The sequence below is a fragment of the Caulobacter sp. FV2ps19 genome (assembly GCF_058681035.1).
The window spans coordinates 622,185-676,239 of record NZ_CM178729.1; the positions used below are offsets into that span (position 1 = coordinate 622,185).

The 54,055-nt window shown below is 67.2% G+C and carries 59 protein-coding genes and 1 pseudogene (2 of these 60 only partly in view); 29 read left to right on the top strand and 31 right to left on the bottom strand.

The features are described 5' to 3' along the window. Together ACW18B_RS02900 and ACW18B_RS02905 are read left to right on the top strand one after the other, a co-directional pair. Nucleotides 1-1,013, top strand: partial view of a DegT/DnrJ/EryC1/StrS family aminotransferase gene (locus ACW18B_RS02900; RefSeq protein ID WP_492049387.1) — the 3' portion only. The gene continues 148 nt to the left of window position 1, outside the view; the window shows 1,013 of its 1,161 coding nt (coding positions 149-1,161); its start codon lies beyond the left edge, outside the window; its stop codon occupies nt 1,011-1,013. Between the two features lie 139 nt (nt 1,014-1,152). Then, complete coding sequence (locus tag ACW18B_RS02905; RefSeq protein ID WP_492051858.1) at nt 1,153-2,355, top strand: multidrug effflux MFS transporter; 1,203 nt, start codon at nt 1,153-1,155, stop codon at nt 2,353-2,355. A 9-nt stretch (nt 2,356-2,364) separates the two neighbouring features. Here the strand turns inward: ACW18B_RS02905 and ACW18B_RS02910 are convergent, their stop codons facing one another. Further along, nucleotides 2,365-3,990, bottom strand: a complete 1,626-nt coding sequence (locus tag ACW18B_RS02910; RefSeq protein WP_492049389.1) for a cisplatin damage response ATP-dependent DNA ligase — start codon at nt 3,988-3,990, stop codon at nt 2,365-2,367. A gap of 108 nt (nt 3,991-4,098) precedes the next feature. Here ACW18B_RS02910 and ACW18B_RS02915 point away from each other — a divergent pair, with 108 nt between their 5' ends. After that, complete coding sequence (locus ACW18B_RS02915; protein WP_492049390.1) at nt 4,099-4,524, top strand: PaaI family thioesterase; 426 nt, start codon at nt 4,099-4,101, stop codon at nt 4,522-4,524. 22 nt (nt 4,525-4,546) lie between these two features. Here the strand turns inward: ACW18B_RS02915 and ACW18B_RS02920 are convergent. Continuing rightward, nucleotides 4,547-5,574: pseudogene (locus tag ACW18B_RS02920) on the bottom strand (ligase-associated DNA damage response exonuclease). 25 nt (nt 5,575-5,599) lie between these two features. Between ACW18B_RS02920 and ACW18B_RS02925 the strand changes: the two are divergent. Genes ACW18B_RS02925 through ACW18B_RS02935 form a run of 3 tightly spaced genes read left to right on the top strand, consistent with a single transcriptional unit; the run spans nt 5,600 to nt 6,689 of the window. Continuing rightward, the gene (locus ACW18B_RS02925; RefSeq protein ID WP_492049392.1) at nt 5,600-6,088 is read left to right on the top strand and encodes a PaaI family thioesterase; all 489 of its coding nucleotides are present in this window, start codon (nt 5,600-5,602) and stop codon (nt 6,086-6,088) included. Continuing rightward, nucleotides 6,085-6,504 (top strand): PaaI family thioesterase, encoded by a 420-nt coding sequence (locus ACW18B_RS02930; protein WP_492049394.1) that lies wholly within the window; start codon nt 6,085-6,087, stop codon nt 6,502-6,504. The genes ACW18B_RS02925 and ACW18B_RS02930 overlap by 4 nt, the downstream gene beginning before the upstream one ends. Nucleotides 6,505-6,563: 59 nt before the next feature. Beyond that, nucleotides 6,564-6,689, top strand: a complete 126-nt coding sequence (locus tag ACW18B_RS02935) for a DUF2256 domain-containing protein (RefSeq protein ID WP_492051860.1) — start codon at nt 6,564-6,566, stop codon at nt 6,687-6,689. A 268-nt stretch (nt 6,690-6,957) separates the two neighbouring features. On the opposite strand, the gene ACW18B_RS02940 is transcribed toward ACW18B_RS02935, so the two are convergent. Then, on the bottom strand, nt 6,958-7,866 hold the full coding sequence (locus ACW18B_RS02940; RefSeq protein ID WP_492049396.1) for a histone deacetylase family protein: 909 nt from the start codon (nt 7,864-7,866) through the stop codon (nt 6,958-6,960). A gap of 81 nt (nt 7,867-7,947) precedes the next feature. Between ACW18B_RS02940 and ACW18B_RS02945 the strand changes: the two genes are divergently transcribed. Beyond that, nucleotides 7,948-8,802 carry an acyl-CoA thioesterase gene (locus tag ACW18B_RS02945; RefSeq protein WP_492049397.1) on the top strand — a complete coding sequence of 285 codons (855 nt, stop codon included), beginning with the start codon at nt 7,948-7,950 and terminating at the stop codon, nt 8,800-8,802. A gap of 5 nt (nt 8,803-8,807) precedes the next feature. Here the strand turns inward: ACW18B_RS02945 and ACW18B_RS02950 are convergent, their stop codons facing one another. The 6 genes from ACW18B_RS02950 to ACW18B_RS02975 all read right to left on the bottom strand — a co-directional run bounded on the left by ACW18B_RS02950 (nt 8,808) and on the right by ACW18B_RS02975 (nt 13,976). Further along, entirely contained in the window at nt 8,808-9,572 is a 765-nt protein-coding gene (locus ACW18B_RS02950) for an ORF6N domain-containing protein (protein ID WP_492049399.1), read from the bottom strand. A gap of 117 nt (nt 9,573-9,689) precedes the next feature. Then, the gene (locus tag ACW18B_RS02955; protein WP_492049401.1) at nt 9,690-10,271 is read right to left on the bottom strand and encodes an NUDIX hydrolase; all 582 of its coding nucleotides are present in this window, start codon (nt 10,269-10,271) and stop codon (nt 9,690-9,692) included. Between the two features lie 26 nt (nt 10,272-10,297). After that, nucleotides 10,298-10,879, bottom strand: a complete 582-nt coding sequence (gene rimM, locus ACW18B_RS02960) for a ribosome maturation factor RimM (protein WP_492049403.1) — start codon at nt 10,877-10,879, stop codon at nt 10,298-10,300. Nucleotides 10,880-10,933: 54 nt separating this feature from the next. Further along, complete coding sequence (rpsP, locus tag ACW18B_RS02965) at nt 10,934-11,494, bottom strand: 30S ribosomal protein S16 (RefSeq protein WP_492049405.1); 561 nt, start codon at nt 11,492-11,494, stop codon at nt 10,934-10,936. Between the two features lie 24 nt (nt 11,495-11,518). Then, a complete protein-coding gene (ffh, locus tag ACW18B_RS02970; protein WP_492049407.1) occupies nt 11,519-13,039 on the bottom strand; it encodes a signal recognition particle protein in 1,521 nt (506 codons plus the stop codon). A gap of 430 nt (nt 13,040-13,469) precedes the next feature. After that, nucleotides 13,470-13,976 carry a DUF1993 domain-containing protein gene (locus ACW18B_RS02975; protein ID WP_492049409.1) on the bottom strand — a complete coding sequence of 169 codons (507 nt, stop codon included), beginning with the start codon at nt 13,974-13,976 and terminating at the stop codon, nt 13,470-13,472. Nucleotides 13,977-14,096: 120 nt separating this feature from the next. Between ACW18B_RS02975 and ACW18B_RS02980 the strand changes: the two genes are divergently transcribed. Continuing rightward, nucleotides 14,097-14,528: a CBS domain-containing protein gene (locus ACW18B_RS02980; protein ID WP_492049411.1), complete on the top strand. Its 432-nt coding sequence runs from the start codon at nt 14,097-14,099 to the stop codon at nt 14,526-14,528. Nucleotides 14,529-14,673: 145 nt separating this feature from the next. Here the strand turns inward: ACW18B_RS02980 and mdh are convergent, their stop codons facing one another. Further along, the gene (gene mdh, locus ACW18B_RS02985) at nt 14,674-15,636 is read right to left on the bottom strand and encodes a malate dehydrogenase (RefSeq protein ID WP_492049413.1); all 963 of its coding nucleotides are present in this window, start codon (nt 15,634-15,636) and stop codon (nt 14,674-14,676) included. A 132-nt stretch (nt 15,637-15,768) separates the two neighbouring features. Here mdh and ACW18B_RS02990 point away from each other — a divergent pair, with 132 nt between their 5' ends. Next, complete coding sequence (locus ACW18B_RS02990) at nt 15,769-16,830, top strand: MaoC family dehydratase (RefSeq protein WP_492049414.1); 1,062 nt, start codon at nt 15,769-15,771, stop codon at nt 16,828-16,830. Next, a complete protein-coding gene (locus ACW18B_RS02995; RefSeq protein WP_492049415.1) occupies nt 16,823-17,248 on the top strand; it encodes an HIT domain-containing protein in 426 nt (141 codons plus the stop codon). The genes ACW18B_RS02990 and ACW18B_RS02995 overlap by 8 nt, the downstream gene beginning before the upstream one ends. 52 nt (nt 17,249-17,300) lie before the next feature. Here the strand turns inward: ACW18B_RS02995 and ACW18B_RS03000 are convergent, their stop codons facing one another. After that, nucleotides 17,301-18,251: a hypothetical protein gene (locus ACW18B_RS03000; RefSeq protein ID WP_492049417.1), complete on the bottom strand. Its 951-nt coding sequence runs from the start codon at nt 18,249-18,251 to the stop codon at nt 17,301-17,303. Between the two features lie 8 nt (nt 18,252-18,259). Next, entirely contained in the window at nt 18,260-19,135 is an 876-nt protein-coding gene (locus ACW18B_RS03005; RefSeq protein WP_492049419.1) for an HpcH/HpaI aldolase/citrate lyase family protein, read from the bottom strand. A gap of 126 nt (nt 19,136-19,261) precedes the next feature. On the opposite strand from ACW18B_RS03005, the gene ACW18B_RS03010 reads away from it, so the two are divergent. Next, nucleotides 19,262-19,642 carry a DUF2237 family protein gene (locus ACW18B_RS03010; protein WP_492049421.1) on the top strand — a complete coding sequence of 127 codons (381 nt, stop codon included), beginning with the start codon at nt 19,262-19,264 and terminating at the stop codon, nt 19,640-19,642. On the opposite strand, the gene thpR is transcribed toward ACW18B_RS03010, so the two are convergent. Both thpR and ACW18B_RS03020 read right to left on the bottom strand, forming a co-directional pair. Continuing rightward, the gene (gene thpR, locus ACW18B_RS03015) at nt 19,639-20,175 is read right to left on the bottom strand and encodes an RNA 2',3'-cyclic phosphodiesterase (RefSeq protein WP_492049423.1); all 537 of its coding nucleotides are present in this window, start codon (nt 20,173-20,175) and stop codon (nt 19,639-19,641) included. The two genes, ACW18B_RS03010 and thpR, sit on opposite strands and share 4 nt — an antisense overlap. After that, nucleotides 20,175-21,227 carry an aldo/keto reductase gene (locus ACW18B_RS03020; protein ID WP_492049425.1) on the bottom strand — a complete coding sequence of 351 codons (1,053 nt, stop codon included), beginning with the start codon at nt 21,225-21,227 and terminating at the stop codon, nt 20,175-20,177. The genes thpR and ACW18B_RS03020 overlap by 1 nt, the downstream gene beginning before the upstream one ends. Before the next feature lie 149 nt (nt 21,228-21,376). On the opposite strand from ACW18B_RS03020, the gene ACW18B_RS03025 reads away from it, so the two are divergent. Together ACW18B_RS03025 and ACW18B_RS03030 are read left to right on the top strand one after the other, a co-directional pair. Beyond that, a complete protein-coding gene (locus ACW18B_RS03025) occupies nt 21,377-22,129 on the top strand; it encodes a Bax inhibitor-1/YccA family protein (protein WP_492049427.1) in 753 nt (250 codons plus the stop codon). A gap of 131 nt (nt 22,130-22,260) precedes the next feature. Continuing rightward, nucleotides 22,261-22,638, top strand: coding sequence for a hypothetical protein (locus ACW18B_RS03030; protein WP_492049428.1), 378 nt, complete (start codon nt 22,261-22,263; stop codon nt 22,636-22,638). Nucleotides 22,639-22,642: 4 nt separating this feature from the next. Here the strand turns inward: ACW18B_RS03030 and ACW18B_RS03035 are convergent, their stop codons facing one another. From ACW18B_RS03035 to acnA, 3 genes are all read right to left on the bottom strand, one after another. Continuing rightward, the gene (locus tag ACW18B_RS03035; RefSeq protein ID WP_492049430.1) at nt 22,643-22,984 is read right to left on the bottom strand and encodes a DUF2794 domain-containing protein; all 342 of its coding nucleotides are present in this window, start codon (nt 22,982-22,984) and stop codon (nt 22,643-22,645) included. Nucleotides 22,985-23,556: 572 nt separating this feature from the next. Beyond that, nucleotides 23,557-24,264 (bottom strand): DUF1223 domain-containing protein, encoded by a 708-nt coding sequence (locus ACW18B_RS03040; protein ID WP_492049432.1) that lies wholly within the window; start codon nt 24,262-24,264, stop codon nt 23,557-23,559. Between the two features lie 251 nt (nt 24,265-24,515). Beyond that, the gene (gene acnA / locus ACW18B_RS03045) at nt 24,516-27,203 is read right to left on the bottom strand and encodes an aconitate hydratase AcnA (RefSeq protein WP_492049433.1); all 2,688 of its coding nucleotides are present in this window, start codon (nt 27,201-27,203) and stop codon (nt 24,516-24,518) included. Nucleotides 27,204-27,384: 181 nt separating this feature from the next. Between acnA and ccmA the strand changes: the two genes are divergently transcribed. From ccmA to ACW18B_RS03085, 8 genes are all read left to right on the top strand, one after another. Then, a complete protein-coding gene (gene ccmA / locus ACW18B_RS03050; RefSeq protein WP_492049435.1) occupies nt 27,385-27,987 on the top strand; it encodes a heme ABC exporter ATP-binding protein CcmA in 603 nt (200 codons plus the stop codon). Next, nucleotides 27,984-28,649: a heme exporter protein CcmB gene (gene ccmB / locus ACW18B_RS03055; RefSeq protein ID WP_492049437.1), complete on the top strand. Its 666-nt coding sequence runs from the start codon at nt 27,984-27,986 to the stop codon at nt 28,647-28,649. The genes ccmA and ccmB overlap by 4 nt, the downstream gene beginning before the upstream one ends. A 116-nt stretch (nt 28,650-28,765) precedes the next feature. Further along, nucleotides 28,766-29,338, top strand: a complete 573-nt coding sequence (locus ACW18B_RS03060; RefSeq protein WP_492049438.1) for a Spy/CpxP family protein refolding chaperone — start codon at nt 28,766-28,768, stop codon at nt 29,336-29,338. 48 nt (nt 29,339-29,386) lie between these two features. Next, nucleotides 29,387-30,133: a heme ABC transporter permease CcmC gene (gene ccmC, locus ACW18B_RS03065; RefSeq protein ID WP_492049440.1), complete on the top strand. Its 747-nt coding sequence runs from the start codon at nt 29,387-29,389 to the stop codon at nt 30,131-30,133. Nucleotides 30,134-30,135: 2 nt separating this feature from the next. Next, nucleotides 30,136-30,321 (top strand): heme exporter protein CcmD, encoded by a 186-nt coding sequence (gene ccmD / locus ACW18B_RS03070; protein ID WP_492049442.1) that lies wholly within the window; start codon nt 30,136-30,138, stop codon nt 30,319-30,321. Continuing rightward, nucleotides 30,318-30,830: a DsbE family thiol:disulfide interchange protein gene (locus ACW18B_RS03075; RefSeq protein WP_492049444.1), complete on the top strand. Its 513-nt coding sequence runs from the start codon at nt 30,318-30,320 to the stop codon at nt 30,828-30,830. Before ccmD ends, ACW18B_RS03075 begins: the two co-directional genes overlap by 4 nt. A gap of 237 nt (nt 30,831-31,067) precedes the next feature. Next, nucleotides 31,068-31,343 (top strand): hypothetical protein, encoded by a 276-nt coding sequence (locus tag ACW18B_RS03080; RefSeq protein WP_492049446.1) that lies wholly within the window; start codon nt 31,068-31,070, stop codon nt 31,341-31,343. A 16-nt stretch (nt 31,344-31,359) separates the two neighbouring features. Further along, the gene (locus ACW18B_RS03085; RefSeq protein WP_492049448.1) at nt 31,360-31,662 is read left to right on the top strand and encodes a hypothetical protein; all 303 of its coding nucleotides are present in this window, start codon (nt 31,360-31,362) and stop codon (nt 31,660-31,662) included. Between the two features lie 10 nt (nt 31,663-31,672). Here the strand turns inward: ACW18B_RS03085 and ACW18B_RS03090 are convergent, their stop codons facing one another. From ACW18B_RS03090 to ftsY, 3 genes are all read right to left on the bottom strand, one after another. After that, nucleotides 31,673-32,227, bottom strand: coding sequence for a MarR family winged helix-turn-helix transcriptional regulator (locus ACW18B_RS03090; RefSeq protein WP_492049450.1), 555 nt, complete (start codon nt 32,225-32,227; stop codon nt 31,673-31,675). A gap of 121 nt (nt 32,228-32,348) precedes the next feature. After that, entirely contained in the window at nt 32,349-32,954 is a 606-nt protein-coding gene (locus ACW18B_RS03095; protein WP_492049452.1) for an inner membrane-spanning protein YciB, read from the bottom strand. Nucleotides 32,955-32,957: 3 nt separating this feature from the next. After that, the gene (gene ftsY / locus ACW18B_RS03100; protein WP_492049453.1) at nt 32,958-33,899 is read right to left on the bottom strand and encodes a signal recognition particle-docking protein FtsY; all 942 of its coding nucleotides are present in this window, start codon (nt 33,897-33,899) and stop codon (nt 32,958-32,960) included. Nucleotides 33,900-33,990: 91 nt separating this feature from the next. On the opposite strand from ftsY, the gene ACW18B_RS03105 reads away from it, so the two are divergent. Beyond that, a complete protein-coding gene (locus tag ACW18B_RS03105) occupies nt 33,991-34,629 on the top strand; it encodes a trimeric intracellular cation channel family protein (protein WP_492049455.1) in 639 nt (212 codons plus the stop codon). Nucleotides 34,630-35,168: 539 nt separating this feature from the next. Here the strand turns inward: ACW18B_RS03105 and ACW18B_RS03110 are convergent. The 5 genes from ACW18B_RS03110 to dapF are packed head-to-tail and all read right to left on the bottom strand — an operon-like array spanning nt 35,169 to nt 39,709. Beyond that, complete coding sequence (locus ACW18B_RS03110; protein ID WP_492049457.1) at nt 35,169-35,600, bottom strand: GFA family protein; 432 nt, start codon at nt 35,598-35,600, stop codon at nt 35,169-35,171. A 21-nt stretch (nt 35,601-35,621) separates the two neighbouring features. Continuing rightward, complete coding sequence (locus ACW18B_RS03115; protein ID WP_492049458.1) at nt 35,622-36,674, bottom strand: endonuclease/exonuclease/phosphatase family protein; 1,053 nt, start codon at nt 36,672-36,674, stop codon at nt 35,622-35,624. 1 nt (nt 36,675) lies between these two features. After that, the gene (gene mtaB / locus ACW18B_RS03120; protein ID WP_492049460.1) at nt 36,676-38,007 is read right to left on the bottom strand and encodes a tRNA (N(6)-L-threonylcarbamoyladenosine(37)-C(2))-methylthiotransferase MtaB; all 1,332 of its coding nucleotides are present in this window, start codon (nt 38,005-38,007) and stop codon (nt 36,676-36,678) included. Then, nucleotides 38,004-38,927, bottom strand: coding sequence for an SDR family NAD(P)-dependent oxidoreductase (locus ACW18B_RS03125; protein WP_492049462.1), 924 nt, complete (start codon nt 38,925-38,927; stop codon nt 38,004-38,006). Before ACW18B_RS03125 ends, mtaB begins: the two co-directional genes overlap by 4 nt. Next, nucleotides 38,840-39,709 carry a diaminopimelate epimerase gene (gene dapF / locus ACW18B_RS03130; RefSeq protein ID WP_492049463.1) on the bottom strand — a complete coding sequence of 290 codons (870 nt, stop codon included), beginning with the start codon at nt 39,707-39,709 and terminating at the stop codon, nt 38,840-38,842. The genes ACW18B_RS03125 and dapF overlap by 88 nt, the downstream gene beginning before the upstream one ends. A 107-nt stretch (nt 39,710-39,816) precedes the next feature. Here dapF and ACW18B_RS03135 point away from each other — a divergent pair, with 107 nt between their 5' ends. The 3 genes from ACW18B_RS03135 to ACW18B_RS03145 all read left to right on the top strand — a co-directional run bounded on the left by ACW18B_RS03135 (nt 39,817) and on the right by ACW18B_RS03145 (nt 44,038). Continuing rightward, entirely contained in the window at nt 39,817-40,605 is a 789-nt protein-coding gene (locus ACW18B_RS03135) for a potassium channel family protein (protein WP_492049465.1), read from the top strand. Nucleotides 40,606-40,703: 98 nt separating this feature from the next. Further along, nucleotides 40,704-42,839 (top strand): prolyl oligopeptidase family serine peptidase, encoded by a 2,136-nt coding sequence (locus tag ACW18B_RS03140; RefSeq protein ID WP_492049467.1) that lies wholly within the window; start codon nt 40,704-40,706, stop codon nt 42,837-42,839. Nucleotides 42,840-42,952: 113 nt separating this feature from the next. After that, nucleotides 42,953-44,038 (top strand): GNAT family N-acetyltransferase, encoded by a 1,086-nt coding sequence (locus tag ACW18B_RS03145; protein WP_492049469.1) that lies wholly within the window; start codon nt 42,953-42,955, stop codon nt 44,036-44,038. A gap of 22 nt (nt 44,039-44,060) precedes the next feature. Here the strand turns inward: ACW18B_RS03145 and ACW18B_RS03150 are convergent, their stop codons facing one another. The 4 genes from ACW18B_RS03150 to ACW18B_RS03165 all read right to left on the bottom strand — a co-directional run bounded on the left by ACW18B_RS03150 (nt 44,061) and on the right by ACW18B_RS03165 (nt 46,721). Then, the gene (locus tag ACW18B_RS03150) at nt 44,061-44,672 is read right to left on the bottom strand and encodes a peptidylprolyl isomerase (RefSeq protein WP_492049471.1); all 612 of its coding nucleotides are present in this window, start codon (nt 44,670-44,672) and stop codon (nt 44,061-44,063) included. Nucleotides 44,673-44,742: 70 nt separating this feature from the next. After that, entirely contained in the window at nt 44,743-45,096 is a 354-nt protein-coding gene (locus ACW18B_RS03155; protein ID WP_492049472.1) for a DUF2218 domain-containing protein, read from the bottom strand. An 11-nt stretch (nt 45,097-45,107) separates the two neighbouring features. Beyond that, on the bottom strand, nt 45,108-45,683 hold the full coding sequence (locus ACW18B_RS03160; RefSeq protein ID WP_492049474.1) for a PadR family transcriptional regulator: 576 nt from the start codon (nt 45,681-45,683) through the stop codon (nt 45,108-45,110). Nucleotides 45,684-45,824: 141 nt separating this feature from the next. After that, complete coding sequence (locus tag ACW18B_RS03165) at nt 45,825-46,721, bottom strand: hydrogen peroxide-inducible genes activator (protein WP_492049476.1); 897 nt, start codon at nt 46,719-46,721, stop codon at nt 45,825-45,827. A 124-nt stretch (nt 46,722-46,845) separates the two neighbouring features. Between ACW18B_RS03165 and ahpC the strand changes: the two genes are divergently transcribed. The 4 genes from ahpC to ACW18B_RS03185 all read left to right on the top strand — a co-directional run bounded on the left by ahpC (nt 46,846) and on the right by ACW18B_RS03185 (nt 52,254). Then, complete coding sequence (gene ahpC / locus ACW18B_RS03170) at nt 46,846-47,409, top strand: alkyl hydroperoxide reductase subunit C (protein ID WP_492049478.1); 564 nt, start codon at nt 46,846-46,848, stop codon at nt 47,407-47,409. Nucleotides 47,410-47,555: 146 nt separating this feature from the next. Beyond that, complete coding sequence (gene ahpF, locus ACW18B_RS03175; protein WP_492049480.1) at nt 47,556-49,145, top strand: alkyl hydroperoxide reductase subunit F; 1,590 nt, start codon at nt 47,556-47,558, stop codon at nt 49,143-49,145. A 213-nt stretch (nt 49,146-49,358) separates the two neighbouring features. Then, complete coding sequence (locus ACW18B_RS03180; RefSeq protein WP_492049482.1) at nt 49,359-50,738, top strand: intermediate filament-like cell shape determinant CreS; 1,380 nt, start codon at nt 49,359-49,361, stop codon at nt 50,736-50,738. Nucleotides 50,739-51,030: 292 nt separating this feature from the next. Further along, entirely contained in the window at nt 51,031-52,254 is a 1,224-nt protein-coding gene (locus ACW18B_RS03185) for an aminotransferase-like domain-containing protein (protein ID WP_492049484.1), read from the top strand. A gap of 124 nt (nt 52,255-52,378) precedes the next feature. Here the strand turns inward: ACW18B_RS03185 and ACW18B_RS03190 are convergent, their stop codons facing one another. Further along, the gene (locus ACW18B_RS03190; RefSeq protein WP_492049486.1) at nt 52,379-53,353 is read right to left on the bottom strand and encodes a TraB/GumN family protein; all 975 of its coding nucleotides are present in this window, start codon (nt 53,351-53,353) and stop codon (nt 52,379-52,381) included. Nucleotides 53,354-53,516: 163 nt separating this feature from the next. After that, nucleotides 53,517-54,055, bottom strand: the final stretch of a protein-coding gene (locus ACW18B_RS03195; protein WP_492049488.1) for a M3 family metallopeptidase. Its footprint extends 1,588 nt past the window's final position; the window shows 539 of its 2,127 coding nt (coding positions 1,589-2,127); its start codon lies beyond the right edge, outside the window; the stop codon is at nt 53,517-53,519.

The window sequence follows — 54,055 nt, forward strand, 5'->3', positions numbered from 1 at the left end:
AGGCCAAGCTGGCCCTGTCCTGCGCCAACGGCACCGACGCCATCGCCCTGCCGCTGATGGCCTGGGGCATCGGCCCCGGCGACGCGGTGTTCTGCCCGTCCTTCACCTTCGCCGCCACGCCCGAAGTCGTGCCGTGGGTCGGGGCGACGCCGGTGTTCGTCGACGTGCTGGAAGACACCTTCAATCTCGACCCCGCCAAGCTGGAAGCCGCCATCGCCGGCGTGAAGGCCGACGGCAAGCTGACCCCCAGGGTGGTGATCGCGGTGGATCTGTTCGGCCAGCCCGCCGACTATCCGGCCATCAAGGCGATCTGCGACCGCGAGGGGATGAAGCTGATCGCCGACAGCGCCCAGGGCTTTGGCTGCACCCTGAACGGCCATCACCCGCTGCACTGGGCTGACGTGGCCACCACCAGCTTCTTCCCGGCCAAGCCGCTGGGCTGCTACGGCGACGGCGGCGCGGTGCTGACCAACGACCCGGTGCTGTGGGACCTGATGGACAGCTATCGGGTGCACGGCAAGGCGGTGCCCCCCGACCTGGTCGGCCGCACCTTCGAGCACGACACCAAGTATCTCAACACCCGCATCGGCATGAACTCGCGCCTCGATACGATCCAGGCGGCGATCCTGATCGAGAAGCTGGCGATCTTCGCCGAAGAGATCCAGCTGCGTCAGGTCGTGGCCGACCGTTACGCCGAGGGCCTGAAGGGCGCGGTGCTGGCGACGCCCAAGGTCATCGACGGCGGCGTCTCGGTCTGGGCCCAGTATGTGATCGAGCACAAGAACCGCGACGGCCTGGCCGCCCACCTGAAGACCCAGGGCGTACCGACCGCGGTCTATTATCCGGTGCCGATGCACGTTCAGGCGCCCTATGCCGCCTTCCCGCGCGGCGTCGGCGGCCTGCCGGTCACCGAGGCCAAGGCGGAAACCGTGCTGGCCCTGCCGATGCACCCTTACCTGGGCGAGGCTGATCAGCAGACGATCATCGCCGCCATCCGGTCGTTCAACGGCTAGGCTCGAACCAACCAGGGTTGGCGGCTGTTACACAGGCCGGTTATAGGACGCGCGTAGCGTCGCGCCTTCCGGTTGGACGTCGTCCATCCCGAGGTTCCCGATGCCGAAGACCGAGCAGCCCGCCCCGCCGCATCCCGGCATGGGTTTCAAGCAGTTCGTCGCCCTGATCGCGGCGATGATGGCCACCAACGCCCTGGCCATCGACTCGATGCTGCCGGCCCTGCCGCAGATCGGCAACGCCCTGGGCGTGGCCAGCGCCAACCAGCACCAGTGGATCGTCACCGCCTATCTGCTGGGCTTTGGCGTCGCGCAGCTGGCCTATGGCTCCCTGGCGGATCATTTCGGCCGCAAGCCGGTGCTGATGGTCGGTCTGACCCTCTATGTGCTGTTCGCGGCGTTGTGCGCCTTCTCCACCTCGTTCGAGATGCTGCTGATCGCCCGGGCCCTGTGCGGCGTCGGGGCGGCGGCCACCCGGGTGCTGTCGGTGTCGATCGTTCGCGACTGCTATAGCGGCCGGCAGATGGCCAAGGTGATGTCGCTGTCCTTCATCGTCTTCCTGGCTGTGCCGATCATCGCCCCGTCCGTCGGCCAGGCCATCGTGCTGGTCGCGCCCTGGCCCTGGATCTTCGGCGTGCTGGCGATTTTCGGCCTGCTGGTCATCGTCTGGGCGGGGATCAAGCTGCCCGAAACCCTGCATCCGGAAGATCGCTCGCCCCTGACCCCTGGCCCGGTGCTGGCCGCCTTCAAGGCCTGTCTGACCAACCGCATCGCGGTGGGCTATACCCTGGCCTCGGCCCTGGTTCTGGGCGGATTGTTTGGCTTTCTCAACTCGGCCCAGCAGGTGTTTGTCGACGTCCTGGGGGCGGGCAAGCTGTTCCCGATCATCTTTGCCGGCATCGCGGCGGGCATCGCCATCGCCTCGCTGGTCAATTCCCGCATCGTCGGCAAGCTGGGCATGCGGCTCGTCTCGCATGTGGCCCTGTGCGGCTACATCGCCTTTGCCGGCGTCCACGCCCTGATCGCCCTGTCCGGCCACGAGAGCCTTTGGGTGTTCGCCGTCATGCAGGCGGGGATGATGTTCTGTTTTGGCCTGACCATGTCGAACTTCGGCTCCATGGCCATGGAGCCCCTGGGCCATCTGGCCGGCACGGCGGCCTCGGTGCAGGGCTTCATCACCACCATTGGCGGGGCGCTGTTCGGCTTCTGGATCGGCCAGCAGTTCAACGGCACCGTCGTACCCCTGACCCTGGGCTTCACCGGCTTTGGCGTGGCCGGCCTGATCGCCGTGATCATCACCGAGCGGGGCCGACTGTTCCAGACCGGCCAGGCGAGCGCGGCTTAAGGCGCGCGCTTAATCCAGCATCGTCTCCAGCGTCTCCAGGACGTCGGCCTCGCGTGACGGCTTGTCCCAGCGGATGCGGCTGATGCGCGGAAACCGCATGGCCACGCCCGACTTGTGCCGGGTCGAGCGCTGCAGGCCCTCGAAGGCGACCTCGAACACCAGACCAAAATCCAGATCGGCCCGCACCGAGCGCACCGGCCCGAACCGCTCGACCGTATTGTCGCGGACGAACCTGTCGATCTGTTTCAACTCCTCGTCGGTGAAGCCGAAATAGGCCTTGCCCACCGGAGTCAGCGACCGCTCGCCGCGCTCATCCTCGCGCCAGACCCCGAAGGTATAGTCGGAATAGAAGCTGGACCGCTTGCCGTGGCCGCGCTGGGCGTACATCAGCACCGCGTCGATCAGCCGGGGGTCGCGCTTCCACTTGAACCAGGGTCCCTTGGGCCGACCCGGCTCATAGACGCTGTCGCGGCGTTTCAGCATCAGGCCTTCCGAGAGCCGGGCGTCGCCCTCGGGCGGATCGGCGCGCAGGGCGGCCAGGCCCTCCCAGGTCTCGAAGGGCTGCAGCGGCGACAGGTCGATGCGCGGGCTCTCGATCCTGGCGACGAACGCCTCCAGCCGCGCCCGGCGTTCGATAAAGGTCATACCGCGCACGTCGGTCTCGCCGTCCAGCAGCAGGTCATAGGCGCGGATGCCGGCCGGAAAGGCCGCCAGTTGCTTGGCGTCGACGGTCTTGCGGTTCAGCCGCTGTTGCAGGTCGCCGAACGACGCCAGGGCCCCGTCGCGGATCACCACCAGCTCGCCGTCGATCGCCCCGTCGAAGTCCAGCGCCGCCAGCACGTCGGGAAAGGTCGCCGAGATGTCATCGCCCGTGCGGGTATAGAGCCGCCGTTGGCCGCGCTCGCTGACGGCCTGCACGCGGATGCCGTCCCACTTCCACTCGGCCACATAGTCGGCCGGGTCGAGCCTTGCGAAATCGACGGCCTCGTCGATCGCCTGGGCCAGCATCACCGGCCTGAAGCGGCCCGGCGCGTCGGCCGACGGCCGCTCGGAACGCCCCTCCAGCCAGGCGAACAGATCGCCATAGGGCGGTTCCAGCGCGTGCCAGACCTCCTCGATCTCGCCGATCTCGACCTGGCCGAACTGGGCGCAGGCCTGCTTGGCCAGCCGCGCCGAAACCCCGACCCGCAGGCCGCCGGTCATCAGCTTCAGGAGCGCCCAGCGGCCATCAGGGTCGAGGGCGTCCAGCCAGCCCTCGATCAGGCGCTGAACCTCCGACCGCGAGGCCGTGCGCAGGGCCTCGATCACTTCCGAGAGTTCAGGCTCGCGATTGGCCCCCGGCCATTTTCCGGAAGAGGGGGCCGGCCAGACCAGGGCGACCGTCTCGGCCAGGTCGCCGACATAGTCGTAGGACCAGGCGAACAGTTGAGGGTCCATCCGCGCCTCGACCGCCTTGCGGATGAAGGCCGGCTTGGCGGCGGAAAACGACAGGGCCCCCGTCAGGGCGGCCAGCGCAAACCCCCGATCAGGATCGGGTTGTCCCCTGAGAAAATCCTCGATCAGGGTCAGCTTGGCGTTGCGCGAGCCGGTCAGGGACAGGCGGTCCAGCAGGTGGGCGAAGGCGCGCATGGACATCGAACGTCTCGGCCCCGTCCCCGGTTCAGGCCCAAAAGCCTAGCACGGCCAACCTCCCTTGCGGCAACGTCAAACAACTGTTTGAATTGCAGGTCAGGAGACCGCCTCATGACCTTCCAGCCGCCCGAACCGTTTGGGCTTCACACCCGCCACAGCCCGCTGACGACCCCGTGGGAACCGATCTATGCCGACATCCGCGCGGACCGCTGGGTGCTGGGGATAGAGATCCGCGAGCCCCACACCAATTCCCGCAGGGCGCCGCATGGCGGCCTGATCGCCGCCCTGGCAGACAACGCCATGGGGCTGTCGTGCGGCGTGATGCTGGGTTCGGTCGGGATCCCCTCCGGCGGGCTGGTCACGGTGTCGCTGAGCCTGGACTATCTGGGCGCGGCCCGGCTGGGCCAGTGGCTGACCTTCGACACCGACTTCATCAAGCCCGGCAAGAGCCTGTGCTACGCCGACGCCACGGTGCGGGCCGACGGCAAGCCGGTGGCGCGGGCCCATGCGACGTTCAAGGTGGTCGAGGCGGCCTAGGTCGCAGAGGTCGTCCTGGCGTCTACTCCCCCTCCTCCTCGTCATACCCGACCAGCCGCAGGGCGCGGGCCGGCAGACCCTCCAACTCGCACCAGCGCAGCAGCGCCTCCTCCCGGCCATGGGTGATCCACACCTCGCCGGGATGCAGCTCGGCCAGAGTGGCGGTCAGCTCGTCCCAGTCGGCATGGTCGGACAGGATCAGCGGCAGCTCGACGCCCCTCTGCCGGGCCCGGGCCCGCACCCGCATCCAGCCCGAAGCGAAACAGTCGACCGGATCGGCAAAGCGCCGCGACCAGCGGTCGGCGATGGCCGAAGGCGGGGCGATGACGATCTGACCCGCGAAGGCCGCCTTGGCCTGATCGGTGGTGGCGGGCAGCAACGGCCCAAGATCGACGCCGTAGGCCTCGTACAGCCCATTGAGCCGCTCCAGCGCGCCATGCACATAGATCGGCTGGTCCCAGCCCCCCTCGCGCAGCAGCCGGATCACCCGCTGGGCCTTGCCCAGGGCATAGGCCCCGACCAGATGGGTCCGCTCGGGAAACTGGGCGACGCTGGCCAGCAGATTGCGGATCTCGCCGGCGTCGTCGGGGTGGCGGAACACCGGCAGGCCAAAGGTGGCCTCGGTGATGAACACGTCGCAGGGCACGGGCTCGAACCGCGCGCAGGTCGGATCGCGGCGGCGCTTGTAGTCTCCCGAGACCACCAGGGTCAGGCCCTTCCAGCGCACCACCGCCTGGGCCGAGCCCAGAACGTGGCCGGCCGGGACCAGAGAGACCTCGACGCCGTTGTGGGTGAAGGATCCGCCGTAGGGCACGGCCTGCTGGCGACCGGCGAAATCCTCGCCATAGCGGACGGCCATGATCGCCAGGGTTTCCGGCGTCGCCGCCACCACGCCGTGACCGGCGCGGGCATGGTCGGCATGGCCGTGGGTGATCACCGCCCGGTCCACGGAGCGGACCGGATCGATATAGAAATCCCCTGGCGGGCAATACAGCCCGTCCGGCCGGGGACAGAGAAGATCTTCAGGCTTGATCACAGTGGATATGACAATGCGCGGACTGCTAATCATATCCCCATGAGCGATGACAACGAACAGAGCCGCCTGATCGCCACGGCGATGAACGAGGGCAGCCCGCAAGCGCGGGCCCTGGGTTTTTCCACCCTGCAGATCGGAGACGGGGTGGCGATTCTCAAGGTGCCCTATCGCCCCGAGATCGTCGGCGATCCCGAAACCGGCGTCATCGCCGGCGGGGTGATGACCACCCTGCTGGACCACGCCAGCGGCCAGGCCGTGCATGCGGCGCTGGAAACCTGGACCTCGATCGCCACCCTCGACCTGCGCATAGACTATATGCGCCCCGCCCAGCCGGGCCGCGACGTCCTGGCGCGCGCCCATTGCTACAAGGTCACCCGGTCGGTCGCCTTTGTGCGGGCGGTCGCCTATGAGGACGATCCCGAGGATCCGGTGGCCACCGCCCAGGCGACCTTCATGCTCGACAGCAGCGCCGGCAAGAAGGCCGGGGCCAATCTCAAGCCGTCCAAGACGGGAGGGACCGCCGCATGAGCGACGCCAACAACCGCCTGGTCGCTGTTCTGGGCTCGATCCCCTACGCCAAGTTTCTGGGCGTCACCGCCGAGCTGGCCGGCGACGAGATGACCGCCATCCTGCCGTTCTCCGACCACATCGTCGGCAATCCGATGCTGCCGGCCATTCATGGCGGGGTGCTGGGGGCCTTCATGGAGATGGCGGCCCTGGCCCAGCTGTCGGTGGCCGCGCCGCTGAAGCGCCAGCCGCGGACGGTGGACGTCTCGATCGAATATCTGCGCTCGGGCCGGCCGGTGACCACCTATGCCCGCGCCACCATCAAGAAGCTCGGTCGCCGGGTCGCCAATGTCCATGTCGAGGCCTGGCAGGACACCCGCGCCGCGCCGATCGCGACGCTGCGCGGGATCTTCCTGGTCGCCCCGTCGGAGGACTGACGATCGGCCGGGCTTCGCGCGGCGGAAAGGGCGGCGGCAAGGCCGTCCGCAAGGGTGATCTGCCCGCCAAGACCTGTCTGACCTGCGGTCGACCGTTCGCGTGGCGCAAGGCCTGGGAGCGCGTGTGGGAAGAAGTCAAATATTGCTCTGACCGATGCAGAAACCAGAATATTAAACCTCTGTAATGCCGTTTGCCGCCGGTAGCGTTTCTTAAAAAGCCTTCATGACGCAAAGGTAACGGGTGTTTACGAAGCGCCGCGCCTATACCCCTTTTCACCGGACGCGAACAACCGCGGCGGCCAAAAAAAGGGATCAAGACCATGACCATCAACACCAATGCTTTCGCCGGCTTCGCCACCCTGGTTCTCGCGGTTCTGCCGCTGGCCATCATCATCGGTTCGATCGCCAAGAGCTTCTGAGTGATCGCCGCGTAGCTCCACCGGGTTCGCGTCCTCAGGCCTTCAAGGCTTGCGAGGCCGCCCGGTGGAGAAGGGCGTGACGACGCGCCAATCGATCGATGTCGGCGTCATATCCGCCGCCGATTACCCCCGTGACGGGGATGCCCGCTTCAAGACATGAGCTCAGGACGAACGCCTCGCGTTGCGCGAGCCCCGCGTCGCTCAGGGACAGCCGGCCCAGCTTGTCGTCCGCGTGCGGATCGACCCCGGCATTGAAGAACACCAGGTCCGGCTTCACCCGATCCAGCAGCGCCGGCAGGATCTCCGCCAGTTTCTCCAGATAGGCCGCGTCCTCCGTCCCGTCGGCCAGGTCGATATCCAGATCGCTGACGGCCTTGCGGGCCGGATAGTTCCTTTCGGCATGCATCGAGACGGTGAAGACCGACGGGTCGTCCTCAAAGATCCGCGCCGTGCCGTCGCCCTGATGGACATCCAGGTCCACCACCAGGGCCTGGCCGATCGCGCCCTCGGCCAGCAGACGCCGCGCGGCCACGGCCACATCATTGAACACACAGAACCCCGCCCCGCTCTCGGCGCCGGCGTGATGGCTGCCGCCGGCGGTGTTGCAGGCGATCCCGTGCGCCAGGGCCAGCCTGGCCGCCAGCAAAGTCCCTCCCGTCGCGGCGCAGGCCCGCGTGGCGACCGACTCGCTGTTGGGCATGCCGATGCGGCGCACGACATCGGCGGGCAGGGACTGCTCCAGCACGCCGCGCACATAGTCTTCGGTATGGACCAGACGCAGGCTCTCGACGTCGATCAGCTCGGGAAGATGGAACCCAGACGGCCCCGCCAGCCCCTCGGCCTCCAGCAGGGCGGCGAGCCGGGAGAACTTGTCCATCGGAAACCGGTGCCCCGCCGGCATCTCGGCGCGAAAGGCGGGGTGGTGGACAATCGGCGAAAACATCACTCAACGATGGCGATCGCGGCGACCTGACGCAAGGTGACGACTTGCCCAAGCGCCCCGAGGGGAATATCGCACTGCACCATGCAGACGCCCGAAAACCTCGCCGACATTCTCGACCTCGAAGCCATCGAGGTGAACCTGTTCCGGGGCGTCAGCCCCAATGACGGCTTTCCGCGCATCTTCGGCGGCCTGGTCATCGCCCAGGCCCTGTTGGCGGCCTACAAGACCGTGCCGGACCGCATCTGCCATTCGCTGCACGCCTATTTCATCCGCCCGGGCGATGTGAACGCCCCGGTGCTCTACGAGGTCGAGCGGGCCCGCGACGGCGGCACCTTCACCACCCGGCGGGTGGCGGCCATCCAGCACGGCGAACAGATCTTCAACCTGGCCTGCTCGTTCCAGACGCCCGAAGAGGGCTTCGAGCACCAGTCGCCTATGCCCGCCGCGCCCGATCCCGAGACCGTGCCGACCGAAGGCGAGTTCCTGCGCAGCCTGGGCGACCAGGTCCATCCCAAGATGCTGGCCTTCCTCGACAAGCCCCGCCCGATCGACATCCGCTGGGTCGATCCGCAAAACCCGGTCAAGCCCGAGAAGAAGTCCGGCGCCAAGGAAGTCTGGATGCGGGCTCGCGCCCCCTTGGGCGACGACGTCAAGATGCAACAGGCCGCCCTGGCCTACGCCTCGGACATGGCCTTCATGGAAAGCGCCCTGCGGCCCCATGGGCTGGTTTGGACCACGCCCGGCCTGCAGTCGGCCAGCCTGGACCACGCCATGTGGTTCCACCGCCCGTTCAATTTCAACGACTGGACCCTGTTCGCCCAGGACAGCCCCAGCGCCTCCCAGGGCCGCGGCATGGTGCGCGGGCAGATGTTCGGTCAGGACGGAACCCTGCTGGCCTCCGTGGCCCAGGAATGCCTGATGCGGATCAAGAAATAGGGCCTCTAGCCGCCCAGCCGTTCCAGAACACCGACGAACCGGTCGATATCGCCCCCGGTCATCGCCCGCTCGGCCTCGATCACCAGCTGCAGTTTGCGCGCCAGGACCCGCAATTCGATCTCGCCGGCCTCGGCTTGGGTCTTGGCGGCGGTCGCCTTGCTGGCCTCGGCTTCCGCCAGAAGCTTGGTCGCCCGCGCCGCCAGTTCCTCATTCTCAAGACCGGCGCGCGATAGCCGATCCTTGAGATGGGCGATGGAGCGGTCCAGCAGGTCCTGGGCCTCCTCCCGAACGGAGGTTCCGTGATGCTGGTTCACCACCGAATCCAGCACCGCCGCCATGGCCTGGGTCAGCCTGGGGATCAGGCCGTTGGCGACACTCACATCATTGGCGATTTGCCGTGAGGTATCCGGTCTTCGACGCGCGCTAACGAAGACCTCGACCACCATCTTCATCGCGGCGATGGCTGAATCGGACTTTAGAACGGTGGCGGCCATGACCACGCCGTGTTCCGTAAAAGCCCAGGGATGCTTGCGCCGACCGCCCCAGGAACTTGATGTCGCATTTTGCGATATCAAGTTGGCGATTTCACCTGCGGTCAGTTGGAAGGCATAGCCCTCGAACCGTGCGGTATTGCGGCGGACCTGTTCGTTGAGACGCCGGGTCTCGACCCCGAAGAGAGCGGCGATGGCGTCGTCAAGCACGACACTCTGGCCTCGGATCTGATGGATATGGGCAAACGCCCTGTCGGCGGCCGGGAGATCGACAGGCATAGGGCTCGACATCGCATTGAGGGTGGTGACTTCGTCACACTCTCTTTGATTGATTTCGAGATCAATCCTCTTCGGCCTGGCCGTCGTTATAGGTGGCCCAGGATTGCCTGATGCGGATCAGGCTGCAGGACGGTTCGCCAGGCGGATCGACGCCACGCCGGCCAGGGTCAGGCCGCGCAGCAGCGAGGCCACCTGCATCCCGACGGTCAGCTCGCCGGCCAGGGCCATGCGCAGCGCCTCGGCGGCCGAGACCCAGAGCCTCTCGATCCTTTCGGTCGGGTCATCCTTAGGCTCGGCGACCTTCGCCACCTGACGCGCCAGGACGATGTGTGTACGGTTTGAATGGGTGCCGGCGTTGGCCCGGGTTTCGCCGACCAGGGTCAGAACCCCGGCGCAACCGGTCTCTTCCAGCAGCTCGCGAGCGGCGGCGGCGCAGGGATCCGTGTCAGTCGGCTCCATGCCGCCGGCGGGCAGTTCGATCGACAGGTCGCCCAGGCCGTGGCGGTACTGCTTGACCAGCAGGACGTTGTCGTCGGCGTCCAGGGCGACGACTTCGACCCAGTCGGGATAGTCGAGAACGTAATAGGGGGCGATCACCGCGCCCTCATCGGTGACGCAATCGTCAGCGCGAACGCTGATCCAGCGATCCTTGTGGACATAGCGCGAGGCGGTGACCCGCCATTTCCCGTCGGTCGCCATGTCCTCGAACTCCTGAAGTGACGTCGTCAGTCGTAGTTGCGCTCGACGCCGTCCGCGTCCTCATCCTCTTGCGCCGGGCCCTCCGGCTCGCCGACCAGGGCGGGCGGGTCGGCCAGGATCAGGCGTTCGGCGATCTTCACCTCGGGCACGGCCTCGCGGGTGAAGGGCAGGTACCAGGTCTGGCCGCCCAGGGCCGGCTGGATCTCGAGCAGGTCGCCGGCCCCGAAGTTCTGCACGCTCTTCACCGAGCCCAGCAGGGTGTTGTCGCCGATGTGGCGCACGGGCAGGCCTACCAGATCGGTCAGATAGAATTCGTCTTCGTCCGGCTCGGGCAGGGCTTCGCGAGGAACATAGAGGCGCAGCCCGCGCAGGGCGTCGGCGGCGTCCTTGGTCTCGATCCCCTGGCAGCGGGTGACGAGGCCGTCCTTGGCCACGCGGGCCGAGACGATGGTCAGGGCCGGCGAGCCGTCCTGGCGCAGCAGCGCCTTGAAGTCGGCCAGGCTCTTGGGGTTTTCGGTATAGGTGGCGATCTTCACCTCGCCGCGCACGCCAAAGCCGCCGGCGACGCGGCCGACCATGATCAGGTTTGCGGAGGGCGAGTTGCTCATCGAGAAAAGCATCGCCGCCCCGATCCGAAGACCGGGGCGGCGGCGCGAAAGGCCTTAGCCTTCGGTCTTTTCTTCTTCGGCGGCCGGAGCCTCTTCAGCGGCGGCTTCGGCCGGGGCTTCTTCAGCGGGCGCTTCTTCAGCAACCGGTTCCGGAGCCGGGGCGGCGGCGGCTTCAGCCGCGGCGGCGGCTTCGGCTTCAGCGGCGGCCTTGGCGTCTTCCTTGGCCTGGGCGGCGGCGGCGGCGGCGTCTTCAGCGGCCTTCACGTCGGCGGCCTTGCGGTCTTCGTCGCGTTGAGCGCGTTCGGCGATGCGTTCCTGGGCCTTCTTGCCCGGCGCGCCCTTTTCAGGGTTGTTGCCGTGGGTCCAGGCGCCGATGCCTTGAGCGGCCAGGAAGCGGGCGACGCGGTCGGTCGGCTGGGCGCCCTTGGCGATCCAGGCCTGGATCGACTCGACCTTCAGGGTGACGCGAGCGGCGTCGTCCTTCTTGAGGAGCGGGTTGTAGGTGCCGACCTTCTCGATGAAACGGCCATCGCGCGGCGAGTGGCTGTCAGCAACGACGATCGAGTAGTACGGGCGCTTCTTGGCGCCGCCACGGGCGAGACGGATCTTCAGCATTTCGGTAGTCCTTGAGTTCGGGTTTTATTTCTTGAAGGGATTGAAACCGGGCGGCAGACCGCCGCCCAGGCCGGAAAGGAGGTTCGGCTTGGCGTCGCCGCCAGCGCCGAGACCGGGAAGACCCGGCAGGCCTCCCGCGGAATTCTGTTCGGGCTGGGCGACCTTGCCGCCGCCCATGGCCTTCAGGCGCGACATGTCGCCGCCGCCCATCATGCCGGCCATGCGGGCCAGGCTCTTGCCGCCGTCCTTGGACATGGCCTTGAACATGTCGGCCATCTGCCGGTGCTGCTTGAGCAGGCGGTTGACCTCGGCCACGTCGACCCCGGCGCCGGCCGCGATGCGGCGCTTGCGCGAGGCGGCCAGAATGTCGGGCTTCTTGCGTTCCAGCTTGGTCATCGAGCTGATGATCGCCTGCTGGCGCAGGAAGACCTTGTCGTCGATGCCGCTCTCGGCGATCTGTTTCTTGGCCTTCTGGACACCAGGCAGCAGGCCCATGATGCCCTGCATGCCGCCCATCTTCTGCATCTGCGACAGCTGCGACGACAGGTCGTTCAGGTCGAACTGGCCCTTGGCCAGCTTCTTGGCCATGCGCTCGGCTTCGGCCTGGTCGAGGTCCTGGGCGGCGCGTTCGACCAGGGCGACGACGTCGCCTTGCCCCAGGATGCGGCCGGCGACGCGGCGGGCGTCGAACACGTCCAGGGCGTCGATCTTCTCGCCGGCCCCGAGGAACTTGATCGGCAGGCCGGTGACGTGGCGCATCGACAGGGCCGCGCCGCCGCGGCCGTCGCCATCGGCGCGGGTCAGGATCAGGCCGGTCAGCGGCAGACGTTCGTGGAACGCCTTGGCGGTGCGCACCGCGTCCTGACCGGTCAGGCTGTCGGCGACCAGCAGGGTCTCGGTCGGCGTGGCGATGCGGGCGATTTCCGCCGCCTCGCTCATCATCGCCTCGTCCAGGGTGGTGCGGCCGGCAGTGTCGAGGATCAGGACGTCATAGCCGCCCAGCTTGGCGGCGCTCATCGCCCGCCTGGCGATATCGACGGCGCTCTGGCCGGCGACGATGGGCAGGCTCTCGACCCCGACCTGCTGGGCCAGAATGGCCAGCTGTTCCATGGCGGCGGGACGGCGGGTGTCGAGCGAGGCGACCAGCACCTTCTTGCGCTCGTTCTTGCTCAGGCGCAGGGCCAGCTTGCCGGTGGTGGTGGTCTTGCCCGAGCCCTGCAGGCCGGTCATCAGGATCACCGACGGCGGATTCAGGGCCAGGTTCAGGCCGGTCGGCTCCTCGCCGCCCAGCATGTCGACCAGGCCGTCATAGACGATCTTGACCACCTGATCGGCCGGCTTGACCGAACGGATGACCGCTTCGCCCGAGGCCAGTTCCTTGGCCTTGCTGATGAAGTCCTTGACCACCGGCAGGGCGACATCGGCTTCCAGCAGGGCGACGCGAACCTCGCGCAGCGCCTCGTCGATATCCTTTTCGGACAGCACGCCGCGACCGCCGAGGCGGTCGAATACGCCGGAGAGCCGCTCTGTAAGGCCGTCGAACATGTCGAACCTTCAAACCCAAACCAAAGACCAAACGCAATCAGCCCCCATGGACGATCACGTCGATGGGGGTCCTCGCCGTCCTCGTCCGGATGGGTCCTGCGCTAGCAGGCCGGGGTCGTGACGGTAGAGGCGCTGCTGATGAAGCGCCGGAAGGCGGGTCTTATGCTTGGACCCTGTGGAAAATGCAAGGATTTCGAATCTAGGCGCGCTCGGGCCGCGCGCTACGTCCGGACTCGTCGTCCCACAGAGTCATCCTGATCCCTTGTCGAGAACCCGAACAGGTCAATGGTGGGAGATGGATCCGCAAGTCTTGAGCGCAGTCGCGGTCGTGCTGACGGCGGTTGGAGGGGTCGTAACGGCCCTGGCCGCCCTGGTATGGGCGTGGCGGCGGCGGCCCTGAGGCCGCCGCCCTTGTCTCAGGGGCCTGGCCTCAGGCCGCGCCGAGGAAGTCGCGCTTGCCGACCTCGACGCCGTTCTTGCGCAGGATCGCGTAGGCGGCGGTCAGGTGGAAGAAGAAGTTGGGCTGGGCTTGGGTCTGCAGATAGGCCAAACCCTTGACCACGCTGGTCTCACCGCGACGCACCAGGGTGATGTCGCGATCCTCGGCGCCGGCGAAGGCGGCCGCGTCCAGACCCTCGACATAGGCGATGGCGCGATCGACGCGGGCGATCAGCGCGGCGAAGCTGGTTTCGGTGTCGTCCCAGGCCGGGACCTCTTCACCGGCCAGGCGGGCGGTGCAGCCCTTGGCGAAGTCGGTGGCGATCTGGACCTGGCGGATCAGTGGGAACATGTCGGGATAGAGCCGCGCCTTCAGCAGGGCTTCAGGATCCCAGCTCTTGGCCTCGACCTGGGCGGCGGCCTTGGTCAGCACGCCCTTCAGGCCCTTGAGCCCTTGAACGAAGACGGGGACGCTGGCCTGGTGCATGGAAATCGACATGAAAGCTCCGCTTGAAGGTGTGGCGCACAGATAGGGCGGCCGCGCCCCGAGCGAAAGCGCGGAACGCTCGAAGCTCGGCGAGGGTTTAGGAGACTTGAGTTCAACCCCCGAGGTTTCCCCATGAAAGTCTCCGACGTCATGACCAAGCAGGTCATCACCGCCGCCCCGACCGATTCCATCCGCAAGGTCGCCCAGACCATGGCCCATATCGACAGCGGCGCGGTGCCGGTGGTCGAGAACGGCAAGGTGGTGGGCCTGGTCACCGACCGCGACATCGTCCTGCGCGTGGTCGCCGAAGGCCGCAGCTTCGACTCGCCGGTCTCCGACGCCATGAGCGAAGGCGATGTCCAGAGCATCACCGCCGAGGACAGCCTGGCCGACGCCAGCGCCAAGATGGCCCATCACCAGATCCGCCGCCTCGTCGTCCTGGACGACGCCGGCCAACTGACGGGCATCCTGTCGCTGGGCGACGTGGCCAAGGACTACGGCGCCAAGCAGGTCGGCAAGACGCTGGAGGATATTTCGGAAGAAGCCGGCGAGGCCGCGCACTAGCGGCCGACACTGGCCCCCTCCGGATGCTGCGCATCCTCCTCCCCCAGAGGGGGAAGATGAGGACGCGGAGGGGGCCAGTAGAGATCAAGAAAAAGGGCGGCCCTGCGAGGAGCCGCCCTTCATCATGTCAGACAGTCTGGAAAGCCTAGACCAGCGAGGGGTCGATGGCCTTGCAGGCTTCCATCAGGCCCTGAACCGACTCGACGGACTTGGCGAACATCGCCTTTTCGTCGTCATTGGTTTCGAACTCGATGACGCGTTCCGCGCCGCCGGCGCCGATCACGACCGGCACGCCGACATACAGATCCTTCAGGCCGTATTGGCCGGTCAGGAAGGTGGCGCACGGCAGAACGCGCTTCTTGTCCTTCAGATAGCTGGTGGCCATGGCGATGGCCGATTCCGCCGGGGCGTAGAAGGCCGAGCCGGTCTTCAGCAGGGCGACGATCTCGCCGCCGCCGCCGCGGGTGCGCTTGACGATGCCGTCGAGCTCGTCCTGGGTCATCCAGCCTTGCTTGACCAGTTCCGGCAGCGGCAGGCCGCCGACCGTCGAGTGACGGACCATCGGCACCATGTCGTCGCCGTGACCGCCCAGGGTCCAGGCGTGGATGTCTTCCACCGACACGCCGGTCTTTTCGGCCAGGAAGTAGGCGAAGCGCGCCGAGTCCAGGACGCCGGCCATGCCGATGACCTTTTCCTTGGGCAGGCCCGAGAACTGCTGCAGCGCCCAGACCATGGCGTCGAGCGGGTTGGTGATGCAGATGACGAAGGCGTTGGGGGCGTGCTGCTTGATGCCTTCGCCGACGGCCTTCATGACCTTCAGATTGATGCCCAGCAGATCATCGCGGCTCATGCCCGGCTTGCGCGGCACGCCGGCGGTGACGATGCAGACGTCGGCGCCGGCGATGTCGGCATAGTCATTGGCGCCCTTCAGGGCGATGTCCTTGCCGAACACGGCCGAGGCTTCGGCCAGGTCGAGGGCCTTGCCCTGCGGGGTGCCTTCGCTGATGTCGAACAGAACGATATCACCCAACTCTTCGCGAGCCGCGATGTGAGCCAGGGTGCCGCCGATCATGCCGGCGCCGATAAGGGCGATCTTCGCGCGAGCCATAGGGTCTCCGTCAGGACTGTGGATGGAAATTCTCGCGGCGGTCTAGACCCATGAGGCTTAAGCCTCAAGCCCCCTTCCCCGTTTCGCTGCACTGCGGCAAAACAGTCTGAACAACAAGAAGGACGCGCAGGGATGAGCAAGACCGATCCGGGAAACTATTTCGAGGACTTCAGGCTGGGCCAGGTGCTGGTCCACGCCACGCCGCGCACGGTGACGGCGGGGGATGTGGCGCTGTACACGGCCTTGTACGGCCCGCGTTTCGCCCTGTTCTCGTCCGACGAATTCGCCCGCAACAGCGGCCTGCCCGCCGCGCCCGTCGATCCGCTGGTCGCGTTTCACATCGTGTTCGGCAAGAGCGTGCCCGACATCAGCCTGAACGCCGTGGCCAATCTGGGCTATGCCGAAGGCCTGTTCCTGGCCCCGGTCTATCCGGGCGACACCCTGATGTCGCAGTCCGAGGTGATCGGCCTGAAGGAGAACTCCAACAGGAAGACCGGCGTCGTCTATGTCCGCACCACCGGGACCAACCAGCACGGCCGGCCGGTGCTGCGCTATGTGCGCTGGGTGATGGTGCGCAAGCGCTCGCCCGAGGCGGTGGTCGCCGAGCAGGCGACGCCGACCCTGGCCCAGGCCGTGGCCGCCCAGGACCTGATCCTCCCCGCCACCCTCGACTTCTCGAAATACGACTACGCCCTGGGCGGCGCGCCGCATGCCTTCGAGGACTACGAGATCGGCGAGACGATCGACCATGTCGACGGCATGGCCATCGAGGAGGCCGAGCACGCCATGGCCACCCGGCTGTGGCAAAACACCGCCAAGGTCCACTTCAATCAGTTCGAACGATCAAAGGACCCGTCAGGGCGGCGCCTGGTCTATGGCGGGGTGGTGATCTCCACCGCCAAGGCCCTGTCGTTCAACGGCCTGCAGAACGCCGGCCTGATCCTGGCGATCAATGGCGGCCGCCATGTCAGCCCCTATTTCGCCGGCGGCACGGTGTTCGCCTGGAGCCAGGTGCTGGACAAGGCCGATCTGGGCGACGGCGTCGGGGCCCTGCGCCTGCGACTGGTGGCGACGCGAGACCGGCCCTGCGACGACTTCCCCGGCCAGGACGAGGCCGGTGTCTATAACGAGCACGTCATTCTCGATTTCGACTATTGGGCGGCGGTCCCCCAAAGGGGGGCGGCGCGTGGCTGAGTTTGTCCTGGACCCGGCCTTCGTGGCCACCTCGGCCGCGCTGGGCGATCTTCCCCTGTGCCAGGCCCGCCTGCAGCTGGACGCCCGCTATCCGTGGATCGTGCTGATCCCGCGACAGGGCGGTCTTCGGGAGATCGAGGACCTCTCGCCAGCCGATCGCGTCGCCCTAATGGACGAGATCGTGCGGGCGGGAACGGCGACGCGGGCGGTCGCAGGGGCGCTGGGCCTGGCGGTCGACAAGCTCAATGTCGGCGCCCTGGGCAATGTGACGCCGCAGCTTCACGTCCATGTCCTGGGCCGCCGCGCCGACGATCCCGCCTGGCCGGGTCCGGTGTGGGGCCACAGCCCAGCCGAGGCGTTCGCAGCCGAAGCCCTTGAGGCGGCGATCACGGCGGCGCGAGGGAGTCTGGGCCTCTAGCCCTATAAACGCGCACGCCCCCGCGGAAGCGGGGATGAACGGGGATGGGGGATTAACGCAGGTTCGGCTTCTTCTTGGCCGACGCCTTCTTCTTGCTGGTCGTCGCCTTGGCCTTGGAGCCGGACTTGCCCTTGGCCGTCGCCTTGCCCTTCGAGCCGCCCTTCTTCTTGACGGCCGCGGCGCACTTGGCCTTGGCGGCCTTCAGGGCCTTGCCGGTCTTGCCCTTGGTCGAACAGGCCGCGGCCTTGGCCGGCGCGCGGCTCGGAGCGGCGCGCGGCGCGCCCCAGATCACGGGCCCACGGCCCTGGATCACATAGCCGGGCGGCAGGCTGGGCGGGGCTTCGCGCTGGGCGACCACCGCCTGGCTGACCCCGGCCTCCTCCAGACTGCCGCTCCAGCGGGGTCCGGTGCCGGGGGTCAGGGTCAGCACCGTCGATTGATCCGGTCTGGCATTGAACCGAAAGATCAGGCTCTGACCCGCGCGTTCAACGGTCTCGATCAAACCCGTCGAACCCGTCGCGCCAGCGCGACGAACATCGCGCCAGGCGCCTTCCACTGGCCCTGAGCCGCCGGCCGGGTCGACGATCTGCAGGGCGTAGAGCACTGATCCGTCGGACCCCGACACCTTCCAGCCGCCGTCGAGCGGGCCCTGCAGACCCTGGGCGGCGACGATCGAGCCCTTGACCCGCAGTTCATAGGCCTGCTCGCTGGGAATATAGGTCCCCTGCGGGACGGCATGTTCGCCCTCCGGCGGAAACGCCAGAGCGGGCGGCTCGGGCTCGGGGATCGGCAGCACGGTCGGCTTGTGCCGGGGAACCGGCGCCGTCGGCGAGGCCTCGTCGTCTTCTTCTGTCGTGCCGGTCTGGGCGATCAGATCACCCAGCGGATCAATCGCCTCCGGCGCCGCCTGGGGCGCGGGGACCTGGGGCGCGGTGGCGACCGGCGCCTCCTGGGCCAGGACCGGGCCCGCAACCAGGATCAGGGAAAGGACGAGAACCCGCATGAACACCTCTAGTCGGCCTTGGCCGAGATGGCGGCGGCCACCGCCACCAGACGCTCGGCCTGGGCCAGATGCAGGCGCTCGGCCATCTTGCCGTCCACCCGCAGCGCACCCTTGCCGGCGTTTTCAGGCGCCTTGAAGGCGGCGATCACCGCCTGGCTCCAGGCGATCTCCTCGGCGGACGGCGAAAACACCCGGTTGCAGATCTCCAGATGCTTGGGATGGATCAGGGTCTTGCCGTCGAAGCCGAAGTCCACGCCCTGGACGCAGACCGCTTCCAGCGCCGCCAGATCCTCGATGTCGTTGTGCACGCCGTCCAGGATGGTCAGGCCGTGGGCCCGGGCGGCGGCCACCGACAGGGTCAGCAGCGGCAGGAAGGGCTCGCGGCCCGGCGTCTGACGCGCCCGCATCTCCTTGGCGAAATCGTTGACGCCCATCACGAAGGCCGAAAGCCGCGTGGACCGGCGGGCGTCGGCGATGTCCCACAGATGGAAGGCGGCCTTGCCGGTCTCGATCATGGTCCACAGCCGCGTCGTGCTGGGCGCGGCGTGCAGGGCGCCGTCATAGACGCGCACATCGGCGGCGTCATTGATCTTGGGCACCAGCACGGCGTCCGGGCCGGCCTGCGCCGCCGCCCTCAGGTCGTCGACCCCCCAGGGGGTGTCGAGACCATTGGTGCGGATCACCACCTCGCGACCGCCGAACCCGCCGGCCCTGACCGCCGCCACCGCCGCCTCGCGCGCGGCGTCCTTCATCTCCGGCGCCACGGCGTCTTCCAGGTCGAGGATGATGACATCGGCGTCCAGAGTGCGCGCCTTCTCAACGGCCTTGGCGTTGGAGGCGGGCATATAGAGGGCGCTGCGGCGCGGCCTGGCGACGTCGGACATTCAAACTCCCCTGCGATCTTGTTCTAAAGACCCTTCTTAAGCATCGGCGTACATCCGCAAAAGCCATCATGCGCCCGTTGCGCTAATCTTGGTCAAGGATCGCGCGAACCGGGTTAGGATCGAGACATGACCACGCGCTATGACGAGACCGCTCGCAACGTCCTGGGCGGAGAGCTGATCCCCTGCTCGCTGGACCCGGTGACGGGCTTCTATCGCAACGGCTGCTGCGAGACCGGTCCGCATGATCTGGGCCTGCACACGGTCTGCGCGGTGATGACCGACGACTTCCTGGCCTTCTCCAAGGCTGCGGGGAATGACCTGTCCACGCCGCGTCCGGAATTCGCCTTTGCCGGCCTGAAGGCCGGCGATCGCTGGTGCCTGTGCGCCGGTCGCTGGAAGGACGCCCTCGACGCCGGCATGGCCCCGCAGGTGGTGCTGGAGGCCTCGCATGAGGAGCTTCTGGCCATCGTCCCGCTGGGGGTGCTGAAAGACCACGCGGCGGTCTAGCCCAGCCCATACTCCCGCTCGAGCCGGTAGGCCGAGCCCTCGCTGGTTCGCCAGCTGGAATAGAGGCCAAATCGGTCCACCCGGAAGGGCGGTGAGCGCAGCAGGTTGTTGGCCTGCACCCAGGCGCCGACCTCGGGAACGGATGGGCGTTTCAGATAGGCCAGGGTGACGTGCGGCGTATAGAGCCGCGCCTCGGGCTTGAGGCCCACTCCGCGGGCGGCCCGTTCGTTGGCCTTGGCCAGGCGCCGCAGGGCGGGGCTTTCGCCCACCCCGGCCCAGACCGCATGGATGTCGGCGCCTTCCCCGAAAGACCCGACACCGGCCAGGTCGAGGTCAAAGGCCGACGCTTCGATCTGGGCCAGGGCCTCGTCCAGTTCGGCCGCCACCGGCTCCTGCACGTCGCCGATGAACTTCAGGGTGATGTGAAACGCCGCTTGCGGCCGCCACCGCGCGCCCTCGATGCCGTGCTGGCGGGACAGAAGGCCCTGACCGATTTCAGGCGGCACGGCGATGGCGGTAAAGAGTCGGAGCATTAAGGACAAGGATTGGGCTGGGCCGCGTGGATGGCGTTGACGGCCTTTTCCAGCTCGTCGGTCCAGGTCAGGTCGAAGGCGTCGATCGCGATCTTCAACTGGTCCATCGACGTCGCGCCGATGATCGTCGAGGTCACGAACGGGCGGGCGTCGCAGAACTTCAGGGCCAGCGTCGCCGGATCCATGCCGAACTTGCCGGCCAGGTCGACATAGGCGCGGATCGCGGCCTCGGCGCCCGGACCTTCATAGCGCTGCATGCGGTTATAGAGCGCCTTGCGCGAGCCCTCGGGCAGGGCGCCATCCAGATATTTGCCGGTCAGGGCCCCTTGAGCCAGCGGCGAATAGGCCAGCAGCCCGACCTGTTCGCGCATCGCGATCTCGGCCAGGCCATATTCGAACGTGCGGTTGGCCAGGTGATAGGCGTTCTGGATCGAGGCGATGCGCGGCAGGTTGCGGGTCTCGCTCTCGGCCAGGAAACGCATCACGCCCCAGGGAAACTCGTTGGACACGCCGATGGCCCGCAGGGTTCCCTTCTTCACATGGGCGTCGAGCGCCTCGAGAATGTCGCCGAAGGTCTCGTAGTCCTGCTCATAGTCCTTGAAGGTCTGGCCGCCGAACACCCGCACCGGCCGGTCGGGCCAGTGCAGCTGATAGAGATCCAGATAGTCGGTGTTCAGGCGCTTGAGCGAGTTTTCCACGGCCTCGTCGATCTGGGCCCGGGTATGCCGCGTCGGCGAGCCGTCCGACCGCATCCAGGTCAGGCCGCCAAAGGCGCTGCCGCGACCGGCGACCTTCGAGGCCAGGATGATCTCGTTTCGCTTGCCGGTCTTTTGCAGCCACGAACCGATATGACGCTCGGTATTGCCCTGGGTGCTGGGGTCGGGCGGACTGGAATACATCTCGGCGGTGTCCCAGAAATTGACCCCGCGCTCGAGCGCGTAGTCCATCTGGGCGTGAGCCTCCGCTTCGCTGTTCTGCGAGCCCCAGGTCATGGTGCCCAGGCAGCAGCGCGAGACCTTCACGCCGGTTCGTCCCAGTTCCGAATAGTCCATGCGCGCCCGCCCGTTTTTGATTTCTGTTGGGACCTATTTAAGCGCTCCGGCGTCCGTCTCAACAGCCATACCTTGCGCGAAAGGCCAAGGATGCCGATATTCGTCAGGCGTCCATGTCGGGCGCGATGCAATCAAAGGGTTTTCCCTCGATGAACGACCTCAACCGCGGCTATGCGCGCTCGATCCCGGCGGATCGCGCCGATATGTCGGTTGACGCCGGCCTGCGCAGCTTCATGCTCGGCGTCTACAACAAGGTGGCCCTGGGGCTCCTGCTGTCCGCCGGCCTCGCCTATCTGACCAGCGCCTATCAGCCGGTGGCCAGCCTGCTGTATGTCCTGACCCCCGATGGCCGCCTGGCCGGCTTCACCATGGCCGGCACGATCATCCGCTTCGCGCCCCTGGCGATGATGCTGGTGGCGATGTTCGCCATGAAGAACCCCACCGCCAAATCGTCCGGCGCGCTGTACTGGGCGCTGGTCGCCTCGATCGGCGCGGGTTCGGGCGTCTGGCTGCTGGCCTATACCGGCGCCTCGGTGGCCTCGACCTTCATGATCACCGCCATCGCTTTTGGCGGCCTCAGCCTGTTTGGTTACACCACCAAGAAGGACCTGACCGGCTTTGGCAGCTTCCTGATCATGGGCCTGATCGGCCTGGTGCTGGCCTCGCTGGCCCAGATGTTCTTCCGCCTGCCGGGCCTGAGCTTCATCATCAGCATCCTGGGCGTGTTCATCTTCGCGGGCCTGATCGCCTACGACACCCAGAAGCTGAAGATGGCCTATTACCAAATGGGCGGCGACCAGAACTCGATGGCGGTGGCCACCAATTACGGCGCGCTGAACCTGTATCTGAACTTCATCAACCTGTTCCAGTTCCTGCTCAGCATCTTCGGCTCGCGCCGCTAGATCCTGATCGGACCGAAAACGATGGGCCCCGGCGGGAAACCGCCGGGGCTTTTTCGTGGGTGGGACTCGACGAGACCATGCGCTGGCGCCACCTTGGGGGCGGGGACACGAACAGCCGCTTCGAGGATTTCATGACCCGCGCCCTGACCTTTCTGGCCGGCCTTGTTCTGGTCGTCGTCGCTGGAACCGCTCACGCCGAGACGATGAGCCTGAGGCCCTATGCGATCCCGGCCAAGGCCCCGATGATGTCGCTGACGCCGGACGCGGCGATGCAGAGCTCCAGGCCGGACCTCTCCGTGCCCGTGCGCAACGCCAACGCCCCCGTGCAACGGCCGCGCGGGATCGCCAAGACCTCGGTGGAAAGCCGGATCGCCGGCAACGGCCCCGTGGCCTCGGCCGGCGTGCTGTGCGGCCTCAAGCCGAGCGCCGACGACAGCGGCATGGGCACGGCGCGGGGCTATGACAATGACGGTCGGTTCGTAGGCGCCAAGCTGGCGTTTGCGTTCTAAGCCCCTAATCCACCACCGAGAACTTGCCCTTCTCGAACAGCTTCAGCACCTGGGCCAGTTCGTGGCCGCGCTTGAGGATCATGCCGCCCTGGCCGATCACGGCCCAGGCCCCCTGCTTGCGGGCCAGGGCCGGGCGCTTTTCGACGCGATAGAGCGGCGCCTCGGCGGCATGGCGAAAGATCGAGAACACCGCGCAGTCCGACAATCCGGCGATGCCGTAGTCGCGCCATTCGCCCGCAGCGACCATCCGGCCATACAGACGCATCAGCTGGTCCAGCTCGCGCCGCTCGAAAAAGGTCACGCCACCGGGCGAGGGAGCGGACGGGGATTGGGAATCCAGCGCCATCGGACGAATCCTAAGCCCAAATCACGGGATCTGGCGAGCGTGTCATCGCGGCCACGCCGAGGTAAAATGCAACAGACCCGTCACGGGGCGCCGCGAAAGAACCTTATTTTGGACCTTCGGCCGCCTGTTTGCGTCGCCATAAATTCAGTGTCGGCTGATCGGACGTCCTACGGTCCTGGACCCTGAACAGCCCCCCCAGCCCCCCCTCGATCGCGGGCCGGTCAGCCGACAGACATACCCCTCCCCGATGAGCCCGCGCGATATTCCCCCCTATCGCGCGGGCTTTTCCGTGTCTGGACACCCGATCCGGCCCTGCCTTGCGTTCGCCACGTCCCGCCCTGAAACGACCTTTGTTTGACCGTTTCAGCGCCGGGATGACCCCGCATAAACCAAGGGTCAGCCGACCGGTTCGGCGCCGGGGCCCTGAACAGCCCCCCAGCCCTCTCCGGCATCGAAACCGGTCCGTTGACGACAAGAACCCCAAGAGCCCGCGCGGTGTGTCCCCTCTCACCGCGCGGGTTTTTTGCGTGTGGAGGGGAGAGCCGTCCTGACGTCGTCAGGACGGAAAGGGCCTAACGCTCGGCGGTGTCCAGAACCCCGAGAATCCGGCCGCCCTTGGCGCCCTGAACGATCACCACGGTCTCCAGATCGTCTTCCGTCGCCTTGGGCAGACGATAGAGCTTGGGTCGGCCCGACCAGGGACCCAGCCGGACCAGTTCGCGCACCACGTTACGCTGCACCAGGGTCTGGCCCTTGTTGTCGCCGCGGCGGACGGCGATCTGCTGTTCGCGCGGATCGAACCGCACCATCCACACCTCGCCCCCGCCGCGCGGTGCGGGGCCCGAGCCGACCGCGACGCGGGCCTTGCCGATGAACAGCATGTCGGGCGGGTTGGACGGCGCGTTGGCCGCGGTCTCGACCAGATCCTCGACGGCCTCGGCCTTGGCGCCGGAGGCCTGGACGCGGCCATCCACCACCATCTGGGGCGTCGGCACGTCGCGGAGGGAAAACTTCTTGGCGTAGGCGCGCTGGCGGTCGGCGAAGTCGGGCTTGGCGAAGGTGTCCTTCCAGCCCAGATAATCCCAGTAATCGACCGCATAAGTCAGGGCCAGAACGCCGTCGCGATCGGCCAGGTCGGCGGCCAACTGGTTGGCCTTGCCGCAAGACGAGCAGCCTTGAGCCGTGAACAGCTCGACGACGACCGGAGGCTTGGCCCAGGCGGCGGTCGCAACAAGGCCCGAGAGAGCCAGACAGATCAGGGAAAGGGCGACCTTACGCATTGCGTGGCACTTAAGCCAAGATCACCCCGGAAGGCCGTTCACGAGACCGTGAAGTGGGCTTCTTTTGCAAAGGGGTCGTGCGTCCTTCGAGGCTCGCCGCTGGCTCGCACCCCAGGATGGGGACGTTTGCGCCCCTGAAACCCTCATCCTGAGGCGCCCGCGAAGCGGGCCTCGAAGGACGCAGGGCGCTAAACGAAAAAGCCGGGCCCCAAAGGACCCGGCTTGATCGCATTCAACGCTGACGCGTCGCCTTAGTCGGCGCGCGCCAGATTGCGCAGCACGTAGTTCAACACGCCGCCGTTCTTGAAGTACTCAAGCTCGGTCGGGGTATCGATACGGCAACGCACCGGGAAGCGGGCGATGCGGCCGTCGGTCGGGCGGTAAAGCTCGACGATCAGCTGCTTGCGCGGCGCCAGGTCCTGCAGGCCGCGGATCGAGACGATTTCCTCGCCCGTCAGTTCCAGCTTCTGCCAGCCGTCCTGGATGAACTGCAGCGGCAGAACGCCCATGCCGACCAGGTTCGAACGGTGGATGCGTTCGAAGCTTTCGGTGATCACCGCGCGGACGCCCAGGAGCTTGGTGCCCTTGGCGGCCCAGTCCCGCGACGAGCCGGTGCCGTATTCCTTGCCGGCGAAGACCACCGAGGGGCGACCCTCTTCCTGGTACTTCATGGCCGCGTCGTAGATCGACATCACCTGGCCCGACGGGAAGTGCTTGGTAACGCCCCCTTCGATGTCCGGGGTGATGCGGTTGCGGATGCGGATATTGGCGAAGGTGCCGCGCATCATGACCTGGTGGTTGCCGCGACGGGCGCCGTAACCGTTGAAGTCGATGGGCTGGACGCCGTTGTCGATCAGGTACTGACCAGCAGGGCTCGAGGCCTTGATCGAACCGGCCGGGCTGATGTGGTCGGTGGTGATCGAGTCGCCGAACACGGCCAGGACGCGGGCTTCCACGATGTCGGTGACCGGAGTCGGGGTCATCGACATGTTCGGGAAGTAGGGCGGGTTCTGGACGTAGGTGGAGTCGCCTTCCCAGGCATAGGTCTGGCCGCCGGTGATCTTGATCCCCTGCCAGTTCTTGTCGCCCTTGAAGACGTCGCCATAGCGGGTGGCGAACATCTTCTCGGTGACCGACTTGCGCTGCAGGGCGGCGATGTCCTCGTTCGAAGGCCAGATGTCCTTCAGATAGACGGGCTTGCCGCCCTTGCCTTCGCCGAGGGGCTCGGTGGTCAGGTCGATCTTCATCGTGCCGGCCAAGGCGTAGGCCACCACCAGAGGCGGCGAGGCCAGGTAGTTGGCGCGGACGTCGGGGTTCACGCGGCCTTCGAAGTTGCGGTTGCCCGACAGGACCGAGCAGGCGACCAGATCATTGTCGCTGATGGTCTTGCTGATGGCTTCCGGCAGCGGACCCGAATTGCCGATGCAGGTGGTGCAGCCGTAGCCGACCAGGTTGAAGCCCAGAGCGTCCAGATGCTTGGTCAGGCCGGCCTTCAGCAGATAGTCGGTGACCACCTGCGAGCCGGGGGCCAGCGAGGTCTTCACCCACGGCTTGACCTTCAGACCCTTGGCGACCGCGTTCTTGGCCAGCAGGCCGGCGGCGATCAGCACCGAGGGGTTGGAGGTGTTGGTGCACGAGGTGATGGCGGCGATGACCACGTCGCCGTGACCGACGTCGAAGTTTTCGCCCGCCACCGGCGCACGCAGCCCAGGGCTGTCGGCCTTGCCGAATTCACCGACCAGAGACTCGGCGAACTTGCTGGCGGCTTCGGTCAGCAGAACGCGGTCCTGGGGACGCTTGGGGCCGGCCAGCGACGGCAGAACCGCCGACAGATCCAGCTCCAGATTGTCGGTGAAGGTCGGCTCGGGCGTGCCCGGCTCCCACCACAGACCCTGCTCCTTGGCATAGGCCTCGACCAGGGCGACGCGATCGGCTTCGCGGCCGGTGCCCTTCAGATAGGCGATGGTGGCGGCGCTGATCGGGAAGAAGCCGCAGGTTGCGCCGTATTCCGGCGCCATGTTGGCGATGGTGGCCTGGTCTTCCAGAGTCAGGTTGGCCAGGGCGTCGCCGTAGAATTCGACGAACTTGCCGACCACGCTCTTCTTGCGCAGCATCTGGGTGACGGTGAGCACCAGGTCGGTGGCGGTCGCGCCTTCCGGCATGGCGCCGGTCAGCTTGAAGCCGATGACCTCGGGGATCAGCATCGGGATCGGCTGGCCCAGCATCGCGGCTTCAGCCTCGATGCCGCCCACGCCCCAGCCCAGGACCGACAGGCCATTGACCATGGTGGTGTGGCTGTCGGTGCCGACCACGGTGTCGGGATAGGCGAAGGTTTCGCCGTCGACTTCGTTGGTCCAGACCGTCTTGGCCAGATATTCCAGGTTCACCTGGTGGCAGATGCCGGTGCCCGGGGGAACGACGCGGAAGTTGTTGAAGGCCGACGAGCCCCAGCGCAGGAAGCGGTAACGCTCGATATTGCGCTCATATTCGCGGGCGACATTGGCGTCATAGGCCTTGGCGTCGCCGAAATTGTCGACCATCACCGAGTGGTCGATGACCAGGTCGACGGGGTTGAGCGGGTTGATCTTGGCCGCATCGGCGCCCAGGGCGACCATGGCGTCGCGCATGGCGGCCAGGTCGACGACGGCGGGAACGCCGGTGAAGTCCTGCATCAGCACGCGGGCCGGGCGGAAGCTGATTTCGTGCTCCACCGCGCCCTTGTTCTGCAGCCACGCGGCCACGGCCGACAGGTCCGGTTCGCTGACCGAGACGCCGTCTTCGTTGCGCAGCAGGTTTTCCAGCAGCACCTTCATCGAGACCGGCAGCGAAGAAACACCGGTCAGACCGGCTTCCTCGGCGGCGCGAAGGCTGTAATAGACGTAGGTCTTGCCGCCGACGACAAGTTCGCGGCGGGCTTTAAGGCTGTCTACAGACGCCATTTCGGGGGATCCCTTCTCTGTCCACGGCCGTCAGAAAACCACTCCCGGGATCGCGCGATCGAGGCGGACCCACAGCGTCCATCCCCGCGCCGCGTACGCCCCTGACTATTTGGAGGGTGACGGCCGAGGGCTTCTTAGCGCTGCTCGCGCGGAACGTCCATGCGCCGGTCAGGGACATGGCATGTTGAGAGCTGTTCTCATTAAGGATTTGGCGATCGCGCGCGGCGAGCGGCGGCTGTTCTCGGGCCTGGATCTGTCCCTCGGATCGGGGGAGGCCGTGGCCCTGACCGGCCGCAACGGCGCCGGCAAGACCAGCCTGCTGCGCGCCGTGGCCGGCCTGCTGCGGCCCGAGGCCGGGCAGATCACCTTCGAGGGTCTCGACGCTGAGGCCGCCCGCGCCGAGCAACTGCACATGGTCGGCCACCATGACGGCCTGAAATCCAGCCGCTCGGCCTGGGAGGAACTGCGCTTCCAGACCCTGTGGACCGGCGGCGACGAGGCCGGGGCCCGGGCGGCGGCCGAGCGGTTTGACCTCAATCGCCTGCTGGAGCTGGAGGTGCGCCGGCTGTCGGCCGGTCAGAGACGTCGCCTGGCCCTGGCGCGGCTGGTCGCCAGTCCGCGAACCCTGTGGCTGCTGGATGAGCCGATGGCGCCGCTGGACGCCGGCCACCGCCAGGTCTTCGGGGCCGTGATGGCCGAGCACCTGAACGGCGGCGGCATGATCCTGGCGGCCGTACATGATCCCCTGCCCGTCCCGGCCCGTGATGTCAGGGTCGGCGCATGAGCGCCTTCCTGATCCTGCTGCGCCGCGAACTGACCCTGGCCTGGGGCAAGGGCGGCGGACCGCTGCTGGCCCTGTCGTTCTATGCGTGCGTCGTCACCCTTCTGCCCCTGGCCGCCGGCCGCGGGCCCGAGCGGCTGGCCGTGATCGCGCCGGGCATCGCCTGGCTGGCCCTGGCCCTGGCGGCCCTGCTGTCGCTGGAGCGTCTGTTCGAACGCGATTTCGAGGATGGAGCCCTGGACCTGCTGGCCCTGGGCCCAGCTTCGCTGGAGGCCGTGGCCGTCGCCAAGTGCCTGGCCCAGTGGCTGGCCTCGGGCGCGCCCCTGGCCCTGGCCGCCCCGATCGCCGCCCTGGCCCTGGGGGCCGATCCGAAGATCATCCCGCTTCTGGTGCTGTGCGGTCTGGCCGGCGGTCTGGCCTTCGCCTTCCTGGGCGGACTGGGCGCCAGTCTGGCCCTGGGCAGCCGGCGCGGCGGTCTGCTGGTGGCGGTGATTGTCCTGCCGCTCTATGTGCCGCCGGTGATCTTCGGAGCCGGGGCCCTGGACGCCCTGGCCAGCGGCCTGGCCTGGACCGGCGGCCTTTATCTGCTGCTGGCCTATTGCGCGGCGGCGATCGCGCTCAGTCCCCTGGCCATGGCCGCAGCGTGTCGCAACGCCCTGGATTGAGACAGGAGCCGTCCGGCCCGCTTCAGCCCTGTAACATTGTTCTCCCAGACTGACATCCTGTCGCCATACCGCGATGAGCATGCTGCCGGCAGATTTCGTTATCAGGAAACTTGATCATGCGGACTTCCACGCGCCGGCTGGCCTTGACGGCCAGCGTCCTTCTCGCCCTCTCGGGCGGCGTCGCCATGGCGCAACCCTCTCCAGCCCCGTCGCCCGCCCCCGGCGAGGGGCCGCCGCCCATGGACGGGATGCGGGGTCACGGCCCCCACGGCGATCCGGCCGCCCACGCCCAGCGCCTGCGCGACCTGCTGCAGCTGCGCCCCGACCAGGACGCCGCCCTGAAGACCTATCTCGACGCCACCGCTCGCAAGGCGATGAGGGGTCCGATGGAGCCGGACGACCTGGACAAGGCCGACAAGCCGATGACCACGCCCGAGCGCCTCGACCGCCAGGCCGCGCACATGGCCAGAATGGCCGACGGTTTCCAGAAACAGGCGGCGGCCACCAAGACCTTCTATGCGGTCCTGACCCCCAGCCAGCAAAAGGCCTTTGACGCCATGGGCCCGGGTCAGGGTCGGGGCGGTCCGCGCATGATGATGGACCATGACAAGACCGGCCAGGACGGCCCGCCGATGGGCGGACCCGGGCCCAAGCGTCCGCCTGCCGACAAGGACAAGTCCGGCCAATAACGCCGATACGCATTGCGGGCGTTCGTCGGGCGCTTTAATCAGCACCCCATGGACGCCCGTCATCCGCTGCACGTCTTTGATTTCCTGACCAACCCCGAGCGGTTCATGGCCTTCTCGCGGTGGGCGGCGCCGATGTTTGGCGTCATCGCCGCCCTGCTGGCCGCGATCGGCCTGGCCCTGACCTTCGCCGCGCCGGAAGACTATCAGCAGGGCGACACGGTGCGGATGATGTTCATCCATGTGCCGGCGGCCTCGCTGTCGATGTTCGTCTATCTGTGTCTCGGGATCGCCAGCTTCCTGTCCCTGGTGTTTCGCCACGTTCTAGCCGACGCGGCCGCTCAGGCCTGCGCCCCGCTGGGCGCGGCCTTCACCGCCCTGGCCCTGGTCACTGGCTCCCTGTGGGGCAAGCCGATGTGGGGAACCTGGTGGGTGTGGGACGCGCGCCTGACCTCGGTGCTGGTGCTGCTGCTGTTCTATCTGGGCTATCTGGCCCTGCGCGGCGCGCTCGAAGACGAGCAGAAGGGCGCCCGCGCGGCGGCGATCCTGGCCCTGATCGGCCTGATCAACCTGCCGATCGTCAAGTTTTCCGTCGACTGGTGGAACAGCCTGCACCAAGGCTCCTCCACCCTGCTGGCCAAGCCCGGCAACGGCCTGCCGGCGGTCTATGCCTGGCCGATGCTGGTCATGAGCCTGGCCTATTTGGCGGCCTTCGGATCGCTGTGGCTGGTGCGCATCCGCGCCCTGGTCTGGCGCCGCCGGGCCCGGGCCCTGGCCCTGCGCGTGGCGGAGAGCTGAAAATGCCGTTCGATTTCGACGCCGGCAAATATGCCGTCTATGTCTGGCCCGCCTTCGCCCTCAGCGTGCTCGCCTTCGTCTGGATGATCGCCGACAGCCTGCTGGGCGCCCGGCGCTGGAAGGCCGAGGTTCAGCGCCGCGAGGCCGAGCTGCGGGCCCGCGACGCCGCCAGGACGCCCACGGCATGAAGCGCTGGCTGGCTTTTACGCCGCTGATCGTGCTGGCCGCCCTGGCGGTGCTGTTCGCCGGCTACGCCCTCAAGCGCGATCCCAAGGTCTCGCCCCACGCCATGGTCGGCAAGCCCATGCCGGGCCTGTCCCTGCCGGCCCTGTCCAGCGAGCAGCGCATTCCGCTGCGGGTGGCCGCCAAGGGCCCGATGCTGGTCAATTTCTTCGCCTCGTGGTGCGCGCCCTGCGAGGTGGAGCATCCGCAACTGATGGCCCTGAAAGCCCAGGGCGTGCGCATTGTCGGCATCGCCTACAAGGACGCCCCGCCCAATACCTACGCCTTCCTCAACCGCCTGGGCGACCCGTTCGCCGCCCGGCTGGTCGATCGCGACGGCCGCGCGGGGCTGGAATTTGGCGTCACCGGTGTCCCCGAGACCTATCTAATCGGCTCGGACGGCATGATCCTGGCCAAGCACACCGGCCCCCTGACGCCGGATGCGGCCGAAGAGCTGCTGTCCAAGGCGCGTTGAATACTCAGGACTCTGAAGGAGTCTCTCTGCGTCCTTCGAGGCTCGCCTGCGGCTCGCGCCTCAGGATGAGGAATAGATAGGGATGCCCTCATCCTGAGGCGCCCTCCGACGGAGGGCCTCGAAGGACGCAAGGCGAAAACCCGCCCCACGCCTGCGCTGACACGTCGCGGGCTCCGGCGTTAACCGACTGCTAACCATGCTCGCAGACTTTCGGTTAACCATGCTAGACATCGAGTCATGAGCACCGTCCGTCCCGCCGGCTTGCCGTCCGTCCCCGCCAGGTCCGCCTCGACATCCCCGTCGAGCGGCGCCGCAACGCGTTCGGCCTTCTTCCAGGCGGCGCTCGGCGAAGCAGCCCCCACGCGGCCGGTCCAGTCCGCGGCGTCGGTGCAGATGCAGGCTCAGACCCAGGCCCAACCGCAGCGCCAGGCCCCCGCGCGGCCGTTCGTGCAGCCGGACGCCCAGCCGCAGAAAATCCTGCGTCCAGGCTCGCTGCTGAACATCGTGGTCTGAAAGACCGCTGCGGCGCATGATCCAAGTCTTCTTGGTCGCTGCCTTGCTCGCCGGACCTCTGGCTACGACGACGCCAAGTGACAAGGTCGATTTCGGCCTGACCCGTTACCTGCCTCTCAGTCCGCCAGGAACCCTGTCTTCGGACTATGTGCCGGGAGGATCAGCCGTCGTCATCGCCGCAGTCCGGCAATGCGGCGGCAAACATGCAACCTATCAGGAACACACGGACGGCGCCGCCAGCGTTCTATTCACCCGGACACGTTCGAAAGCATTGACCCGCGCCTGCCTTGCAAGGGCCTTACCGATGGTCAGCTACTAGGCCGAGCACCTTAGGCCGCCTTCTTGGCGGCCTTGTCCTTCTTGGGCTTCTTGTCTTTTTTCGGCTTGTCGGCCTTGGCCTTCTTGGCCTTGGGGGCCGCCGCGTCGGTCGCCGGATGCAGATCGGCGCCGGCCATGTCGGCCAGCAGGTCCAGGAAGCCTTCGCGCTTGCCGGGCTTGAGCAGGGCCATGATCCGCGCGTCGGCCATGGCCACCATCGGCGCGATCTCGTCCAGCACCACGCGGCCGGCGGGGGCCAGACGCACGCTGTTGGCGCGGGCGTCCTGATCCGAGCGCTGACGCTCCAGATGGCCCTTGGCGATCATCCGGGCGACCATGTCGGCCAGGGTCGAGCGGTCGATGCCGGTGGCCTTGACCAGGGCCGTCTGGGTGACGCCCTCGTTCTGCGCCACCGCCGAAAGCACGGCGAACTGCCGTTGAGTGATTCCGGCCGAGCCGCATTCCTCGGCATAGATGTCGAGCGCCAGTTGCAGCACCCGGTGCAGCAGGTGACTGGGCGATCGCGCCAGCAAACCGCTGGTTTTCTCAACCTTGATCTTGGACATGGGTTCGCCTTCGTCTTTTCAGCCGACGGACAGAGCCATATCATCGTTACACGTCGATTTGACGACAATACTCCGTGGTCGGCGGAAGCCGCCGGGGGAAGCGCTTCCAGACGCCCGCGTCTTAGAAGCCCGCGTCTGGCGGCTCAGGCGCGGCGGGCTCTTCGCCCTTGGCCATGTGCTTCATCATGAAGGGCACCTGGGTGAGGGAAAAGACGATGGCCAGCGGCAGCAGGGCCACGCGGAACTTCACCCAGGTCGGCGTGTCCTGGGTCAGGCGGACGACTTCGTTGAGCACGGCGGCCGAGGCGAAATAGGCGCCGTAGCGCAGGGTCAGGGTGCGCCAGGCGGCGTCGGGCAACTGCATGGCCTCGCCCATCAGCGCCTTGAGCGGCTGGCGCTTGAGCCACACGCCGCCGATCATCGCCGCCGCCAGGGCGCCGTTGACGACCGTGACCTTGATCTTGACGAAGACGTCGCTGTGAAACACCAGGCCCAGGGTTCCGAAGATCAGGGCCATGACCCCGGAAAACAGCGGCAGCAGGGCCAGGCGGCGCTCGACCAGATAGCCCAGGGCCAGGGCCACGGCCGAGGCGGCGACCAGAACCCAGGTGGCGGTCTGGAAGTTCTTGGTGCTGAAATAGGCGATGGCGAAGGCCAGGGGCGCGCCATAGTCGACGGCCGTCCGCACCCAGGCGGCGTTCTTTTTCTCGGTCTTCTGTTCGTCCACGGCCTAGTCCTCCAGCCCGACCAGCGAGCGCGAGAAGGCGCGGGCGTCGAAGGGTTGCAGGTCCTCGACCCCCTCGCCCACGCCGATCAGCTTGATCGGACTGTCGCTGGCCCGGGCCACCGGCACCAGCACCCCGCCGCGCGCGGTGCCGTCCAGCTTGGTCATCACAATCCCCGAAACCCCGACCTGGTTGCCGAAGATCTTTTCCTGGGCCAGGGCGTTGCGGCCGACCGTGGCGTCCAGAACCAGAAGGGTCTCGTGCGGATAGTCGGGATCGACCTTCTTCACCACACGGATGACCTTCAGCAGCTCGTCCATCAGGCCCTGCTTGTTCTGCAGCCGGCCGGCGGTGTCGATCAGCACGACGTCATAGTGCTCGGCCTTGGCGCGCTCGACGGCCTCATAGGCCAGGGCGGCGGCGTCAGAGCCCGTGGGCTTGCTCATGAAATCGGCTCCGGACCGATCGGCCCAGACCTTGAGCTGCTCGACGGCGGCGGCGCGGAACGTGTCGCCGGCGGCGATCAGGACGCGGGCGCCGCGCTCGGTGAGGTCGGCGGCGACCTTGCCCAGGGTGGTGGTCTTGCCCGAGCCGTTGACGCCGATGAACAGCACCACATAGGGCCGAGGCCCCCCCAGCGGATCGAAGCGCCCTTCGCGGTCGGCCAGCTCGGCGGCGACCAGCTCGGCCAGGGCTTCCTTGACCTCGTTTTCGGTCGAGGACTTGCCAAACCGCGCCTTGCCGAAGGCCTCGGTGATGCGCGCGGCGATTTGCGGGCCCAGATCGGCCTCGATCAGCATCTCTTCGAGGGCGTCCAGCTGCTCCTGGTCCAGGGGCTTCTTGGTGAAGCTCCCGCTGACCTGCTCGGTCATCGCCTGGGACGACCGGGCCAGGCCGGAGGTCAGGCGCTGGAACCAGCCTTTTTTCTGCTCGGGCTTATCGCTCATCCGCGCTCCTTTAGGGGAACGGGCGAAAGTGTAAATCAGATATTACCGGCCCATGGTTTCCGCGGGCGGCCAGAGCATGGCATGAACGCCCATGGACCCGCTTCTGGACCCCCTCTCGACCACCCTGTTCTGGCTCGACTACGCCGCTGTGGCTGTGTTTGGGGCGACCGGCGCCCTGGCCGCCGCCCGGCGCAAACACGACATCATCACGTTTGGGTTCTTCGCGGCGATCACCGGGGTGGGCGGCGGCACCCTGCGCGACCTGCTGATCGGCGCGCCGGTGTTCTGGATCCAGCGGCCCGGCTACATCCTGGCCTGCCTGGCCGCCGCCACGTTGGTCTGGCTGTTGGGCAAGCGGGGCTGGCGGTTCCGGGCCCTGCTATGGCTCGACGCCCTGGGCATGGCCGCCTATGCCGTGGTCGGCACCGCCAAGGCCCTGAGCCTGGGCGTCCATCCGATCACCGCCGTGGTCATGGGCGTTTTGACCACCGCCTTTGGCGGGGTGATCCGCGACGTGCTGGCCGAAGAGCCCAACCTGCTGCTGCGCCGCGAGATCTACATCACCGCCGCCCTGCTGGGCGCGTCGGTGTTCGCGGTGCTGAAACTGCTGGGCGCGCCGTTCTGGCCGGCGGGGATCGCAGGCTTTGTCGCGGCCTTCGGCCTGCGGGCCTGCGCGATCAAGCTGGGCTGGAGCCTGCCGGGGTTTGTCGGGGGCGAAGACAAGCCGTGAGCCCGCGAAAACCTAAATTCGCGAACCAACCAACAATCGAAATCATCGGGCGCCGAGCTGAAGACGTCGTAATGTGCGTCATCGTAATCATCGCCTTGGCGCTCAACATTTGGGCGGCATTCGATGCATGGGGAAACCCGGCCTCAACCGTCCCCGGACTGCGCCTGACGATCCCACCCCTTTCGATCTACCTCGTCTGGCTGCTGATTGGCGCCGGCTGGAGACTCCGAGATCGTCAACCGGCCTTCCGCGCCGATCAAGACGGTTTGCGGTTTCACCCAAGCCTGATGCCAAGGCCGCTACCCTGGTCCGAAGTGAAATCCATCGCGGTGAAGAACTCCGCGTTTGGCGGGGCCAGAGGCCGAATGCCAGACGTCAGGATTGTCACGACCAGACGCGTTTGGTCCTTGGCCAATCCCCTCGGATTGCATCGAATCCGGGTCCCGCTTCGAGTCCTGGGTCTCAGCCGGAATGAGGCCGCCGATCTTCTGCGCCAGCTCCGGCAAATCCGCGCGATAGGCGGGGACGCGGTCTAACCGTCAGCTATCCCGGTCCGGATGCTGGCGGCACGTGATCTGGCTCGGCGGACCGGTCGAGGGTCGCACCGGCAGGTCCGCCACATGGTCGATCCACGGCGCGCGGCTCTCCCGCGCCAGCTGGACCACGGGAACCACCGCCGACGGATCGTCGAACGCGAACACCGCCAGGTCGATGACCGTGTCGCTGTAGTCGAAGGTGAGCGGCGTGCCGCAGGCGGCGCAGAAGCCGCGCTTCACCTGATCCGAGCTCCGAAAATGGGTCGGCGCGCCGCGCGTCCAGGTCAGGTCGGCGAAGTTCACCGTCACCAGCGCCCCGAACGGCCCCGCGAAGGCCTTCTGGCACATGCGGCAATGGCAGATGGAGGCCCGGCCCGGCGGGCCTTCAACCCGGAACCGCACCGCCCCGCACTGGCAGCCGCCGCTTAGCGTCATTGCATCGCCCTCCTGAGGCGCCTATCGCGGCGTCAGGCGGAACGTCACCCGATAGCCGTCATGATCCGATAGCACCGGCTCGGTTCCACCGTCGAACGTCGCCTCGACCGCCAAGGGCGTCACCACCACCTGATCTCCGTCCAGAAAGCCGATCAGGTCCTGGGTGTTTAGCCAGGGCGCGTCGCCGTCATAGGAAATCTGGGTGTCGCAGGCGCGCGGCCGATCATGACACCAGCGGCTGACCACCTCGAACGGATAGTCGGCCATCACATGGTCGAAGCGGGCGGGCGAATGCATGACGTTGAAATCACCGCCCACGATCAGCGGCGCGCCGGGCGTGCGATCCTGCAGCATGAACCGCTTGAGCTCATCAGCCTGCAGGTGATGGGCGGCGGTCGCCCGCTTGCGCGGCACGCCCGAGGCGCCCTTGGAATTGAGATGGGTGTCGGCGATCTCGACCGGCGCGGGAAGACCCGGCACATCGAGACTGACCAGCATCACCCCCTTGTTGGCCAGGCAATCGAGGCCCGCGCAGTAGTGATAGGCATGCGACTTGACCCAGTTGATCGGGTGATTGCTCAGCACCCACAGGCCGCTGGACCCCCACTTGCCCCAGCCCTCGCCCTTGCGACGATACTTTACCCGCTTGAAGCGCGGCCGATCCTCGCGAACGATCAGGCTGGCGTCGCGCTGCTTCTTGCGCGGCCCCCGCGCCACATGCGGATAGCCGCTGAGCGCGATCAGGTCGGCCGTCTCTTCGCGAAAGCCCTCCTGCAACAGCACGACGTCGGGCTCGGTCCCCCGGGCGCGCATCGCGGCCAGCTGCCGACCGATGGCTTCCAGCGCCGGGCCGCGCCCCGACCGGATCGGCCAGGGCAGACCCTCGATATTATAGGTCATCACACTGAAGGCGATCGGCCTGGCCGGTCCCTGCGGCCTGAAGGCGGCCGGCGGCGTGTCCTCGGTCTTGACGACGGATCCAGGGACTTCTTCCGCGACCTGGGCCCGAGCGGGGGACAGACCGCAAAACAGGAGGACGCCCGCCAGGGCGCAGATCGCACGGCGAGCGACCACCCTAGGCCGCCAGCTCCGCGATCACCCGGCTTCCATCATGACCGGTCACCCTGAAGGCGACGATCTGACCGTGGACAGCCTCGCCGGCAAAGGTGATCTCGGTGAAGTCCTCGGCCCGGGCCACGCCGTCGCGCTCGACCAGGCCCGACAGCACCCGGCCGACCTGACGCTGGAGATGGCGTTCCAGCCCGGCCTGACCGGCTTCACGCAGGCGGCGGGCGCGGTCCTTGATCACGCCGCCCTTGACCGGCGGCATCCGCGCGGCCGGGGTGCCGGGGCGCGCGCTGTAGGGGAAGACATGCAGGAAGGCCAGACCGGCGTCTTCCACCAGCTTCAGCGTGTTTTCGAAAGCCTCTTCGGTCTCGGTGGGGAAGCCGGCGATCAGGTCGGCGCCGAAGGCGGTGTCAGGCCGCACGCGGCGCACCTCGGACACCAGTTTCAGGGCGTCCTCACGGCTGTGCCGTCGCTTCATGCGCTTGAGGATCATGTTGTCGCCCGCCTGCAGGCTCAGATGCAGATAAGGCATCAGCCGCGGCTCGGTCTCGAGCAGCTTGAACAGGTCCGGATCGATCTCGGCCGCGTCGATCGACGACAGGCGCAGGCGGGGCAGGTCCGGGACCAGTTTCAGGATGCGGCCGACCAGCTGGCCCAGGGTGGGCTGGCCCGGCAGGTCGGTTCCCCAGGAGGTGACGTCGACGCCGGTCAGGACCACCTCATTGTAGCCCTCGGCGGCCAGGCGGCGGATCTGCTCGACCACCTCGCCGGCCGGGGCCGAGCGCGAATTGCCGCGTCCGAACGGGATGATGCAGAAGGTGCAACGGTGGTCGCAGCCGTTCTGGACCTCGACATAGGCCCGGGCGCGGTCCTTGAGGCCGGAGATCAGGTGACCGGCGGTCTCCCTGATCGACATGATGTCATTGACCCGCACGCGGGTGGAGGTGTCGAGCAGGGCGCCCGGCGCGGCCTTTTCGGCATTGCCCAGCACCAGATCCACTTCCGGCATGGCGGCGAAAGCGGCGGGGTCGATCTGGGCCGCGCAGCCGGTGACGATCAGCCGGGCGTCGGGGCGCTCGCGACGGGCCTTGCGGATCGCCTGACGGGCCTGGCGCACGGCCTCGTTGGTCACCGCGCAGGTGTTGAACACCACCGCGTCCGACAGGCCGTCGGCCGAAGCGCGAGCCCGGATGGCCTCGGACTCATAGGCGTTCAGCCGGCAGCCGAACGTGACGACGTCGACGCCGTCGGGACCGGACATCGTCGTGACCGGACCGCCCTCTTCGCCAGCGGCGGGCTTGGGCGACGGCGGCCGCGAGACGACGGTGTAGGTGGTCACGACTCTACAAACGCCGCGAAGGCGTCCTTCCAGTCGGGATGCCAGCGCGACAGGGCCGGGCGGTTTTCGATGATGTCGCCCATGGCCCAGGCCATGCGCTTCTCGTCGACCGCGCGTGACACATCATTGTCGGGGCACAGGATGTAGAAGTCGCCGGCCTCGATGCGGGCCAGCATGAAGTGAACCACCTGCTCGGGCGTCCAGGCCGCGTTGGGCTTGCCGCCCGGACCGCGCTTGGTCATGCCGGTGAAGGTGTAGCCGGGGATCAGCAGGTGGGCGGTGACCTGACAGTCTTCGGTCTGGCGCAGGGTGTGGGCCAGGCCCTCGGTGAGGGCCTTCACCGCCGATTTCGAGACATTATAGGCCGTGTCGCCGGGCGGCTGGGTGATGCCCTGCTTGCTGCCGGTGTTGATGATCAGGCCAGAACGACCCGACAGGGCCATCGTCTCGCCGAACACCTGCACGCCGTTGATCACGCCCCACAGATTGACGTCGAGGATGCGCGACCAGGCGTCATCGCCGGCGAAGGCGTCGCCGCCGCCGCCGACCCCGGCATTGTTCATCAGCACATCGACCGCGCCGAACGTTTCGAGGGCGACGGTCTTGAGGGCCTCGACGGCGGCGCGGTCGGCGACGTCGGTCGGCACGGCGATCGCGCCGATGGCCTCGGCCTCTTTCTTCAGCTTGCGGCCGGTGACGTCGGCCATGACCACGTTGAGGCCCAGTTCGCGGAAAATCTTCGCGGCGGCCAGACCGATGCCGTCGGCGGCGCCGGTGATCACGGCCGTCTTGCCGGGCGCCAAGGCGGGATGAGAAAGCGCGGGATGCAGGCTCATGCGGCGACCTTTTCCGGCAGCTTGCCGGCGTATTCCATCGTCACCGGACCGGTCATGATCACGTGGCCGTCGGCCTCGCGCCATTCGATGACCAGCGAGCCGCTCTCGAATTCAATGGTGGCGACGCGATCGGTCAGGCCCCGACGCACGGCGGCGACCTGGGCGGCGCAGGCCCCGGTGCCGCAGGCGGCCGTCAGGCCCGCGCCGCGCTCCCAGACTTTCAGATTGATGTGATCGCGGGCGGCGATGTGGGCGAAGCCGACATTGACGCCCTGCGGAAACAGCGGGTGGTGCTCGACCAGGCTGCCCGTGCCCTTGGCGAACTCATCGCTGACCGGCGCGTCGACGAAGAACACCACATGCGGATTGCCCATCGAAACGCAGCCCGGCGTATGGACCAGCGGCGCGTCGATCGGACCGACCTGCAGCTCGACCCGCTCGGTGTTCATCTCTTCGGCCAGCGGGATCTGGGTCCAGTCCAGGCCCGGCGGGCCCATATCGACGGTCACGCGCTTGTCGCCGGCCATCTGGCCCGACAGGCGCCCGCCGTCAGTGTCGAAGGCGACGCTGTCCTTGCCGGCCGACTGCATCAGCAGCCAGGCCACGCAGCGCGTGCCGTTGCCGCAGGCGCCGATCTCGTCGCCGTCGGAATTCCAGAACCGCACATAGGCGCTGGCGCCCGGCGCGCGCGGCGGGTCGATGGCGATCACCTGGTCGCAGCCGATGCCGCCCCCATTACCCTTGGCATCTGGGCGTTTGGCGATGGCGCGGATCTCCTCCGCCGTCGGATTGAAGGCTTGGGTGGCGGTCTCGATCACGACGAAGTCGTTGCCGAGGCCGTTCATCTTGAGGAAACTGCGGCTCATGGTAGGGGCTATATAGTGGAAAAGTCGCGGCGAGTCAGAGGGTCACACGTGACGTCGCGCCCGGACGTGCGGCAGCCCTTGATTTCGGCGAGCCAGAAGGACGAGGTTTGAGCATCCCCGCGCCCCAAGATCTGCGCCTCCGCGCCCGGCTACGCGCCCTCTATCACGGCGCGTCGCCGACGGCGGTGCGGTTCCGCTATGGGATCATCGTCGTTGATTTCCTGATCATCGCCTTCTTCATCGCCGCGCCGGCCATGCGCGGCTACGGCCTGACCTTCTATGTGCTGGACTATGCGGTGGCCGCCTTCCTGGCCCTGGATCTGGCCGCGCGGGCCTATGCCCACGGCGACACCCTGGCCTGGCTGAAAAAGCCGATCGTCTGGGTGGACCTGTTCGTGCTGGCCACCCTGCTGTTCCCCGCCTGGCTACTGAACCTGGGCTTCCTGCGCGTGGTGCGGCTGCTGACCCTGGTGCACAGCGATTTCTTCTGGCGCACCATCGGTCGGCGCTATGACGACACCCGGGTCGAGGACATCACCAAGGCGGCCGCCACCCTGGTCACCTTCGTGTTTGTGACCACCGGCTTTGTCTATTCCAGCTTCGTCGGCCGCTATGAGGGCGTCAGCGGCTATGTCGACGCCCTCTATTTCACCGTCACCAGCCTGACCACCACCGGCTATGGCGACATCACCCTGCCCGGCGTCTGGGGCAAGCTGCTGTCGATGGCGGTGATGCTGGGCGGAGTGTCGCTGTTCATCGGCCTGATCCAGTCGATCCTGCGGCCGCACAAGGTGGTCCACCCCTGCCCGTCCTGCGGACTGCAGCGGCATGATCCCGACGCCGTGCACTGCAAGGCGTGCGGGATCATTCTGAACATTCCCAATCACAGGGATTGATCCTCGCCTCGGGGCTCTGGCGCGGGTGAATTTTTCCGATACCGTCCCGGCCCGACCTCGCGTCATGCCCCCTGTCGCGCCACCCGATGGATCCCTAGATGAAGCGCCTTGTCCTTGCCCTCCTCGCCTCCACGAGCCTCATGACCGCATCACACGCCGCCGAGCCCGCCAACCCGACGCCGGCGCGCACGCCGCTGACCGATCTGGGCAAGGACGATCCCTATCTGTGGATGGAGGAGATCGAGGGGACGCGGGCCATGGACTGGGCCAAGGCCCAGAACGCCAGGACCCTGCCGGTGCTGCAGGGCGATCCCCGCTACGCCCCGCTGGAAAGCCAGGCCCTGGCCATCCTCAACGCCAAGGACCGGGTGCCCGGCGTATCGTTCGCCGGCGACGGCGGCTTGCGCAATTTCTGGCAGGACGCCGACCATGTGCGCGGTCTATGGCGCAAGACTACCCTGGACAGCTATCGCACCGCCGCGCCGGTCTGGGAGACGATCCTCGACATCGACGCCCTCTCAAAGGCCGAAAGCGCCAACTGGGTGTTCAAGGGCGCCAGCTGCCTGCCGCCTGAGGACACCCGCTGCCTGATCACCCTGTCGGACGGCGGCAAGGACGCGGTGAGCGTCCGCGAGTTCGATACGGCGACCAAGAGCTTCGTGGCGGGCGGTTTTCATCTGCCCGAGGGCAAGCAGAACTACACCTGGCTGGACGCCGACACCCTGCTGGTCGGTCGCGAATGGGAACCGGGTCAGGTCACCAAGTCCGGCTACGCCTATGTGCTGAAGACGCTCAAGCGTGGTCAGGCGCTGAGCGAGGCCCGGGAAGTCTATCGCGGCGTCGAGACCGACGTCTCGGTCAGCCCGTTCGTGCTGCGGGACGCAGACGGCAAGGCGGTCGCCGTCATGGCCCATCGCGGCGTGACCTTCTTTGAAAGCGAGGTCTATCTGATCGAGGGCGCCGCGCCGGTGAAGCTGGACCTGCCGCTGAAAAGCTCGATCCAGGGCTATGTCGACGGCCAGATGGTCGTGCTGATGGAGCAGGACTGGCCGGAAAAGGGTTTCAGGACCGGCGACCTGATCAGCTTTGACCTCGCCGCCCTGAAAGCCGCGCCGACGACGGCCAAGGCCGTCCTCGTTCTGCGCCCGACGGCCCGCCAGTCGGTGGAACAGGTGACCACCACCCGCACCAAGCTGGTCGTGGGTCTGCTCGACAACGTCAAGGGCGCAGCCAAGGTGTTCAGCCATGGTCCCGAGGGCTGGGCGGCAAAGGCTCTGGACCTGCCGGCCAACTCCTCGATCGGCCTGGGCTCCAGCGCCGAGAAGGACGAGCGGCTGTTCGTCACCGTCACCGGCTATCTGGCGCCCTCGACCTACTGGCTGGCCGACGCCGGGTCGCTGAAGCTGGAGCAGGTCAAGGCCTCGCCGGCCCGCTTTGACGCCTCCACCCATGTGGTCGAGCAGTTCGAGGCCACCAGCAGCGACGGCACAAAGATCCCCTATTTCGTCGTGCGGCCCAGGGACGTGAAATATGACGGGACCAACCCCACCCTGCTCTACGCCTATGGCGGCTTCCAGGTGTCGATGACACCGGGCTATTCGGGCGTGATGGGCAAGCTGTGGCTGGAGCGCGGCGGCACATACGTGGTGGCCAATATCCGCGGCGGCGGCGAGTTTGGCCCCGCCTGGCACACGGCCGGTCTGAAAGAAAACCGCCAGAAGGTCTACGACGACTTCTTCGCCGTCTCCCAGGACCTGATCGACCGCAAGCTCACCTCACCGCGTCGGTTGGGGATCATGGGCGGCAGCAATGGCGGCCTGCTGATGGGCGTGGCCCTGACCCAGCGGCCAGAGCTCTATAACGCCATCGTCGTGCAGGTGCCGCTGTTCGACATGATCCGCTACAGCCAGATCGGGGCCGGCGCCTCGTGGGTGGGCGAGTATGGCGACCCGGCCATCCCGTCGGAAAAGGCCGTTATCGCCAAGTATGACCCCTATTCCAATCTGAAGGCCGCAAAGCCCTATCCCGAGGTGTTCATCGAGACCTCGACCAAGGACGATCGCGTCCATCCCGCCCACGCCCGCAAGGCGGCGGCGCGGCTGGAGGAACTGGGCTATCCGGTGCTCTATTACGAAAACATCGACGGCGGCCACGCGGCCAGCGCCAACCTGGCCGAGACCGCCCGTCGCCAGGCCCTGGAATATGTCTATCTCTCGCGCAAGCTGATGGACTGAGATCGTTTGACGCGCATCGCACAACGTAGGCGCGCGTCAACATTGGGGAAATCTATCTGGAGCAGACTCCCGCCAGACCAGCTCCGGTCGCGAGTCGCCAAGAGCCCATTCCCTTGAAGATCGACGTCGTTTCCGCGATGGATCTGCAGCCCGCCGACATCGACCGCTGGTCGCTGTTGCAGGCGGGCCAGGCGCGCCTGGACTCGCCATTCCTGTCGCCGCATTGGACCCAGGCCGTGGCCCGGGCCCAGGGCGCGGCCGGCAAGGCGGTCAAGGTGGCGATCCTGCGCGGGGGCGACGGCCAGGCCATCGGCTTCCTGCCGACCCGGGTGCGCTCCCATGTCGGCATGCCGGTGGGCGCGCCGATGTGCGACTATCAGGCCCTGGTCTCGGCGCCCGGGGTCGCGATCGATCCGCGCCGCCTGCTGTCAGCCCTGAGCGTCAGCCGTCTGGATTTCTGCCACATGCAGGCCGACGACGAGACCCTGGCCCGCCATGGTCGCGGCCAGACCAGCTCCTGGATCGTCGAGGTCCCGAACGGCTACGCCGCCTATGAGGCCGAGCGCCGCGCGGCCGGTTCAGGCGTGCTCAAGGATATCGACAAGAAGCGCCGCAAGGCCGAGCGCGAGGTCGGCCCCGCCGTGTTCACGGCGATGTCGGATGATCACGCCGATTTCGAACAATTGATCGCCTGGAAGCGCGGCCAGCTGACGGCCACCCGCCAGACCGACTATTTCAAGACGCCCTGGGTCAGGGACCTGGTCAAAGCCCTGTTCGAAACCCGCGACGAGGCCTTCGGCGGCGGGCTCTACACCCTGCATCTGGGCGGCGAACTGGCGGCGGCGCACCTGCATCTGCGCGGCGCCCACACGATTCACGGCTGGCTGATCGGCCACAATCCCAAGTTCGAGCGCTATTCGCCCGGCCTGATGCTGTTCCAGGATATCCTGAAGGGTATGGACGGCGGGCCCTATCAGCGGCTCGACCTGGGGGCCGGCGACTATCGTTTCAAGCGCGAACTGTCCAACGCCCAACAGACCGTGGTGTTCGGCTTTCTGGGCGCGCCCTCCCCCGCCGCGTTCATCCGCCACGCCGCCTATGGCGTGCGCCAGATGGCCGAGTCCCTGCCGCTGGGCCGGATGTCGGAACTGCCCGGCAAGGCCATGCGACGGCTGGATCTGCTTCGCGGTCTGCACTGACCGCAAGGCCGCTTGTCTTGTCCTAGACCACGCGCTTCATGCTGAGAATCGGCACCCTCGGATCCAGCATCTGCCCCTTCATGCCGGGCGTGGCGCCGTCGCCGGGCGTCGGCAGGGCGAGGATCTTTTTGACGACGTCCAGGCCTCGAACCACCGCGCCGAAGGCCGCGAAGCCCTGGTTGTCGCCGGCCGCGCCGGGATGAGCGTCCAGATAGGGCAGGGCGCTGGCGCAGATGAAGAAGTCCGCCGTCGCTGAACCGGGCTCGTTGCGGGCCATCGAGATCGTCCCGGCCAGGTGCCTGAGCCCCGTCTTGCGGGTGCTTTCGTGGGCGATCGGCGCATAGCGGCGGGCCCGGATCGACGGGCCGCCCTGAATGGAGCCTGATCTGGGCGCGCCCTTGGTGCGTGACGCCCGATAGAAGTCGCCGCCGTCATATTTGCGAGCGTCGACATAGCGCAGGAAGTTGGCCGAGGTGATCGGCGCCTTCTCGGACTCCAGCGCCACCACGATCAAACCGTGGGCGGTGTGGATCGCCACGCGGGGCTTGGCCGCCGCCCGGGCCTGAAGCGGTCCCGCCACCAGCAGACCCGCTGCGCCCAACAGGCTTCGACGTCCAATCCCTGCGCTGTTCATCACCGACCTCTATCCACGCACTCTGAGGAGCGCCCCAACTCTACCGCGCGAGCCGGTGATCCGCCATCGCTCAGGCCGGACCCGGATCCGCGCGCCCGACGCCCACCCGAAACGCCGGCGGGTCAATGCGACCCGCCGCCCAGGCGCGGGTCCAGGCCAGTTTCGTCACCCCCTCGCGGAAGGCGAAGCGCAGCAGGTGTTCGGCGACCACGTCCTCCAGTCGGGCAAGACCGTCGAGGTCGTCGGTCTCGACGGTGATGTCCAGACCCGCCTCGTCGGCGACCATCCGGCACGTTCCGATCGGCAGCGGAATGCGGGCGGTGGTGTCATCAAGGACGACCTCGAACTTGTGACTCCAGTGCTTGGCCAACTGGGTCATGTAGCGGGCGGCCTTGTCGGTCGTCAGGCGGGCGTGGCTCTGCATGGGCCGGCTCCTCAAAGGCGTTCGATGACGCCGGCCGCGTCGTCCAGGGCCTTGGCGATGCCCTCGACCTGTTCGGCCGACAGCTGGCCGGCCGTGAGCTTCAGGCGCAGGGCGGTCTTGAGGTTCTCGCGGGCCCGCAGGATCTGCGGCGAGAAGGCGGCGCTGCGGGCGGCGGCCTCGGCCATCCGCGTGAACAGGCCTTTGACCGGCTGGGCGTTGGCTTCGAGAAAGGCTTCGCCCTCGGGGGTGATGGTGTGCAGCTTCTTGCCGCCGCCGGCCTCGCTGACGGTGATGTAGCCCAGCTCTTCCAGCAGGGTCAGGGTCGGATAGATCACGCCGGGGCTGGGCGTATAGGCGCCGCCGGCCGCCGTCTCGACCGCCTTGATCAGCTCATAGCCGTGGCTGGGCTTCTCGGCGATCAGCTTGAGGACCACGAAGCGCAGGTCGCCGTGGTCGAAGAACCGGCCCATGCGTCCGCCGCGACCGTGATGGCCGCGGCCCTCATGATCATGACCATGGAACCCGAAAGGATGCCGGCTGTGGTGGCCGCCATGGCCGCCGTGGTGGTGATGGTGTCGTCCAAACATGTGATTTAGATCCTATTTCGTTATATCGGAATTATAGATATATCGAATCGGATCGGCGTCAAGAGCGTATTTAGATATATCTGATTATCGACCCCAGGTTCGTTGCGAGCGCTGGGTCATTTTAGAGCGGCTGATGGGCCGTCAAGCCGCCCGCAGGGTTTCGGCCAGCAACCGGCCTTCGGCCGCCCGGGTGGATCCGGCCCGCCAGGCCACGACGATCTCGCGGCTGGAATTGGCGTGATCCAGCGGACGGACGGTGACCGCGGCCTTGTCGGTCAGGCCCGCCTCCACCGCCATGGCCGGCAGGAACGAGACCCCCAGGCCCGAACCGATCATCTGCACCAGGGTCGGCAGGGACGTGGCCGCGAAACTTTCCTCGTCGCCAAAGCCCTTGGGCGCGTCCAGGCCGCAGGCGGTCAGGGCGTGGTCGCGCAGGCAGTGGCCGTCCTCCAGCAGGATCAGGTCGTCGCCGCGCAGGCTTTCAGGATCGACGCGCGCGAAGGCGGCCATCGGATGGTTGGCCGGCGCCGCCGCCAGCAGCTCGTCATCCTCGACATGAGCCCAGTCCAGGCCCTGCATGTCGTAGGGCAGGGCGATCAGGGCCGCGTCCAGGGCTCCGGCCTTGAGGCTGGCGATGAGCCGCTGGGTCAGGTCTTCGCGCAGGAACAGGCGCAGCTTGGGAAAATGATCGCGCAACACGGGCAGGGCGCGCGGCAGCAGATAGGGGGCGATGGTCGGAATGACGCCCAGCCTGAACCGGCCGGCCAGCGGCAGGCCCGCGCCTCGCGCGGCCTGAACCAGATCTTCGGTCCGGGTGAGGATGTCCTGGGCCCGGCGCACAGCCTCCTGTCCGGCGGCGGTGAGGATCACCCCCGAGCGCGCACGATCGACCACCGCCGCGCCCAGGATCTTTTCCAGTTCCTGGATGCCGGCTGAAAGCGTGGGCTGGGTGACATGGGCGCTCTCGGCGGCCCGGCTGAACGAGCCGTGCTCGGAGAGCAGTTTCAGATATTGCAGTTGGCGCAGGGTCGGGAGCATCCCCTGTTCATAGCCGATCCGAACGCCTGTTCATAGACCCGCCCTATCGACAGGACTGAATTAATCGATTGGACCTATGCCGTCCGAGGGCGTAGAAACATCTCACCATTTACGGGAGCACTCCATGGCCTTGATCAACACCACCATCAAACCCTTCACCGCCCAGGCCTTCAAAGCCGGCAAGTTCATCGAGGTCAGCGACGCCGACCTGAAGGGCAAGTGGTCCGTCGTGTTCTTCTACCCCGCCGACTTCACCTTCGTCTGCCCGACGGAGCTTGAAGACCTGGCCGACAACTACCCCGAGCTGCAGAAGATGGGCGTGGAGGTCTATTCGGTCTCGACCGATACACACTTCTCGCACAAGGCCTGGCACGACAGCTCGCCGGCGATCGGCAAGATCCAGTACACGATGATCGGCGACCCGTCGGGCCTGGTGACCAACAACTTCGAGGTCATGCGCGAAGGCGTGGGCCTGGCCGACCGGGGCACCTTCCTGATCGACCCGGAAGGCGTCATCCAGTTCATGGAAATCACCGCCGAAGGCATCGGCCGTAACGCCACAGAACTGCTGCGCAAGATCAAGGCCGCCCAGTACGTCGCCTCGCACCCGGGCGAAGTCTGCCCGGCCAAGTGGGAAGAGGGTGAAAAGACCCTCGCGCCGTCGCTCGACCTGGTCGGCAAGATCTAAAGCCTAAAGACGACCCGCGACCTGATCGGTCGCGATCCGGCGCCGCCGCCCGCCCATCTCCCTCGGAGCCGGCGGCGGCGCCCCCTTCCCAAAATTTCGCGCGTGTCTCCTCACGGGAGACCTGCGCCTCGCATTCGGAGCCCGCCATGTTGGACGACAGCCTGAAGACCCAGCTGAAAGCCTATCTGCAGAACCTGCGCGAGCCGGTCGAACTGGTCGCCTCGCTGGGCGACGGCGCGGGCTCCAAGGACATGCTGGCTCTGCTCGAGGACATCACCTCGACGTCCGACAAGGTCACCCTGAACCTGGCCGGCGAGGACGCCCGCAAGCCGTCGTTCGCCATCACCCGCGCGGCGGGAGACGCTTCGGTGCGCTTCGCCGGCCTGCCGCTGGGCCATGAATTCACCTCGCTGGTCCTGGCCCTGCTGCATGTGGGCGGCCACCCGCCCAAGGTTGACGCCGAAGTGCTGGACCGCGTCCGCGCCCTGGACGGCGACTATCACTTCGAAACCTATTTCTCGCAGTCCTGCCAGAACTGCCCGGACGTGGTGCAGGCCCTCAACACCATGAGCGCCCTGAACCCGCGCATCACCCATGTCGCCATCGACGGCGCGCTGTTCCAGCAGGAAGTCGAGGCGCGCCAGGTCATGGCCGTGCCCACCGTCCTGCTGAACGGCCAGCCCTTCGGCCAGGGCCGCATGGAGCTGGAGCAGATCCTGGCCAAGATGGACACCGGGGCCGAAGCCCGCATGGCCGAAAAGATCAAGGCCAAGGCCGCCTTCGAGGTTCTGGTGATCGGCGGCGGCCCGGCCGGCGCGGCGGCGGCGATCTACGCCGCCCGCAAGGGCATCCGCACCGGCGTGGCGGCGGAACGTTTCGGCGGCCAGGTGCTGGACACCATGGCCATCGAGAACTTCATCTCGGTCTCGCACACCGAAGGCCCCAAACTGGCCTCGGCGCTGGAACAGCACGTCAAGGACTACGACGTCGACATCATGAACCTGCAAAAGGCCGTCGGCCTGGTTCCGGCCAGGGTTCCCGGCGGTCTGATCGAGATCAAGCTCGAGAACGGCGCCAGCCTGAAGTCGCGCAGCGTCATCCTGTCGACCGGCGCCCGCTGGAGGAACGTCAACGTCCCCGGTGAAGCCGAGTACAAGAACCGCGGCGTGGCCTACTGCCCGCACTGCGACGGGCCGCTCTACAAGGGCAAGCGCGTGGCGGTGATCGGCGGCGGCAACAGCGGCGTCGAGGCGGCCATCGACCTGGCCGGCATCGTCGCCCACGTCACCCTGATCGAGTTCGACAGCCAGTTGCGGGCCGACGCGGTGCTGCAGCGCAAGCTGGCCAGCCTGCCCAATGTGGCCATCGTCACCTCGGCCATGACCACCGAGATCCTGGGCGACGGCGCCAAGGTCAACGGCCTGACCTACAAGGACCGCAACAGCGACGCCGTGCATCGCGTCGATCTGGAAGGCGTGTTCGTGCAGATCGGCCTGGTGCCCAACACCGAGTGGCTGAAGGACAGCGGCGTGGCCCTGAGCAATCGCGGCGAGATCGAGGTGGATTATCGCGGCGAGACGTCAATCCCGGGGGTGTTCGCGGCCGGCGACGCCACCACCACGCCCTACAAGCAGATCATCATCGCCATGGGCGAGGGCTCCAAGGCTTCGCTCTCGGCCTTCGACTATCTGATCCGCCTGGATCCGGTGCAAACGGCGGAGCAGGCCGCCGCCTGAGGACCCGCCAAAGGCGAATTTTCGGGCGCCGCCGCGTCGGGTTTGAAGGCCCGGCGCGGCGTTGGCGCAATATCGGGGGTGCGACGACTGCGCACTCGACATTCAACTTGACGTTCGACTACCCTGTTAATCTCTATTAATGGGGATTCGCGGTCAGCGGTCGATAAGCCGCGTCGGCTTAATGAGACCTGCGACCAAGCGAGGGTGGGCGAGATGCGACTACTGTCCAAGAACGTCCGTGACGGCAAGCAACCGCCCAAGCCCGCCATGCTGGTCGAAGATTCCGGACGGTCGGAGTTTTCCGAACGCCTGATCGAATCGACCCAGGCCATCGGCGTCCGCTACGAAACCATTCACGGCGGCCTCGACAGCATCAGCCGCGTCGTCGAGCACCTTCGGGCCATCGAGCCGCTGCTGTCCGAGATCCGTCAGCCGGTGGCCGAGGAATTCGAAGCCCGCCGCGCCGAGCACGCCGAACTGATCGCCCTGCGCGCCAACTATGAGCAGGCCTTGCGCCAGGTGGCCCTGGCCCAGACCGAAGAGCGCGAACTCTCCGCCAGGCTGGCCACGACCGAAACGGCGCTCAGCGAATCCGACGCCAGCCGTCAGGCGCAGGAATCGGCGCTGGAAGACAATGCGCTGGAGATCGATCGCCTGCGCAACGGCCTGCTGCAGTCCGACCTGCGGGTCGGCAATCTCGACGCCTCGCTGCGCGACTCCACGGCCCGCATCGAGCATCTGGTGCAGGATGTCGAAACCCTGCGCACCCAGAGCCAGGACATCGACACCCGTCGCGGCGAAGCCGAAGCGGCTCTGGCCCGCGCCAACCAGGACAACGCCCTCCTGGTCGAGGAAGTCGCGACCCTGAAGAAGCGTATCGACCAGGCCGGTCTGGATATCGCCCGGCTGTCGCGCATCGAGACCGATCTCGAAGCCCAGATCGCCGCCGAACGGGCGCGCATCCAGGCCACCGAAAACGCCCTGGCCGTCCATCAGGCCGATGCCGGCCGCACCATCCGGGGCCTGGAAAATCAGGTCGAGGCCGGCCGCGCCGAGATCTCCGCCCTGCAGACCCGCCTGGAAACCGCAAACGGCCGCGCCGACAAGCTGGAAGAAATGAACGGCCAGATCGCGCAGCGCCTGGCCGAATCCAGCGCCCAGCAACAGGCCGTTGAACGCCGGGCCGGCGACCTGAACGTCGCCCTCGAACGCGCCCTGGACCGGATCCGGTCGCTGGAAGACGAAAGCGAGACCCTGCGCCAGCGTCATGCCGGCGTCGACACGGCCCGCGCCGCGGCCATCGAACGCGCCGACCAGCTGGCCAAGGCCGCCGTCACCCACGAAAAGACCCTCAAGCGGGCCGAAGAACGCGCCACCCAACTGCGCACGCGTTTCGAGGCCCTGCAGGAAAACCAGGACCTCGCGCGTCGCCAGCACGAAGAAAAAGTCGGCGAACTGCAGGCCCAGATCGAACGTCTCACCTCCGAAGCCGCCCTGTCCGAAGGCGCCCTGGAAGCGGCCCGCCGCGACCGGTCGCGTCTGCAGATGGCCCTGCTGGGCGCCACTGATGGCGACCTGGCCGAAGCCGGCTGATAGATCCTCTGTTTCCCCCGACCAAAGTCCGGAAAAGGGCGGCCCTCGTGGCCGCCCTTTTTTGTTGGCCCGCGCCTCTAGCGCCCGTCAGCCCCAAGGGAGTTCCCTTCGTCCCCCGATCGCGCTACGACTTGGCCATGAACACGACCCAAGGCGGTCGTCGGGGCTTTGGGCTCCGTCGCGCGCAGGACCTTATCCGCTCCGTATGACGCTCCTGACCTGATCAGGGAGCCGCGCCGAGGCGTGGCTCAAGGGCGGCCAGGCCGTCGGCGAACTTACGGATAGACACGTGATGACCACCACCACACCTGACTGGGCTGCGCGTTTCAGCGAGCGTATGGACCGGGTCCGCGCCAGCGAGATCCGCGAACTGCTCAAGCTTCTGGATCAGCCCGACATCCTGTCCTTCGCGGGCGGCATCCCCAATCCGGGGCTGTTTCCCGGTGAGCGGATCCAGGCGGCCTATGACGCCATCCTGGCCGATCCCAAACTGGCCGCCCAGGCGCTGCAATATTCGGTCAGCGAAGGCTATCTGCCGCTGCGCCAGTGGATCGCCGAGCGGATGACCCGCGACGGTATGGCCTGCGGCCCCGACAACATCATGCTGACCGCCGGTTCGCAGCAGGCCCTCGACCTGCTGGGCAAGCTGTTCATCTCCCCCGGCGATACGGTGATGGTGGCGCGGCCGACCTATCTGGGCGCGCTGCAGGCCTTCAACGGCTACCAGCCAGCCTATCTGGACCTGCCCGACGGCGCCCTGTCCGGCGCCGGCCTCGATGCGGCGGCGCGCGAACGGGCCACCGGCGCCCTGGGCTATTTCGTCCCCGACTTCGCCAATCCCACCGGCCAGAGCCTGACCCTCGCCGACCGCGAGGCGTTGCTGGACCTGGTCGGCGACCTGGAGATGACCCTGATCGAGGACGCCGCCTATCGCGAGCTGCGCTTCTCGGGCGAGGCCCTGCCGACCCTGCTGTCACTGGACATCGCCCGCTCGGGCTCGATCGAGGCGGCCCGCACCCTGTTCTGCGGCACCCTGTCCAAGACCCTGTCACCGGCCCTGCGCATCGGCTGGGTCTGCGGCCCGCGCGCGGTGATCGAGAAGCTGGTCCTGCTCAAACAGGGCGCGGATCTGCACGTCTCGACCATCAACCAGATGGTCGCCCACCGCGCCGTGTCCGAAGGCTATGAGCAGCATCTGGGCATGCTGCGCGCCGCCTATGGCGCCAATGCCCGCACCATCCTGGCGGCGCTGGAACGCCACATGCCCGCCGGTGTCACCTGGTCGCGGCCGCAGGGCGGCATGTTCGTCTGGATCCAGCTGCCCGAAGGCATGGACGGCAGGGTCTTGCTGGAACGGGCCCTGGCGGAGGAGCGCGTCGCCTTCGTGCCCGGCGAGCCGTTCTTCGCCGAGGTTCCGGCCGCCAACGCCCTGCGGCTGAGCTATTCCCTGCCGACCGACGCCCAGATCGAAGACGGCGTGGCGCGCCTGGCCCGGTTGATCGGGCGGATGGGGTAGGGTCCGTGCGTCCTTCGAGGCCCTCCTACGGAGGGCGCCTCAGGATGAGGAATTCAACAAAAGCGTCCTCATCCTGAGATGCGAGCCGAAGGTGAGCCTCGAAGGACGCAAGGCTGGTCCCACGTCAATCCGACGGCGAGGTCACCGTGGCCCCGCCCGCCTTCAGGCGGTCGAGCACGCCGTTGGCCGGTAGCAGATAGGCCAGGTCGACCACCGCCACCGCGACGCCGGGCTTGTTCAGAACGTCCGAAAGAGCGTCGGCCGACTGGGCGATCTGCTGGTCCAGCAGCCTGGCCCCGCCGGGCGAACGCAGCAGGCAGCGCTGGGCGGCGCTGGCCGAATAGCGGGCGCGGACGCTGGCCAGATCGCCCTGCGCCCAGTCCGAGCCGATCGTTCTGGGGCGTCCGCCCTCATAGTCCAGTTCATCGAGGGCGTCAGTCAGGCAGGCCAGCTGGGCGGCCCTGTCGAGCTTGCCGGCGGCCTTGACCACCGCGCTCATCCGGTACTGGCCCACCGCCCTGATCTTCAGCTTGCGGGCCTTGGCCATCCGCTCCAGCGTGCTGACGGGCTTGGCTTCGGACAGGCCGGCCGCCTGGCGGAAATCCGACAGTAGCAAGAAGCCGGCGACGGCCGGCGTCCAGTTCTGATAGGCCTTGGCGTCCTTGCCGGCCCGGCTTCGGGCGGCGGCGAAACGCGCCTTCAGATCCGGCGGCAGATCATCATCCAGCTTGTCGCCGAGACCCTGGCGCAGACCCGCGCCGCCGCGCAGCACGAAACCGGCGATCTGGGCCGGGCCGACCGAGGCCTTGGGCGGGATCAGCAGCACGTCGGCCTGATCCAGGGCCCGCTCCAGGCGCGGGCTCTTCCAGGCCAGCTGGTGAGGCAGGGGAATGGCCGAGCCGATGACGTAGAGTTTGGCGCCGTTCTTCTCGACCAGCCAGATCGCCGGCCCGGGCGCGCGGGCCACCACCGTTAGTTCCTCGACCACCGCGCTGCCGGGGTCTTGCGAGATCAGATCGACGGTCTGGGCCCGTGACGCGCCGGCGGAGAATGCCAGGGCCATCGCCAGAACCGGCAAGAGGGTCTTCAAAGCGGCCATGGCGACTCCTCGCAGCCTTCAAGGGTCCTTCTCCTCTTGCGGGAGAAGGTGTCATCCGAAGGATGATCGATGAGGGGTCGCGCCGGACAGGCCGAGAAACCCCTCACCCGACCCCGGCTTGGCCGGGGCCTCCCTCTCCCGCAAGGGGAGAGGGCCCCGGCGCCTAAGCCCCCTGCGGAACCGGAAAGCCCCGATCGCGCATCAGGGCGCCGATCTTCACATCGCGGCCGCGGAAGGCCTTGAACTGATCGACCGGATCGACCGAATTGCCCTTCGACATGATCGTTTCGATCAGCCGCTGGCCGGCCGGCTTGTCATAGAAACCGCCCGGCGCCTCCTGGAAGGCTTCGGCGACATCGGCCGTCAGGGTGTCGGCCCACAGATAGCTGTAATAGCCGGCCGAATAGCCGTCGCCGGAGAACACGTGACCAAACTGCGGCGTGCGGTGCCGCATGACGATCTCCTTGGGCATATTGAGCTTGGCCAGTTCCTCGCGTTCGAACGCGTCCGGATCGATATCGACATCGCCGGCCAGGTGCAGCTTCATGTCGATCAGGGCGCTGGCCAGATATTCGGTGGTGTCGAAGCCCTGGTTGAACGTGCCCGCCGCCTTGATCTTGTCGACCAGGGCCTGGGGGATCGGCTCGCCGGTCTTGTAGTGAACGCAGAACTTGCTCAGCACCTGCGGCGTGGGCAGCCAGT

Coding starts and splice junctions, on each gene's coding strand:
- ACW18B_RS02905 (WP_492051858.1), top strand. CDS start 1,153: ATGGGTTTCAAGCAGTTCGTCGCCCTGATCGCGGCGATGATGGCCACC.
- ACW18B_RS02910 (WP_492049389.1), bottom strand. CDS start 3,990: ATGTCCATGCGCGCCTTCGCCCACCTGCTGGACCGCCTGTCCCTGACC.
- ACW18B_RS02915 (WP_492049390.1), top strand. CDS start 4,099: ATGACCTTCCAGCCGCCCGAACCGTTTGGGCTTCACACCCGCCACAGC.
- ACW18B_RS02925 (WP_492049392.1), top strand. CDS start 5,600: ATGAGCGATGACAACGAACAGAGCCGCCTGATCGCCACGGCGATGAAC.
- ACW18B_RS02930 (WP_492049394.1), top strand. CDS start 6,085: ATGAGCGACGCCAACAACCGCCTGGTCGCTGTTCTGGGCTCGATCCCC.
- ACW18B_RS02940 (WP_492049396.1), bottom strand. CDS start 7,866: ATGTTTTCGCCGATTGTCCACCACCCCGCCTTTCGCGCCGAGATGCCG.
- ACW18B_RS02945 (WP_492049397.1), top strand. CDS start 7,948: ATGCAGACGCCCGAAAACCTCGCCGACATTCTCGACCTCGAAGCCATC.
- ACW18B_RS02950 (WP_492049399.1), bottom strand. CDS start 9,572: ATGCCTGTCGATCTCCCGGCCGCCGACAGGGCGTTTGCCCATATCCAT.
- ACW18B_RS02955 (WP_492049401.1), bottom strand. CDS start 10,271: ATGGCGACCGACGGGAAATGGCGGGTCACCGCCTCGCGCTATGTCCAC.
- rimM (WP_492049403.1), bottom strand. CDS start 10,879: ATGAGCAACTCGCCCTCCGCAAACCTGATCATGGTCGGCCGCGTCGCC.
- rpsP (WP_492049405.1), bottom strand. CDS start 11,494: ATGCTGAAGATCCGTCTCGCCCGTGGCGGCGCCAAGAAGCGCCCGTAC.
- ffh (WP_492049407.1), bottom strand. CDS start 13,039: ATGTTCGACGGCCTTACAGAGCGGCTCTCCGGCGTATTCGACCGCCTC.
- ACW18B_RS02975 (WP_492049409.1), bottom strand. CDS start 13,976: ATGTCGATTTCCATGCACCAGGCCAGCGTCCCCGTCTTCGTTCAAGGG.
- ACW18B_RS02980 (WP_492049411.1), top strand. CDS start 14,097: ATGAAAGTCTCCGACGTCATGACCAAGCAGGTCATCACCGCCGCCCCG.
- mdh (WP_492049413.1), bottom strand. CDS start 15,636: ATGGCTCGCGCGAAGATCGCCCTTATCGGCGCCGGCATGATCGGCGGC.
- ACW18B_RS02990 (WP_492049414.1), top strand. CDS start 15,769: ATGAGCAAGACCGATCCGGGAAACTATTTCGAGGACTTCAGGCTGGGC.
- ACW18B_RS03000 (WP_492049417.1), bottom strand. CDS start 18,251: ATGCGGGTTCTCGTCCTTTCCCTGATCCTGGTTGCGGGCCCGGTCCTG.
- ACW18B_RS03005 (WP_492049419.1), bottom strand. CDS start 19,135: ATGTCCGACGTCGCCAGGCCGCGCCGCAGCGCCCTCTATATGCCCGCC.
- ACW18B_RS03010 (WP_492049421.1), top strand. CDS start 19,262: ATGACCACGCGCTATGACGAGACCGCTCGCAACGTCCTGGGCGGAGAG.
- thpR (WP_492049423.1), bottom strand. CDS start 20,175: ATGCTCCGACTCTTTACCGCCATCGCCGTGCCGCCTGAAATCGGTCAG.
- ACW18B_RS03020 (WP_492049425.1), bottom strand. CDS start 21,227: ATGGACTATTCGGAACTGGGACGAACCGGCGTGAAGGTCTCGCGCTGC.
- ACW18B_RS03025 (WP_492049427.1), top strand. CDS start 21,377: ATGAACGACCTCAACCGCGGCTATGCGCGCTCGATCCCGGCGGATCGC.
- ACW18B_RS03030 (WP_492049428.1), top strand. CDS start 22,261: ATGACCCGCGCCCTGACCTTTCTGGCCGGCCTTGTTCTGGTCGTCGTC.
- ACW18B_RS03035 (WP_492049430.1), bottom strand. CDS start 22,984: ATGGCGCTGGATTCCCAATCCCCGTCCGCTCCCTCGCCCGGTGGCGTG.
- ACW18B_RS03040 (WP_492049432.1), bottom strand. CDS start 24,264: ATGCGTAAGGTCGCCCTTTCCCTGATCTGTCTGGCTCTCTCGGGCCTT.
- acnA (WP_492049433.1), bottom strand. CDS start 27,203: ATGGCGTCTGTAGACAGCCTTAAAGCCCGCCGCGAACTTGTCGTCGGC.
- ccmA (WP_492049435.1), top strand. CDS start 27,385: ATGTTGAGAGCTGTTCTCATTAAGGATTTGGCGATCGCGCGCGGCGAG.
- ccmB (WP_492049437.1), top strand. CDS start 27,984: ATGAGCGCCTTCCTGATCCTGCTGCGCCGCGAACTGACCCTGGCCTGG.
- ACW18B_RS03060 (WP_492049438.1), top strand. CDS start 28,766: ATGCGGACTTCCACGCGCCGGCTGGCCTTGACGGCCAGCGTCCTTCTC.
- ccmC (WP_492049440.1), top strand. CDS start 29,387: ATGGACGCCCGTCATCCGCTGCACGTCTTTGATTTCCTGACCAACCCC.
- ccmD (WP_492049442.1), top strand. CDS start 30,136: ATGCCGTTCGATTTCGACGCCGGCAAATATGCCGTCTATGTCTGGCCC.
- ACW18B_RS03075 (WP_492049444.1), top strand. CDS start 30,318: ATGAAGCGCTGGCTGGCTTTTACGCCGCTGATCGTGCTGGCCGCCCTG.
- ACW18B_RS03080 (WP_492049446.1), top strand. CDS start 31,068: ATGAGCACCGTCCGTCCCGCCGGCTTGCCGTCCGTCCCCGCCAGGTCC.
- ACW18B_RS03085 (WP_492049448.1), top strand. CDS start 31,360: ATGATCCAAGTCTTCTTGGTCGCTGCCTTGCTCGCCGGACCTCTGGCT.
- ACW18B_RS03090 (WP_492049450.1), bottom strand. CDS start 32,227: ATGTCCAAGATCAAGGTTGAGAAAACCAGCGGTTTGCTGGCGCGATCG.
- ftsY (WP_492049453.1), bottom strand. CDS start 33,899: ATGAGCGATAAGCCCGAGCAGAAAAAAGGCTGGTTCCAGCGCCTGACC.
- ACW18B_RS03105 (WP_492049455.1), top strand. CDS start 33,991: ATGGACCCGCTTCTGGACCCCCTCTCGACCACCCTGTTCTGGCTCGAC.
- ACW18B_RS03110 (WP_492049457.1), bottom strand. CDS start 35,600: ATGACGCTAAGCGGCGGCTGCCAGTGCGGGGCGGTGCGGTTCCGGGTT.
- ACW18B_RS03125 (WP_492049462.1), bottom strand. CDS start 38,927: ATGGCGCGAGGCCGACGGCCACGTGATCATGACCGGTCCGGTGACGAT.
- dapF (WP_492049463.1), bottom strand. CDS start 39,709: ATGAGCCGCAGTTTCCTCAAGATGAACGGCCTCGGCAACGACTTCGTC.
- ACW18B_RS03140 (WP_492049467.1), top strand. CDS start 40,704: ATGAAGCGCCTTGTCCTTGCCCTCCTCGCCTCCACGAGCCTCATGACC.
- ACW18B_RS03150 (WP_492049471.1), bottom strand. CDS start 44,672: ATGAACAGCGCAGGGATTGGACGTCGAAGCCTGTTGGGCGCAGCGGGT.
- ACW18B_RS03155 (WP_492049472.1), bottom strand. CDS start 45,096: ATGCAGAGCCACGCCCGCCTGACGACCGACAAGGCCGCCCGCTACATG.
- ACW18B_RS03160 (WP_492049474.1), bottom strand. CDS start 45,683: ATGTTTGGACGACACCATCACCACCACGGCGGCCATGGCGGCCACCAC.
- ACW18B_RS03165 (WP_492049476.1), bottom strand. CDS start 46,721: ATGCTCCCGACCCTGCGCCAACTGCAATATCTGAAACTGCTCTCCGAG.
- ahpC (WP_492049478.1), top strand. CDS start 46,846: ATGGCCTTGATCAACACCACCATCAAACCCTTCACCGCCCAGGCCTTC.
- ahpF (WP_492049480.1), top strand. CDS start 47,556: ATGTTGGACGACAGCCTGAAGACCCAGCTGAAAGCCTATCTGCAGAAC.
- ACW18B_RS03180 (WP_492049482.1), top strand. CDS start 49,359: ATGCGACTACTGTCCAAGAACGTCCGTGACGGCAAGCAACCGCCCAAG.
- ACW18B_RS03185 (WP_492049484.1), top strand. CDS start 51,031: ATGACCACCACCACACCTGACTGGGCTGCGCGTTTCAGCGAGCGTATG.
- ACW18B_RS03190 (WP_492049486.1), bottom strand. CDS start 53,353: ATGGCCGCTTTGAAGACCCTCTTGCCGGTTCTGGCGATGGCCCTGGCA.